Here is a 57671-nt window from a genome sequence, read left to right on the forward strand (position 1 = left end):
ATCGAAGGCATCGCGCACGATAAGCAGCGACCAGCGGTCGCCAATCAGATCGACCGTTCGCGCCACAGGACATGGCTCAGTTTTGAGGGTTTTAGTGGGCTGCATACTTTCTCCTAGTCGATAGAAGGAACGTTGTCATGGTTGCATTTTAAAACCACCTACTCTAGCATTCAATTGGTTTTATTTTGAAACCAGTTTATGGAAGCTAAAAATATGATTGCTCCTCCTACCTCATCCTCCATGCCGCCCCTGCCTGCGGGCCTAGTGCGGCTTTTTGCCATCGCCAGCGGCCTTAGCGTGGCCAACGTCTACTATGCGCAGCCACTGCTTGATGCGCTGGCAAGGGATTTTGATATCAGCTATGCGGCTGTCGGCGGCATCATCACCGCCACGCAGGTGGGCTGCGCGCTGGCGCTGCTGTTTTTGGTGCCCCTCGGCGATAGGCTAGACCGCCGCCGTCTTATGACCGCACAGTTGCTGGCGTTGACCGCCGCGCTGTGCCTAGTCGGCACCGCCACCTCCGCCCCCGTGCTACTGGTAGGTATGCTCGCCGTCGGCATGCTCGGCACGGCAATGACTCAGGGGCTTATCGCCTACGCGGCAAGCGCTGCTGCCACCAGCGAACAGGGTCGCGTCGTCGGCGCGGCGCAAGGCGGCGTATTTATCGGACTGCTGCTGGCGCGCGTCTTTTCCGGGGGCATAAGCGATATTGCAGGCTGGCGCGGTGTCTACTTCTGCGCCGCTATTTTGATGGTGGCAATCAGTTTTCCGCTGTGGCGGCGGCTCCCCGTCTTACCGCCAGCGTCTCACGCGCTGAGCTATCCGCGCCTGCTGGCCTCCATGCTAACGCTGCTGCGCGAGGAAAAGGTGCTGCAAGTGCGGGGGATCTTGGCGCTAATGATGTTCGCCGCCTTCAATATCTTCTGGAGCGCACTGGTGCTGCCGCTGAGTGCGCCCCCTTATAGTTTTTCACATACCGTCATTGGCGCCTTTGGGCTGGTGGGTGTACTGGGCGCACTCGCCGCTGCGCGCGCCGGGCGCTGGGCCGACCGCGGCCACGCCCAATCAACCAGCGCGCTGGCACTCGCGGTGCTGCTGCTGGCGTGGTGGCCACTCTCGTTGATGAATGAGTCATTGTGGGCGCTGGTGCTGGGCATCGTGCTGCTCGACCTCGGCGGCCAGGCGCTGCACGTCACCAATCAGAGCCTCATTTTTCGCACCCGTCCCGACGCTCACAGTCGGCTCGTCGGTCTGTATATGCTGTTTTACGCTGTCGGCAGCGGGCTAGGAGCGATGAGCACCACATTCACCTATGCCCATGCGGGCTGGCAAGGCGTATGCCTGTTGGGGGCGGCGGTCAGCCTGCTGGCCTTGCTATTTTGGCTTCTGACGCGGGGTAAGGTGACGCTAGAAACAAATCATTCGCCGCGCACGCCATGTGATAAAGTTGCACAAAACGCCGATGGTTCTGCGCAAAACCCTTAACCCATAAGCCCTTGTCACCATGCAAACGTCTCATAAAAAAGTGCACGCCTTTCACTTTGGCCCTTTCCGCTATCTGTTTTTTGCTCGACTACTGACCGTTTTGGGTAACGGTATTGCCCCCATTGCGCTGGCATTTGCGGTGCTTGATATCGGCGGGTCGGTTTCCGATCTGGGGATTGTCGTGGCCTCTCGCTCCCTGTTCAACGTGGCGTTCCTGCTGCTGGGCGGCGTATTAGCGGATCGCTACTCGCGTAGCCGGGTGATGGTATCGTCATCCATCGTTGCGGCATTATCACAGGCTATCGTCGCAGGTTCAGTGCTCGGCGGCTCCGCGACGGTCATGGGACTCGCCGTGCTTGGCGCCATTAACGGCGCTGCCGCTGGCATCGCGCTGCCCGCTTCTCAGGCTCTGGTTCCGCAGACCGTTCCAACGCACTGTCGGCGTTCTGCCAATGCCATCATCCAGCTTGGCATCTATGGCGGGACGGTTATTGGTGCGTCGCTGGGTGGGATCTTAATTAGCATCGTCGGCCCCGGCTGGGGGCTGGCGATTGATGCCTTGGGTTTCGCTGCCGCGGCACCGCTCTATTTGCTGATACGCGTCGCGTCAATCAAAACGACGGAGGTGCAAAGTAACATCCTGCTGGATTTAAAAGAGGGCTGGAAAGAGTTCGCCAGCCGCGCTTGGGTGTGGTCGATTGTGGTGCAATTCACCATCATCAATGCCGCGTTTAGCGGGGTGGTCATGGTGCTCGGCCCGGTCATTGCCGATGCCTCTTTTGGCCGCGCCAGCTGGGGGATGATTATTGCTGCGCAAAGCGTGGGGCTGATTACCGGCTCATTCCTCGCCCTGCGCTGGCGTCCTAGACGCGATCTTTTTATTGGCACCATGTTGGTTGCCCTGTGCGCCGCACCGGTTTTTCTGCTGAGTCTGCCGACATCGGCCCCGTGGCTAATGGCGGCGTTCTTTATCGCCGGGGTTGCTTTCGGTCTCTTTGGTGTTGCTTGGGCGCAGTCGTTGCAAACGCATATTCCACCGGAAAAACTGGCCCGCGTTTACGCCTACGATGCAGTCGGATCGTTTGTGGCGATCCCCTTTGGCGAACTGGTGGCCGGGCCGATGGCCGCACAATATGGCAGTAGCCACGTGCTGCTGGTTGCTGCCATCGCCATTGTTATTGCCACGGCGGGGGCCTGCTTAGTGCCTGCCATTAGACAGCTCGAGAACACCCCGCGCATTAAGCCGCACGTCATTTAACGCTCTCCATCCTCTACCGCTCCTGCTTTCCCGCAGGGGCCTTTTTATTCAACATGAACGTTGATCATGAAATTCGTTCATGTTTAGTGAAATTAAGTCGCTTTCTCTCATCCAGCCGGTCTGGCATAAATACATCATATTAACTTGTTGGCAACATGAAAACCGTGAGCACCAAAGCAATAACTCATGTTTAATCAATAAGTAAGACAAATTTCACACCGGCACCTGGGATGCAAGATCACGATGACTAAAGATTTTACATTTACGATTAAGCGCAGTCTTTTTGATGAAAACTATAACCCTTCTGAAAATACGCGAATCACCACTAACTTTGCGAATTTAGCCCGAGGGAATAACCGTCAGGAGAACTTACGCAATACGCTGGTGATGATGAATAATCGCTTCAATACGCTGGCGCATTGGGATAACCCTAAGGGCAATCGTTATTCTATTGAGCTCGAAATCATTTCCGTTGAGATGAATATTGCAGATCACAGCGATGCCTTCCCGGCTATCGAAATCTTGCAAACCCATATTATTGATAACAAAACCAACGAACGACATAGCGGGATTGTGGGCAATAACTTTTCGTCTTACGTACGTGATTATGACTTCAGCGTGCTGCTGTTGGATCACAACAAAAATCAGCCTCAGTTCAGCATTCCGGATAACTTTGGTGATTTGCACGGCAATATCTTCAAATACTTTACTCAGTCAAAAGAATATCAGCGCAGTTTTAGCAAGCCGCCGGTTATCTGTCTGAGCATTTCGAATAAGAACACCTATCACCAGACCGGTAACCGTCATCCAGTGTTAGGCATCGAGTATCGGCAGGAAGGCACCTCGTTGACCGAAAGTTACTTTGGCAAAATGGGTCTACAGGTGCGCTATTTCATGCCGCAAGGGAGCGTTGCGCCACTGGCGTTTTATTTCTCTGGCGATTTGCTGGGTGATTACACCGATCTTGAACTTATCGGCACCATCAGCACGATGGAGACCTTCCAGAAGATTTATCGCCCGGAAATCTATAATGCGAACTCAGCGGCCGGTCTGTGCTATCAGCCGAGCCTGAATCATCAGGATCACTCATTAACCAAAATTGTGTACGACAGGGAAGAACGTAGCCAATTAGCGATTGAACAAGGCAAGTTTACGGAAGCGCATTTTATAAAACCTTACAAGCAAATCCTTGAACAATGGTCTGCTCAGTACGCTATCTAATTCATTATAAATATAAGGTCACCTGTTATGAAAACATTGCTACCGACTTCAACGGCGGGCAGTTTGCCGAAACCTTCCTGGCTGGCGCAGCCGGAGACCTTATGGTCACCGTGGAAGTTGCAGAACGAAGAATTAATTGAGGGCAAGCAGGATGCATTGCGTTTATCGCTAGCCGAACAGCTGCAGGCCGGTATTGATATCGTCAGCGACGGCGAGCAAACCCGTCAGCACTTTGTGACCACCTTTATCGAACACCTGAGCGGCGTGGATTTTGCAAAACGTGAAACCGTGCGGATCCGTAATCGCTACGATGCCAGCGTGCCTACGGTAGTCAGCGCCGTCGAGCGTCAAAAACCGGTATTCGTTGAGGATGCTAAATTCTTACGCCAGCTCACCTCACAGCCGATTAAATGGGCACTGCCCGGCCCGATGACGATGATTGATACGCTGTATGATGATCACTACAAAAGCCGCGAAAAGCTGGCTTGGGAGTTCGCTAAAATTCTCAACCAGGAAGCCCGCGAGCTGGAAGCCGCAGGCGTGGATATCATCCAGTTTGATGAACCGGCGTTTAACGTGTTCTTCGACGAGGTGAACGATTGGGGCATTGCCGCGTTAGAGCGCGCCGTGGAAGGGCTGAAGTGCGAAACTGCCGTACATATCTGCTATGGCTACGGCATCAAGGCCAATACCGACTGGAAAAAGACGCTGGGCTCCGAGTGGCGCCAATATGAAGAGGCGTTCCCGAAACTACAAACCTCGAGCATTGATATCATTTCGCTGGAATGCCACAACTCGCGGGTGCCGATGGATCTGCTGGAGCTTATCCGCGGTAAAAAAGTGATGGTTGGCGCGATTGATGTAGCAAACCACACCGTTGAGACAGCGGAAGAAGCGGCGAATACTCTGCGTAAAGCGCTGCAGTTCGTGGATGCCGATAAGCTTTATCCCTCAACTAACTGCGGTATGGCCCCCCTGCCTCGCCAGGTTGCCAGAGGCAAGCTCAATGCCTTGAGCGCGGGTGCTGACATTATTCGCCGCGAGCTTCTGGCGAGATAACCCGACCTGCCGGGCGTTGGCCATCATCAACGCCCGTCTTTACCCTTCCAGCTCAGCAAGCGCCAGCTTCGCCACTGCGGATACCGTAGCGGTAGGTTCATTATCCTCAAGCAACCATGTTGCCGACAGCCCGCACCACGCCACAATCCATTGCAGAAGACGCGTTTTGTCCAGGCTCGCCGCCTCGCTCACCGTCGCCAGACGCTGCTTAAATATCTCCGCCACCACCGCCACCCGCGGTTCGGGATAGCCAAGATCGGGATTGGTGAAAATATTGGCAAAGTCGAATCCTCGCTCGCCGATGAGCGCTTTGGGATCGATAGCCAGCCAGCCGGATGCGCCAAAATCAAGCACATTGTCATGATGCAGATCGCCGTGCAGTGCCACCACATCGCGCGGCGTTGAGAGCAACGACTGCGCAAATTCGGCGCTGCGCGTCAGAAAGCCGCCATATTTCTGCGCGGCGGGCATGAGTGGGGAGAACCAGACGTCCAGCGGCGTTAGCTGGGGCAGCGGCCGCGCGGTTGACGCATGAAGACGGTTTGCCGTACGGCATAAAATGCGGCACGCCTCGTCATCCCGCCCGCGTTGAGACAAGACCGTTAGCGAAGATGAATCGCCTGCGCGGGCGAGAAGAATGGCCTCATTGTGCTGGGCAATTACCGCCGCTGCGCCCTCGCCTTGCCACCACGCCATTAGCCTATTTCCGCGCTGCTCGTCCACGTCATGGGTAATTTTGAGCATCGCCTTCGCCCCGCTTGCGGCGACGGTTACCGGCAGCAACTGCGAGGTATGAGTGGTCGTGGCAGCGCCATCAGGCAGCAGCTTCCAGCGCGCTAGCCAGGGGGAAAATACCGCGTTATCCATTTCATCTCCTTATCAATAGAACGCTGTAAGAAGTCTATCAGCCGCATAAAAAAACCGCCGATAAATCGGCGGTTTCTGCACATCGCTGCAATAAATTACATCAGCGGCATCGCTTTTTGCACGAGGCTAATCAGCGGCTGCGGATAAACCCCCAACACCAGCACCAGCAGTGCGGAAATCAGCACCACGATACCGCCGGCGCTGTACTGCCAGTTCGACGGTGCATCGCGGTTCGGTTTTTCCGGCGCGCTCAGGTACAGGCTCACGGCCACGCGCAGGTAGTAGTACAAACCGATTGCCGAGCCGACCACCACAGCGCCAACCAGCCACCACAAATGCGCCTGCACACCGACCGCCAGCACGTAGAACTTGCCGATAAAGCCTAGCGTCATCGGGATACCGGCCAGAGACAGCATCATCACCGTCATAACCGCCGCCAGAATTGGACGGTGCCAGAACAGACCACGGTAGGCGAACAGCGACTCAGCGTCCGGACCACGGTACGGGCTGGACATCAGGCTAACGACGCCGAATGCGCCAAGGCTGCTGAACAGGTAACCGGCCAGATACACGCCCACGGTTTCCATCGACATCTCGCCGCTATGTAGCGCAATCAGCGCTACCAGCAGATAGCCAAGGTGAGAGATGGAAGAGTAACCGAGCAGACGTTTGATGTTGGTCTGGCTCAGCGCCATCAGGTTACCGAAGATGATGGAGGCGAAGGCGATAAGGCCCAACACCACGCGTACGGCTTCGCTGTCGCCCACTGGCGCATACAGGAACAAACGCATCACCACGCCGAAGATGGCAATCTTGCTGGCGGTCGCCAGGAAGGTTGACACCGGCGCTGGTGCGCCTTGGTAAACATCCGGCGTCCACAGGTGGAACGGCACCAAAGAGAGCTTGAAGCCAAGGCCGACGATCATCATACCCAGACCCGCCAGCAGCAGCGGTTCGTGCAACATGTTGTCGCCAAGGCTCTTGCCGAGCGCAACAAACGACAGGTTTCCGGACTGCGCATACAGCAGCGCCATACCAAACAGCAGGAAGGACGATGCCGCGGCGGAGAGAATGGTGTATTTGATACTCGCTTCCAGCGACCGCTTCTGGCGGAAGGCGTAACCAACCAGACCAAACAGCGGCAGGGAAATCAGCTCAATACCGAGGAACAGCGCCGCCAGATGGTTGGCGTTAGCCAGCAGAATACCGCCCAGGGCCGCAATCAGCACCAGCAGGTAGAACTCTTCTTTGTTGTCGGTATAGCCTTCAAGCCACGGGTAGGCGAAGGTGCAGGTGGCGAGGCTCGCCAGCAGCACTAGGCCGGTATAAAACATGGCGTAAGCATCAACGCGCATCAGCGGGGTGACGTCCATCGCCCCTGCCTGGCCAACAAACCAGAGCGAAACCAGCGCGGCGTTAAGCCCCAGTACCGACAGCGTGGCATTGAGGAAGTGATTGCGTCGCCACGCAATGGAGAGCATCACAACCACCACCGTCAAGCCGACGATCAGCAGCGGTAGCAGCGCGATCAGTTGTTGTGGAGTTATTGTCATGGCGATTTACGGCCTTGTAGTAGAAGCAGAATTAACAAACCACTGCTGGATGTTACTCATCGCAGAGTGCGAGGTATCCAGAATCGGCTGTGGATAGAAGCCCAACAGCACCAGCAGTACGACCAGCAGCAGAACAATGAACAGCTCGCGCAGCGACATCCCAGGCAGTTCTTTGGCCGCGATTTCACTCTTCGCTTTGCCGAAGTACGCGCGATGCAGCATCGCCAGTGAGTACACGGAAGCGAAGACCAGACCGAAGGTAGAAATCACGGTAATCGCCGGCACCACGTGGTAGCTGCCGAACAGGATCATGAATTCGCCAACGAAGTTACCGGTACCCGGCATCCCCAGCGTACAGACCGCGAAGAACAGCGACAGCGCAGGCAGCCACTTAATTTTGCTCCACAGGCCACCCATCTGACGCATATCACGGGTGTGCAGACGTTCGTACAGCTGACCACACAGAATGAACAGACCCGCCGCCGACAGACCGTGAGCGATCATCTGGATAACCGCACCCTGGTACGCCAGCTGGCTACCGGTGTAAATCGCAATCAGCACGAAGCCCATGTGGGAAACGGAGGTGTAGGCAATCAGACGTTTAATGTCGTATTGAGTAAACGCCATCCACGCACCGTAGAAGATACCGATAACGCCCAACCACATGGCGATTGGTGCAAATTCTGCGGAAGCATTCGGGAACAGCGGCAGCGCGAAACGCAGCAGGCCGTAGGCCGCGGTTTTCAGCAAGATACCCGCGAGGTCAACGGAACCCGCCGTTGGTGCCTGGGAGTGTGCGTCCGGCAACCAGCCGTGCAGCGGAACCACCGGCATTTTCACCGCGAAAGCGATAAAGAAGCCGAGCATCAGCAGGTATTCTACGCCGTGAGACATTGGCGTTTTCAGCAGATCTTGATAATTGAAGGTCCATACCCCGGTCGCGTCGTGGTGAACGAACACCAGCGCCAGAATGGCAATCAACATCACCAGACCGCTCGCCTGGGTGTAGATGAAGAACTTGGTTGCCGCCGTGATACGCGTTTTGCCGTCGGATGCCTTATGGCCCCAAAGCGCGATCAGGAAGTACATCGGCACCAACATCATTTCCCAGAAGAAGAAGAACAGGAACATGTCGATGGCGAGGAACACGCCGATAACGCCGCCCAGGATCCACATCAGGTTAAGATGGAAGAAGCCCTGATATTTCTGGATTTCATTCCAAGAACAGAGCACCGCCAATACGCCGAGCAGACCGGTCAGCACCACCATCAGCAGCGACAGGCCATCAATCGCCAGGTGTATGGTGATACCAAAACGTGGGATCCACGGCAGAATGAACTCAGACTGCCACTGCGGCAGGCCGGTGGATTGCGTGAGTGAGTAGCCGCCCTGCAGCCACAGCTGCAGGCCAAGCGCGAGCGTCAATCCCATGGTGATCAGCGCAATCCAGCGCGGCATCTTCACGCCAAAGCGTTCAGTCTGCCAGCACAGGAAGCCGCCAATAAAGGGAATCAGTATTAGCCAGGGTAATAACATGGCGATTTGTATTCCTTGTTCAGTTCGTTGTGTCGGGCGGCGCTACGCTCGCCCGAACTACGGTCTTATCGGCCCGGTAAACGTCAACGCTACCGGGCGAAACCCACACTCAAATCAACGCAACACCATCAGCAGCACCAGCACCACCACGGCACCAATGCTCATCGATGCGACATACCAACGCAAATAGCCGTTCTCACTTAACAGCAGGCCTTTACCTGCAAAGCGGGAAAGGACCGCCGGGATGTTCATCATCGAATTCATTGGGTCGCGTTTCAGCAGCCATGCAATGCCGAGGAACGGTTTGACAAAGACTTTGTCGTACAGCCAGTCAAAGCCCCAGGCGTTGTACCACCAGGTGCCCAGCAGGCGGCCCGGCGCGCTGTTGGCAATGGCGGTAACCAGCGTACGCTTGCCCAACCACAGCCATGCGGCAATCAGGATGCCCGCAATCGCAACGACGCCCGATGTGATTTCCAGCGTCAGCACGCGACCGTGCTCAAGCTCGGTAGTCGCCGGCAGTACACCATGCAGCGGTGGCACAATCATTGCGCCGATAAAGGTCGACAGCACCATCAGCACAATCAGCGGCAGGTGATGGGTAATGCCCTTCCCTGCATGCGCGTGGATCTGCTCTTTACCGTGGAAGACGATGAAGATCATGCGGAAGGTATACAGGGAGGTCATAAACGCCCCGACCAGACCTGCAACCATCAGGTTGATATGACCGTTTGCCATCGCACCGGCAAGGATTTCATCCTTACTGAAGAAGCCTGCGGTAATCAGCGGCAGTGCAGACAGCGCGGCACCACCGACCAAGAAGCAGGCATACACCAGCGGAATCGACTTACGCAGGCCACCCATCTTGAAGATGTTCTGTTCGTGGTGGCAGGCAAGGATCACAGAACCGGACGCAAGGAACAGCAGCGCTTTGAAGAACGCATGGGTCATCAGGTGGAAAATCGCCGCATCCCACGCCTGCACGCCCAACGCCAAGAACATGTAACCAATCTGGCTCATGGTGGAGTAAGCGAGAACGCGTTTGATGTCGGTCTGTACCAGCGCGGCGAAACCGGCCAGCACTAGGGTAATCGCCCCGATAATTCCGACCAGATGCAGCACTTCCGGCGTCAGCAAGAACAGGCCGTGGGTACGGGCAATCAGGTAGACACCCGCAGTAACCATGGTCGCCGCGTGAATCAGCGCAGAGACCGGCGTCGGGCCCGCCATCGCGTCAGCAAGCCAAGTCTGCAACGGCAGCTGCGCCGATTTACCGACCGCGCCGCCCAGCAGCATCAGGGTTGCCCACATCAGCATGTCATTACCCGCCGCAAAGTGCGCCGGCGCCAGTTCCACCATTTCGCGGAAGTTCAGCGTGCCCAGTTCGTTGTAGAGAATGAACAGTGCGAATGCCAAGAAGACGTCACCGACACGGGTCACAACGAAGGCTTTCATCGCCGCAGCGCCATTCTTCGGATCGGTATAGTAGAAACCGATCAGCAGATAGGAGCACAGGCCCACGCCTTCCCAGCCGAGGTACATCAGCAGCAGGTTGTCTGCCAGCACCAACACCACCATGCTCGCAATGAACAGGTTGGTGTAGGCGAAGAAGCGGGAGTAGCCCTCTTCACCGCGCATGTACCAAGAGGCGAACATGTGGATCAGGAAGCCGACGCCAGTCACTACTGACAACATCGTCAGCGACAGGCCGTCCAGCACCAGGTTAAAGCCGATGTTGAAGTCACCGACCGACATCCAGGTCCACAGCGGCAGGCTGAACGCCTGCTTACCGTTAGCGAAGAAATCCATACCCGCATAGGCGGTGACCAGCGCTGACAGACCAATCGAACCCATGCCGACGGCAGCGGAAAGGTTTTCCGACCAGCGTCCACGGGAGAAGGCCAGCAGAACAAAGCCAAGGAACGGGAAAATAATAGTTAGGGCAAGCATGTTCATCCGCGCAACTCACTTACTGAATCGATGTTCAGGTTCTGGCGGCGACGATGGAGCTGCAGCAGCAGCGCCAGGCCAATACTCGCTTCCGCAGCCGCAAGAGTAATGGCGAGGATATACATAACCTGACCATCGGTCTGGCCCCAGTAGCTGCCAGCGACCACAAAGGCCAGCGCGGCAGCGTTAATCATGATTTCCAGCCCAATCAGCATAAACAGCAGGTTGCGACGGATAACCAGACCGGTCAGCCCCAGCACGAAGAGAATCGCCGCGAGGATCAGTCCATGTTGTAAAGGGATCATGCGCGTTCCTCCGTTTTTCTTTTCGCGCTATCGCCGACGCGGTTGCTCAGCACTTCACCGACGCGATCTTCGCGCCCCAGGTGGAAGGCGACAACCAGACCGGCCAGCAGCAGCATCGATGCCAGCTCAACCGCCAGTACGTAAGGCCCAAACAGCGCGATACCGACTTCTTTGGCGCTGATAGCGTTGCCGTCAATACCCTGATCGTTAATGCCGAGGATGGCATACACCATCACCGCCAGCAGCACGGCGGAAAGAATCGCCGGGCCAATCCAGATTTGCGGTTTCAGCCACTGACGTTCCTGGGCGATTTCAGCGCCGCCTAGGTTCAGCATCATCACCACAAAGACGAACAGCACCATGATGGCACCCGCGTAAACGATGATCTCCAGCGCACCGGCGAAGTAAGCGCCCAGCGAGAAGAACACCCCGGCGATAGCCAGCAGCGAGATGATCAGATACAGCAGAGCATGTACCGGGTTAGTGTGCGTAACCACTCGCAGCGTCGCGAGGACGGCAACAAGGCCACAGATATAAAAAGCGAATTCCATTGCCCCTCTCCTTACGGTAACAGGCTCTTGACGTCGATAGGCTTCGCTTCGTTCTCAGCTTCACCCTTATCTTTGCCGTCGATTGCCATACCCGCCATCCGGTAGAAGTTATATTCCGGGTATTTACCCGGACCGGAAATCAGCAGATCCTCTTTTTCGTACACCAGATCCTGACGCTTGTATTCACCCAGTTCGAAGTCCGGGGTCAACTGAATCGCCGTGGTTGGGCACGCTTCTTCACACAGACCGCAGAAGATGCAGCGTGAGAAGTTAATACGGAAAAACTCCGGATACCAGCGGCCATCTTTGGTCTCTGCTTTTTGCAAAGAGATGCAGCCAACCGGGCAGGCTACTGCGCACAGGTTACAGGCCACGCAGCGCTCTTCACCGTCCGGATCGCGGGTTAACACGATACGGCCACGATAACGCGGCGGCAGATAAACCGGCTCTTCCGGGTACATTTGCGTTTCGCGTTTAGCGAACGCATGCAGGCCAATCATCCAGATACTACGTATCTGGGTGCCGGCACCGACAATAATATCTTTTAAGGTCATGGTCTCATCGCCCCTTATGGCTGCTGCCAGAGAATGACAGCCGCCGTTACCAACAAGTTAATCAGCGTCAGCGGCAGGCACACTTTCCAGCCGAAGGACATTACCTGGTCATAACGCGGACGCGGTAATGAGGCGCGAATCAAAATGAACATCATCATGAAGAACGCGGTTTTAATCGCGAACCAGATGAATGGTGGTAAGAACGGGCCCTGCCAGCCGCCGAAGAACAGCGTCACGATAAGCGCGGACACGGTAACGATACCGATGTATTCACCGACGAAGAACAGACCGAACTTCATCCCCGAGTATTCGATGTGATAACCATCGGCCAGTTCCTGCTCGGCTTCCGGTTGGTCAAACGGGTGACGGTGACAAACTGCCACGCCCGCGATCGCAAAGGTCACAAAGCCAAAGAACTGCGGGATAACGTTCCACAGATGTTCTTGGTTATTGACGATGTCGGTCATATTGAATGAACCGGCCTGCGCCACCACCCCCATCAGGGAAAGACCTAAGAACACTTCGTAGCTCAGCGTCTGTGCGGAAGCACGCATCGCCCCTAGCAAAGAGTATTTGTTGTTGCTCGACCAGCCGGCGAACAGCACCGCGTACACCGCCAGACCCGCCATCATCAGGAAGAATAAAATCCCGATGTTAAGGTCGGCGACCACCCAGCTTGGGCTGACCGGCACAATGGCGAAGGCCAGCAGCAGCGAGGTGAAGGCAATAACCGGCGCCAGCGTAAAGATCATGCGGTCCGAGAATTTCGGTACCCAGTCCTCTTTAAAGAACATTTTGATCATGTCGGCAACGAGCTGGAGTGAACCACCCCAACCCACGCGGTTTGGCCCGTAACGGTTCTGGAACAACCCCAGGAGGCGACGTTCGCCGAAGCTCATGAACGCCCCGCAGGTGACAACCACCAGCAGGATGACCACCGCTTTGACGATGCTAATGAGGATCTCAATCAGATCCGGCGTTAACCAACTCATTGCTGTGCCTCCTGCAGATTTTCAAGACGCGCACCTGCCAGCACCGGAGCAATACCCGGCATGCCCATTGGCAAACCAACCTGCCCTGCTACCAGCCCGCTGGAAATGACCAGCGGCAGCGTGACGGTCTGACCTTCATAGCTAAACGCCATGGTCGCGCCCGCGTTTACGCCAAGCGCCGCGGCGTCTGCCGGGTTAAGCTTGAGGTAAGGCTGCGGCATACGCGTCTGGAAGACCGGCGCGCGCTGTGACATTTCGTCACTACCAAACAGATGGTAGTACGGCGCCACGCGCCATTTTCCGGCTTCCGCCTGGAAACTGGCCGGTACGCTGTTGAAATAGTCCAACCCGCTTTCTGTCGCTTCAATCAGACGCACGCCCGGATCGCCGTGACGCAGTTTGCCGCCCACTTCAGCCTGGAACTTGTTCCACGCCTGCGGGGAGTTCCAGCCTGGAGCCCATGCAAATGGGATCTGCGAACGCGGTGCGTCCGGCTGGTTGTTCCCTTCCATTGAGAAGGCGAACATGGTGTCTTTATCCTGCGGCTGACGCGGTTCGTGCACGCTGATGTTGGCGCGCATCGCCGTACGACCAGAATAACGGTGCGGTTCACGCGCCAGTTTCTGACCACGAATGCGGAAGCTTGCGTCCGGCGCGGCATCTTTAATGCCTGCCAACTGCGGCAGCGCGGCAACAGCGGCGTCAATCACGTGATCCAACTGCGTCCAGTCAATCTGACGATTTTCCAGGGTGCTGTGCAGGGAGTGCAGCCAGCGCCAGCTTTCCAGCATGATGGTTTTGCTGTCGTAGTAGCTTGGGTCATACACTTGGAAGAAGCGCTGTGCGCGGCCTTCGTTGTTGATGACCGTGCCGTCGCTTTCGGCAAAGCTCGCCGCCGACAGCACCAGATGCGCATGGTCCATAATCGCCGTACGCTGATGGTCAATCACCATTACCAGCGGCGCTTTGTCCAGGGCTGCGTTAACGCGGCTCGCTGAAGCGTGACGATGCAGGTCGTTTTCCAGCACGATAACCGCGTCGGCCGCGCCGCTTTCCAGCTCGTCCAGTGCGTCATCGAGTGAGCCACCGCCAATCATACCAAGGCCAACGCTGTTGACCGCGCGCGCAATCATTGTCACGCCAACGTCAGAACCACGCGCTTTCAACGCCTTCGCCACGTTAGCAGCCGCCTGAATGACTTCAGCGCTACCGGCGTTGGTGCCGAAAACAATCAGCGGTTTTTTCGCGCCAGACAGCGCTTGGACGATAACGTCGATTTTGCCCTGCAGATCGCGGTCGATGCCGTCAACCGCCGGCGCGTTGTTATCCAGCGCATGCGCAATGGCAAAGCCTAAACGCGCCTGGTCTTCTACCGGTGCGCGGTAGGTCCACGCGGCGATATCGTCCAGACGGGTGTCGTCAACGTTGGTCACGAACAGCGGGTGTTTGGCACGCTGGCCGATGTTGAGGATCGCCGCAATCTGCCAGTCGGCCACTTTCTGTGCCGCCGCCATCTCGCGCGCTTTACCTTTCACCGCCTGACGCACAGCCAGTGCCACGCGGGCGCCGGTTTGGGTAATGTCTTCGCCCAGCACCAATACCGCATCATAAGATTCAATCTCACGCAGCGCTGGCGTATGAATGCCGCCTTCGCGCAGTACTTTCAGCGCCAGCTGCAAACGTTCCTGCTCACCTTTGGCGATGCCGGTATAGAAGTTATCCGCACCCACCAGTTCACGCAGCGCGAAGTTGCTTTCAACGCTGGCGCGCGGGGAGCCGATACCAATCACTTTCTTCGACTGGCGCAGAATATCCGCCGCGCCCTGCATCGCTTGTTCAGCGTTTAGGGTAATGAGGTCATCGCCACGGCGCTGAACCGGCTGACGCGGACGGTCTTTCAGGTTCACATAGCCATAGCCGAAACGACCACGGTCGCAGAGGAAATAGTGGTTAACGGTACCGTTGTAACGGTTTTCGATACGACGCAGTTCGCCGTAGCGCTCACCCGGGCTAGTGTTACAGCCAATGGAGCACTGCTGGCAGATGCTTGGCGCAAACTGCATGTCCCATTTACGGTTGTAACGCTCGGAGTGCGTTTTATCGGTGAAGACGCCGGTCGGGCAAATTTCGACCAAGTTACCGGAGAATTCGCTCTCCAGCGTACCGTCTTCCGGACGACCGAAGTAGACGTTGTCATGCGCGCCGTATACACCAAGATCGGTGCCGTCAGCATAGTCTTTGTAATAACGCACACAGCGGTAGCAGGCGATGCAGCGGTTCATTTCGTGAGAGATGAACGGCCCCAGATCCTGGTTACGGTGGGTACGCTTAGTAAAGCGATAGCGACGGAAGCTGTGACCGGTCATCACGGTCATATCCTGAAGGTGGCAGTTGCCGCCCTCTTCACAGACCGGACAATCGTGCGGGTGGTTGGTCATCAACCACTCCACCACGCTTTCACGGAACTGCTTCGCTTCTGCGTCGTCGATTGAAATAAAAGTACCATCGGTTGCCGGGGTCATGCAGGACATGACCAAGCGACCACGCGTGTCTTCCGCGTTTTGATATTGCTTCACCGCACACTGGCGGCAAGCACCGACGCTGCCTAGCGCCGGGTGCCAGCAAAAATACGGAATATCAAGGCCCATAGAGAGACATGCCTGTAACAGGTTATCCGCTCCGTTGACCTCGTATTCTTTGCCGTCTACATGAATCGTAGCCATTAGCATGCTTCCAAATTAAAAAACGTTAAATCACCAGCGCGTTTTAAGCAGGTTTGGCTGAATCCCATGAATCGCATGGGTATTGCTGAACTGCTGCTTAATGCCTGCCTCGAATTCGTCGCGGAAATATTTAATGGCGCTCTGCAGCGGTTCTACCGCACCAGGCGCATGCGCGCAGAAGGTTTTGCCCGGACCTAAGAATCGACACAGTTGCTCAAGTGTCTCGATATCGCCAGGTTGGCCTTCTCCCCGCTCAATAGCGCGCAGAATTTTCACGCTCCACGGCAGGCCGTCACGACATGGCGTACACCAGCCGCAGGACTCACGGGCGAAGAACTCTTCAAGGTTACGCACGAGGCCCACCATACCGATCTCATGATCGACGGCCATCGCCAGCGCCGTACCCAGACGGCTTCCCGCTTTACCGATGCTTTCAAATTCCATCGGCAGGTCAAGGTGTGCTTCGGTGAGGAAGTCAGTCCCCGCGCCGCCAGGCTGCCAGGCTTTGAACTTCAGGCCATCGCGCATGCCGCCCGCGTAGTCTTCGAGGATTTCACGCGCTGTAGTGCCAAACGGCAGCTCCCATAAGCCCGGATTTTTTACCCGGCCAGAGAAGCCCATCAGCTTGGTGCCCGCGTCTTTGCTGGTAGAGATGTTCTGATACCATTCGACGCCGTTGGCCAGAATCGCCGGCACATTACACAGGGTTTCAACGTTGTTGACGCAGGTCGGCTTGCCCCATACGCCCGAGCTTGCCGGGAACGGCGGCTTGGAACGCGGGTTGGCGCGACGACCTTCGAGGGAGTTAATCAGCGCGGTTTCTTCACCGCAGATATAACGCCCGGCCCCGGTGTGCACGAACAGTTCGAAGTCGAACCCGGTGCCCATGATGTTTTTGCCAAGCAGCCCGGCTTCAGTCGCTTCTGCAATAGCGCGACGCAGATGTACCGCCGCTTCAATGTATTCACCGCGCAGGAAGATGTAACCGCGATAGGCTTTCAGCGCAAACGCGGAAATCAGCATGCCTTCCACCAGCAGGTGCGGCAGCTGTTCCATCAGCAGGCGGTCTTTATAGGTGCCCGGCTCCATTTCATCGGCGTTACACAGCAGGTAACGGATGTTCATGGATTCGTCTTTCGGCATCAGGCTCCACTTCAAGCCAGTGGAAAAGCCCGCGCCGCCGCGCCCTTTCAGACCAGCGTCTTTGACCTGGTTGACGATTTCGTCAGGAGCCAGGCCGGTCAGTGCTTTACGTGCACCTTCGTAGCCGTTTTTGCTGCGATATTCATCCAGCCATACCGGCTGTTTGTCATCGCGTAGACGCCAAGTCAGCGGATGCGTTTCGGGAGTACGGATAACGGTTTTCATTATTTATACCGCTCCAGTAGGTCAGGAATGCCTTCCGGCGTCAGATGCGCGTGAGTATCCTCATCGATCATCATGCTCGGCCCTTTATCGCAGTTCCCCAGACAGCAGGTCGGCAGCAGTGTAAAGCGACCGTCGAAGGTCGTCTGCCCCGGTTTGATGTCCAGTTTTTTCTCCAGCGCCGCCTGAATGCCCTGATAGCCGTTGATGTGACACACTACGCTGTCGCAGTAGCGGATCACATGACGACCAACGGGCTGACGGAAGATCTGGCTATAGAACGTCGCCACGCCTTCGACATCGCTCGCTGGAATATCCAGCAGCCCGGCGATCGCATGGATCGCGCCGTCTGGCACCCAGCCGCGCTGCTTTTGAACGATCTTCAGCGCTTCGATGGACGCCGCACGCGGGTCTTCGTAGTGGTGCTTCTCGTGCTCAATGGCTTCACGCTCTACCGCACTCAGCTCAAAGGCCTCGGATTGTGGTTGTTGATTCTCGTGCATAATTAGCGGTCCACGTCTGACATAACAAAATCGATACTGCCCAGATGGACGATAAGGTCGGACACCAGGCTGCCACGTACCGCCACCGGGATCTGCTGCAGGTGCGCATAGCTCGGGGTACGAATACGGGTACGGTAACTCATGGTGCTGCCATCGCTGGTCAGGTAGTAACTGTTGATACCCTTGGTCGCTTCCACCATCTGGAAGGATTCTTGCGCCGGCATGACCGGGCCCCACGACACTTGCAGGAAGTGGGTGATCAGGGTTTCGATATGCTGCAGCGTGCGCTCTTTCGGCGGCGGCGTGGTCAGCGGGTGATCCGCTTTGAACGGGCCTTCCGGCATGTTTTTGAGGCACTGCTCAAGAATACGCAGGCTCTGGCGCAGCTCTTCGACTTTCAGCATCACGCGGGTATAGCAGTCGGACACGCCGCCGCCAACCGGGACTTCAAAGTCAAAGTTTTCGTAGCCAGAGTAAGGACGGGCTTTACGCACGTCAAAGTCGATGCCGGTGGCACGCAGCGCGGCGCCGGTACAGCCCCAGTCCAGCGCTTCTTTCTTACCGTACGCGGCAACGCCCTGCGAACGGCCTTTCAGGATGGTGTTGCGCAGTGCGGCTTTCTCGTAAGAGTCCAGACGCTTCGGCATCCAGTCGAGGAAATCACGCAGCAGTTTGTCCCAGCCGCGCGGCAGATCGTGGGCAACACCGCCGATACGGAACCAGGCCGGGTGCATACGGAAACCGGTGATCGCTTCTACGACATCATAGATTTTCTGACGGTCGGTAAAGGCGAAGAATACCGGGGTCATCGCACCGACGTCCTGAATAAACGTCGAGATGTACAACAGGTGGCTGTTGATGCGGAACAGCTCAGAGAGCATTACGCGGATCACATTCACGCGGTCCGGCGTGGTGATCCCCGCCAGTTTTTCCACTGCCAGCACGTACGGCATTTCGTTGACGCAGCCGCCGAGGTACTCGATACGGTCGGTATACGGAATGTAGCTGTGCCAAGATTGACGCTCGCCCATTTTCTCAGCGCCACGGTGGTGGTAGCCGATGTCCGGTACGCAGTCGACAATCTCTTCGCCGTCCAACTGCAGGATAATACGGAACGCACCGTGTGAAGACGGGTGGTTAGGACCGAGGTTGAGGAACATGAAGTCCTCGTTTTCGGTACCACGCTTCATGCCCCAGTCTTCTGGCTTGAAGGTCAGCGCTTCCATTTCCAGATCCTGCTTGGCTTTGGTCAGCTCAAACGGGTCGAATTCGGTGGCGCGCGCTGGGTAGTCTTTACGCAGCGGGTGACCTTCCCACGTCGGCGGCATCAACAGACGCGTCAGATGCGGGTGGCCGTTAAAGGTAATGCCAAACATTTCCCACGTTTCACGCTCATACCAGTTGGCATTCGGGAAAATTTTGGTGATGGTTGGAACATTCAGATCGTTTTCAGACAACGCCACCTTGAGCATGATGTCGCGATTGCGGTCTATTGAGATCAGGTGGTAGAAAACGGAAAAATCCGCGGCCGGTAAACCGTCGCGGTGGGTACGTAAACGTTCGTCCATGCCGTGCAGGTCGAACATCATGACGTAAGGTTTCGGCAGCTTTTTCAGGAAATCGACAATTTCGAGCAGCTGTTCGCGCTTAACCCAAACGACAGGAACCCCGGTGCGGGTAGCTTGGACGGAAAATGCATCCGGCCCAAAACGGTTGCGCAGTTCGCCGATGACCGGATCATCCAGGTGATCGCGGGTTTGCCATGCGGCGGTTTCTTGCGCGGTTAAATCGGTCATATTGTTCACCATTGCAAAAGTTCGTGGTGACTGCCGGGCGTGGCTTCGCGCTGTTGTATGTTGATATGCGAAGTAAACAATCTGCCACTGCCCGCAGGCGCAAATTAAATCTCGTCCGGAGAACGGAGATTCGTCACAGCAATACGTTCGCCGCGTTTACGCTCGCGTTCCGACTGCATATTGGCGCGATAAACGCCCTGATCGCCAACCACCCACGAGAGAGGACGGCGCTCTTTACCAATCGATTCTTGCAGTAGCATCAGCGCCTGCATGTAGGCTTCCGGACGCGGTGGGCAGCCAGGAATATAAACATCGACCGGGATAAACTTATCGACACCCTGAACTACCGAGTAGATGTCGTACATGCCGCCGGAGTTTGCACAGGCGCCCATGGAGATTACCCACTTGGGTTCCAGCATCTGGTCATACAGGCGCTGAATAACTGGGGCCATTTTGGTAAAGCAGGTACCGGCAACTACCATCAGGTCAGCCTGACGTGGAGATGCACGCAGTACTTCTGCACCAAAACGCGCAACGTCATGCACAGCCGTGAATGACGTCACCATTTCAACGTAGCAGCAAGAAAGGCCGAAGTTGTAAGGCCAGATTGAGTTCTTACGACCCCAGTTAACCATGTCATGCAGCGCGTGTTCGAGTTTCCCCATGTACACGCTTTTATTCACTTCCTGCTCGAGGGGATCGGTCACAATCTCCTGTTTCTGCAGGGGATAACGGTCGTTCTCACCGTTAGGATCTATGCGGGTGAGCGTATAATCCATCTTATTGCCTCGCTTTTACTGCGTATTACGGTTAGTGACACTGTCGGTTTCTGGGTTTACCAGCGTGCGACGAGAACGCGAAGGCGTCCAATCCAGCGCGCCAATACGTACGAGGTAAACCAGACCAGCCAGCAGCACAAATATGAAAATGGCAGCCTCAATAAAGCCAACCCAGCCGCTTTCGCGAATGGAGGTTGACCAGGCGTACAGGTAGAGCGCTTCCACGTCGAAGATGACGAAGAACATTGCGACCAGATAAAACTTAGCCGACAGGCGCAGACGAGCGGAACCAACCGAGTCGATACCTGACTCAAACGGAGTGTTTTTGCTTCTGGCGCGCGCACGACCGCCAAGGTACCAGCCGCCGATTAACATCAAGCAGCAAAGGCCAATGGCAATGATCAGAAATATAGCGAATGCCCAGTGATGGGCGATGATTTCAGTGGATGTTGACATACACAAAGCTTTACCAAATAGGTAGCATTACCACCTCTGCTCTTACCGGCAGATGGACGCTACATGGTTCATGGGGAGGATTAAAAAACCTACAAACAGCCCAATTCGAAACATAGACCGCAAAATGTTGAGGTTTTTTACTCCTTTCGATAACCTTTTGTCAACTTTAACAAAAGTTTCCTCACATTAATTTACATCTGCGACACTTCATTAACATTACGTGCCCTTTGACTCAATTCGCTTCAGTAGACCTTACGGATTACCTGATGGTGAATCGTGTCCGTTTTGCAGCTATGACAGGTATTACCCATCTATTTTGACAGGAATTTCTAATGATTCCTCCCCCCATTGAGGAGTATTTTCTTGATCTAAGACACGCTTTTGTTAATTCGACCAGTAAAACGGCAACAATCCATCCGTTTTTTTAACATTAGCAGGAGATATGAGATTACGTTTGATGATAGCGCACCAGAATCATGTGTTAATTCTAATTGCATGATTGTTATCACATTTTATAACTTATTATTTTAATCCGGCCGAAAAAGCACAAAAAAAGAACCGCAAACTGTTTTTTCTTCGTCTACGATTCTTTTTTGCACTTACATTTTGTTACTACATTTTAGCCACAACGTTAATTAATATCCCTCTCGTGAACAAGGGGATTATCTCCCTCTTCAGGGGTATAAGTTCCCGACTGTGGCCACGGTGCTAAGCGCTGAACCTGGGACTGAAAAATCATCTGCGCCAGTTCGTCTTCGCTTTGCGGGTTGTAGGTCAGTACGTATTCCGTCTCCGGAAGTTCCGGCATTCCCTCACCTCTTCCCAGCACTCGCAAATCAGGACTCATCATTTCAACTGGGCGAGCCGTTACGCCAAGCCCGGCTTTTACTGCGGCACGAACGGCGGAAAGCGTAGAAGCAACATAGGCCAGACGCCACGGCATGCCGACGGCATCAAGCGTTTTAATAATCGTATCGCGAAACGGGCTTGGATCGTCCAACAGCACCAGCGGCACCGGCTCTTCAGGGCGCAGCGTAAACTCAGCGGCACAGTACCAAAGCGTAGGTGAGGCACGAAGAACTGTCGACTCAAAGCCTTCCAGCGGATGCGTAGTTAATGCGAGGTCGACTTCGCCATTTTTTAGCATATCCGCCATCACGCTGTGGCGTTTTACCCGCACATCAAGCGCCAACTTTGGATAAGCCGAGCTAATACGATTCAATAAGAAAGGCAGAATAGTGTCCGCAGATTCATCTGACGATCCTAGCGTCAGCTGCCCTTGCAAGGAGCTAAACATCAGGGATGTACAAGCTTCATCGTTGAAACGCAGAATTTTCCGCGCATAGCCCAGCAGTTGGATGCCATGTTCAGTCAGCAATTTATTGCGCCCATGACGAGCGAAAAGTTCTTTACCGACAAGCTGCTCCAAGCGCTGCATTTGCTGGCTAACGGCAGATTGGGTACGACAAACCGCTGAGGCCGCTGCAGCAAACGTGCTTAAATCAGCTACCGCTACAAAGGTTCTCAGCAAGTCGAGATCGAGATTTAGTATCGGACGATTGGCATTTATCATATAAATCCACTCACAGGTTCGGAGGCCGACCTGCCTTATTGATGCTGCACTCTAAAAATTCAAGCTAATCCTTTAAATATCTTTCACCTATACCTGATGAATGACTGCCTGATGAGTGTCAGTATTAAAATTGTCTGCTACCACAATGAGCAACAGTTCCTTTTACAATATATCCTTTAGCCCTAAGGCTATTTATCTGGCTCCTGCTAGGTGATTTCCTACGCAAAGAGTCGTAGATAGCAATGCTGTTTTAATGCACCAGGGGGAAGGCTGTGTTTTTAACAAAAGCCAATAAATCCAATGAATAACAATGCGTTACCTGATAATGATTGATAGCCATTGCCGAAAAAAGCTAATGGAGGTGGTACGCGCTATAACATATTAACCGAAAACCATAATTTTTATAAGCCTAAACTAAGTTCTATCTAAAACAAAAAAAGGTTTAGAATCAAAACAATTTAAGAATTCTAACAATTCCCCGTCATTACTTTTCAAAATATAAAGAAACACTAATCTTTTTTCCAAAGTTACCATTAACATCAAATTCACAAAAATGGGTATCATCCCTAATCCTTATTAACGACAATTAATTAATAATTAAAATTGTTAAAGTGGTCTTAAAGTATATAAGCAACAATCAACACCTAAGCTAAACCATTTCTTTTGTGTTGGATGAAAAATCTAAATAAGTTACAAATAACAGTTTATTAGACTATAAAACAATAAATTAACAATAGATCTATAAACAATACTCGCACAAGACCAGTAAAAAAGAATGTTCCGACAACATTAAATCCACAAAATCTTCTTCTGTTGACCCTTCAAAACCCCGGGGATGCGGAGTACATTATTCCGTGCTGACTTCCACGGCAGGGAGTGGCAATCACAGCTAAAAAGGTCAAAGATTCATGTCACCCATCGAAAAATCCAGCAAGTTAGACAACGTTTGTTACGACATTCGCGGCCCGGTTCTTAAAGAGGCCAAACGCCTTGAGGAAGAAGGCAATAAAGTTCTTAAACTCAATATCGGTAACCCTGCGCCTTTCGGGTTTGACGCGCCGGATGAGATTCTGGTTGATGTGATCCGTAACCTGCCAACCGCGCAGGGCTACTGCGACTCAAAAGGCCTGTACTCCGCACGCAAAGCTATCATGCAGCACTATCAGGCGCGCGGTATGCGCGACGTGACGGTAGAAGATATCTATATTGGTAACGGCGTTTCTGAACTCATCGTCCAAGCGATGCAGGCGCTGCTAAACAGCGGCGACGAAATGCTGGTTCCTGCGCCTGACTATCCGCTGTGGACGGCGGCAGTGTCGTTATCCAGCGGTAAAGCCGTGCACTATCTGTGCGACGAATCCGCCGATTGGTTCCCAGATCTTGATGATATCCGTGCCAAAATCACCCCGCGTACCCGCGGCATTGTGATTATCAACCCAAACAACCCAACGGGTGCGGTGTATTCCAAAGAGTTGCTGCAGGAAATCGTTGAGATTGCTCGCGAGCACAACCTAATAATCTTCGCCGATGAAATTTACGACAAGATCCTCTATGACGCTGCGCAGCACCATTCGATCGCCGCATTGGCTCCCGACCTGCTGACGGTCACCTTTAACGGTCTGTCTAAAACCTATCGCGTCGCCGGTTTCCGCCAGGGCTGGATGGTATTAAACGGGCCGAAGAAACACGCAAAAGGCTATATTGAAGGGCTGGAGATGCTAGCCTCAATGCGTCTTTGCGCTAACGTCCCGGCGCAGCATGCGATTCAGACAGCGCTCGGGGGTTACCAGAGTATCAGCGAGTTCATCGTCCCCGGCGGCCGTCTTTACGAGCAGCGTAATCGTGCGTGGGAATTGATTAACGAGATCCCAGGGGTTTCCTGTGTGAAACCGCAGGGTGCGCTGTATATGTTCCCGAAAATCGACGCCAAACGTTTCAATATTCATGATGACCAACGTATGGTGCTGGACTTCTTGCTACAGGAGAAAGTGCTGCTGGTTCAGGGCTCCGCCTTTAACTGGCCGTGGCCGGATCATGTGCGTATCGTGACCCTGCCGCGCGAAGATGACCTCGAAATGGCCATCAGCCGCTTCGGTCGTTTCTTGTCGGGTTATCACCAGCTTTAAGATTCCTCTCGCCGCCGGTGTTTGCATCCGGCGGCTATCTCTGCGCACAATGACTTTACTGAAGTTACTGAGTAAGGGTTGTTATGAGCCAGAGTCATTTTTTTGCCCACTTATCCCGTCTGAAGTTAATCAACCGCTGGCCGCTGATGCGCAATGTGCGCACCGAAAACGTCTCTGAGCACAGTTTGCAGGTTGCCATGGTTGCTCATGCCTTAGCCGCAATTAAAAATCGCAAATTTAATGGTCAGGTAAATGCAGAACGCATCGCACTGCTGGCGATGTATCACGACGCTTCGGAAGTACTAACCGGCGATCTACCGACCCCGGTGAAATATTTCAATTCGCAAATTGCTCAGGAATATAAAGCCATCGAGAAGATTGCCCAGCAGAAATTGATTGAGATGGTGCCAGAGGAACTGCACGACATTTTTGCGCCGCTCATTGATGAGCACCAGAGCAGCGATGAAGAGAAAGCCATCGTGAAACAAGCCGATGCGCTGTGCGCTTATCTAAAGTGTTTGGAAGAACTGTCAGCAGGCAATAATGAGTTCCTGCTGGCAAAGGGGCGGCTTGAGAAGACGCTGGCCTCACGGCGCAGCGAAGAGATGGACTATTTTATGGCAGTGTTCGTGCCAAGCTTCCATCTTTCGCTGGATGAAATAAGCCAAGATTCTCCGCTTTAGTATCGCCTTTGATGCCCGATGGCGCTTCGCTTATCGGGCCTACTCACTGCAAATGTAGGCCGGATAAGGCGTGACGCCGCCATCCGGCAATGCGCTCAATCAGAACGGGAATAAAACCGGAACCAACAGCACGCAGACAATCATCACCAGCACCGTAAACGGTACGCCTATTTTCAGGAAGTCGCTGAAGCTGTATTTCCCAGGCCCCAATACCAGCGTATTAACCGGTGAGGAGACCGGCGTCATAAAGGCCGCAGAAGCCGCCATCGCCACCACCATCGCAAACGGATACGGCGATACGCCCATCGATTTTGCTGCCGCCAGCGCAATCGGCGCCATCAACACCGCAGTCGCAGTATTGGAAATGAATAGCCCTATTGCCGCGCACATCACAAACAAACAGCCGAGCATCAGATAAGGCCCCTGCCCGCCGCCAATCTCCATAAGCGCTTTCACAATAAGATCCACGCCGCCGGTTTTTTGCAGTGCAAGCGCAAACGGCATCATCCCGACGATCAAGATAATGCTCGGCCAGTGAATTGACTGATAGGCGCTTTGGGCATCAATACAGCGGAATTTCCCCATCAGCAGACAGGCGATAATGGCGGCAATTGGGTTGGGTATTTCATCGGTCAACATCAGCGCAACCATCAGCACCAAGCAGAAAATCGCGTGGGGAGCCTGGCTGTGAGCCGGCGAGGCATCGCTCACTTCGATGGGCAGATTGAGCACCACAAAGTCGCGGCCTTTTTGCGCCAGTTGGCTAATCAACTTCCAGTTGCCGACCACCAGCAGGATATCACCCAACTGCAAAGGTTCATCGACTACCGACCCGTCCAGTGCCTGTCCATCGCGCTTCATGCCGACGATATTCAGCCCATAGAGAGTACGAAAACCAATTTCACGCACGCTTTTACCCAGCAGTTCAGATTCTGGGATCAGTGAGACTTCCGCCATCCCAACATCCAGCGCCTGATCGGAGAAATACTCGCCGCGCAGCACCATCGGATCGAGCATTTGCTCAGCGCAGAATTCGCGTAAATCGATATCGGCATCCGACATATCGATAAGCAGTACGTCGCGAGCGCGGAATTCCGACACCCCATTCACGTTAACAATCACCCGGCGAAAACGACGCCACCGCTCAACGCCGATAATATTCGCGCCGTAGCGCTCACGCAGCTTCAGGTCGTCCAAGCGCTGACCAATCATCGGAGAACCTGGGCGAATCGCTAAACGCCGCGCGCGGCCGGTCAGACGGTACTCTTTAATCAGCGAACGGAAGGTACTGCGTTTACGTCCATCTCGCGTCGTATTGCCCTCATCCCCTTTTAGCATGAAGCGCATAACCAGCATGTAGAAGATGCCGAGCACCAGCACGACCAAGCCAATAGGCGTCACGCTAAAGAAGCCAAATCCTTCCAGACCTTCACGGATAAGTTCACTGTTGATAACCAGATTTGGCGGCGTGGCGACCAGCGTCATCATGCCGCTAATCAGCCCTGCAAAGCTCAGTGGCATCATGAGACGTGAGGGGGAAATGTTCATGCGCATGGAAACGCTCAGCACCACCGGGATGAAGATTGCAACAACGCCGGTTGAGCTCATAAATGCCCCCAGCCCTGCCACGGTCAGCATCAGATAAACCAGCATTTTGGTTTCGCTGCTGCCTGCAACCTCCACCAGCCAGGAGCCCATTTTGGTCGCTACACCGGTGCGTACCAAGCCGTCGCCGATAATAAACAGCGCAGCAATTAGAATAACGTTAGGGTCGCTAAAGCCAGAGAAGGCTTCGCTCAAAGTCAGGGTGCCGCTCAGAACGAACGCCACAATAATGCCTAGCGCGATAGCATCCATGCGTACCTTGCCGGTGGCAAACAGCACCACGGCAATCGCTAACAAACTCAGCACCCAAATCAATTCACCGTTCACAGCACATCCTTGTCATCAAATAAGCGGTAAGGTTTTAATCTAAAAGGCAGCATTTATAGTGACAGAAAAAAGCCCCAACGGTGTGGGGCCAAATCATAAGATCATGCTTTCTGCGTGACGTTCACCAGACCATCAGGCCCTTTTTCAACGCTCAGCGCGGTGAGCGTGGTGAGGACAAAATCCACCTCTAGCAGCTCCGGCGTTTCTGGCGGCACATTGACAGCCGCGACAAGGCAACCGGCAGCCAGCCCCGACTGTACGCCTGCGGGCGCATCTTCGACCACCAGACATTCCTCTGGCTTCAGACCCAGAAGCTGGGCTCCCAGCAAATAAGCATCCGGCTGTGGTTTACCACGCTGCACCTGTTCAGCGGTGACAAACACCTCAGGCTTAGGTAACCCCGCTGCGCGATGACGGGCATGAGCTACCGGGATTGAACCAGAGGTGACAATTGCCCACGGAATAGCGTTAGCGTCCAAGTGCTCCAGCAACTCAACCGCGCCAGGCAATGCCTGAATACCATCAAGATCGGTCGCTTCGATATGCTCTAAGCGCAGAAACTCCGCCTGGATTTCGGACTCCGATTTGCCCGGCATAAAGTGCCTTAACGTGGTAATGGCCTGTTTACCGTGGATATACGCCAACACGGCATCGGGGTCGACGCCATAGCTTTCGGCCCAAAATTGCCATGAGCGTTCCACTACCGCCAATGAGTCCACTAAAGTACCGTCTAAGTCGAAAAGAAAGCCCTTACACTGCACGGAACCTCCCATCAGGCGTTAATAATCTGATTAATTTCGTTGCTGCTCAGATGATACTGGCGCGGACAGGCATGCCACACGTTGAGCATTCGCTGGTATTTATCCCACATCGGTGTTTGCGCGTTAAAGCCGTGAGTGCCCGCGTCGAAGTGGGTATAGCGGCCTTCAATGTTGACCATAAAGCGAACATAGCCGAGGAAACGTGCTTCGGTTGCCGCATCAAAGCCGAGGAAGGTGACGCGACGTTCATCGATGGCCGCGTCGTCTTTCAGATTGGTCCACGAGACATGCAGCGCGTGATACATCTCCATGATGTCGATGACAATACGACAGGTCTCTTCTTTGAGTTCACCAAATTCGCGGTCCAGTTCACGCATCTGTAAACCATAACCGCGCTCAATAATAGTCTGCAAGCGGCGGTAGCGCTCAGCGTTGTCGGGATCAAGCATAGTCATCATTTTGTACTGATTAGACAAAATCAGACGTTGAGCGTGGGTCATTTCCATTTTTCGACTCCTGTTGCGCTTGGCAGCATAAAAAAAGACACAAATATTGTGTCTTCTTTTATATGCGTTTTTCGCATGTAATTACAAATCATCGAGGAAAGTTTTATCCAGTTGTTTGAAGGCGCGCTTAAGCGTGTCAGCTAACGCTTGATAATCAGGCTTGCCTTCAACCGGTGCCAGCGCCTGCCCAGCCTCCTGCAATTTACCGCGCACCTCATAAAACCACTGCAGGGTTGACGGCGGCAGCGGCGTGACGGAGCGCTTACCCAACCACCATAATCCTTGCATCGGCAGACTCAACGCAAAAAGCGCCGTGGCAACGGCCGGGCCAAGCTGCCCGCCAAGGGCGATTTGCCAGCACAGCGTAAAGATAGCCAGCGGCGGCATAAAACGTATGGCGTAGCGGGTCATGCGGATCACGCGGTTCTCAACGAATACCGGTGCAAGGCGCTTTTCCGACGGCCACGTCTTTGAATAGTGCTGCCCGCGGCTAAACAAACTGAAGAAACTAACCGGGTGTTGCTCGGGTGTCGACATGGCTTACCTCAACTTCACATATAAAAATTAAAATATTTTTTAAAACAACAACTGAGCATGACATCGTTCAAAAAATTTTGGCATAGCCCTTGCAATCGGGTATCCTGTGCCAGCCTAAAGTAGCGATATCCTATACGCTCCGGCTTATCAAATTATCGCATATTCTGCCATTGGCTGAAAATTATGCGAAATGACTTAGAATCAATATGTATTTCTTAGATCATGCCCGAAAATTGTTCTGGGCATGATGTTAATCATAAATGTCGGTGTCATCCTGCGCTACGCTTAATGACTCATTGACGTTTTTTTAGCCACGTATCATAAATAGGTACTTCCATGTCGAGTAAGTTAGTACTGGTTCTGAACTGCGGTAGCTCCTCACTGAAATTTGCCGTCATCGATGCAGTAAACGGTGAAGAATACCTCTCTGGTTTAGCCGAATGTTTCCATCTTCCAGAAGCACGTATCAAGTGGAAAATGGATGGCGGTAAACAAGAAGCGGCTTTAGGTGCAGGCGCCGCTCACAGTGAAGCGCTGAACTTCATCGTTAATACTATTCTGGCACAAAAACCAGAACTGTCCGCACAGCTGACCGCTATCGGCCACCGTATCGTACACGGCGGCGAGAAGTACACCAGTTCCGTTGTGATCGACGAATCCGTTATCCAGGGCATCAAAGATTCTGCTTCTTTCGCTCCGCTGCACAACCCAGCTCACCTGATCGGTATTGCTGAAGCGCTGAAATCCTTCCCGCAGCTGAAAGATAAGAACGTTGCCGTATTTGATACCGCGTTCCACCAGACCATGCCAGAAGAATCCTATCTGTATGCTCTGCCGTACAGCCTGTACAAAGAACACGGCATCCGTCGCTACGGCGCACACGGCACCAGCCACTTCTACGTGACTCAGGAAGCAGCAAAAGTACTGAACAAACCGGTTGAAGAACTGAACATCATCACCTGCCACTTGGGCAACGGTGGTTCTGTTTCTGCTATCCGTAACGGTAAATGTGTAGATACCTCCATGGGTCTGACCCCACTGGAAGGTCTGGTGATGGGTACTCGCTCTGGCGATATCGATCCAGCCATCATTTTCCATCTGCATGACGCTCTGGGCATGAACATCGACCAGATCAACAAGATGCTGACCAAAGAGTCTGGCCTCCTGGGTCTGACCGAAGTCACCAGCGACTGTCGTTATGTAGAAGATAACTACCAAGCAAAAGCAGACGCTAAACGTGCAATGGACGTTTACTGCCACCGTCTGGCGAAATACATCGGTTCTTACACTGCACTGATGGATGGTCGTCTGGACGCGGTTATCTTCACCGGTGGTATCGGCGAAAACGCGGCAATGGTTCGCGAACTGTCCCTGGGCAAACTGGGCGTACTGGGCTTCGAAGTTGATCACGAACGTAACCTGGCTGCCCGTTTCGGCAAATCCGGTTTCATCAACAAAGAAGGCACCCGCCCTGCCATCGTTATCCCGACCAATGAAGAATTGGTCATCGCACAAGACGCCAATCGTCTGACTGCCTGATATCACACCGCCAGCTTAGCTGGCGGTGCTGTTTTGTATCCCGCCCGAAACTGGCGGTAACGAAAGAGGATATACCGTGTCCCGTACTATTATGCTGATCCCTACCGGAACCAGCGTCGGCCTGACCAGCGTCAGCCTTGGCGTTATCCGTGCTATGGAACGCAAAGGCGTTCGTCTGAGCGTCTTTAAACCTATCGCTCAGCCCCGCACCGGTGGCGATGCGCCAGACCAGACTACCACCATCGTTCGCGCAAGCTCTTCAACGACGACTGCCGCTGAACCGATGAAAATGTCCCACGTAGAAGCCCTGCTCTCCAGCAATCAGAAAGATGTGCTGATGGAAGAGATCATCGCTAACTACCACACCAACACCAAAGATGCCGAAGTGGTTCTGGTTGAAGGCCTGGTCCCAACCCGTAAGCATCAGTTCGCTCAGTCTCTGAACTACGAAATCGCGAAAACGCTGAATGCGGAAATCGTCTTCGTGATGTCTCAGGGTACCGATACTCCAGAGCAACTGAACGAGCGTATTGAACTGACTCGCAACAGCTTCGGCGGCACGAAAAACACCAACATTACCGGTGTTATCGTCAACAAGCTGAACGCACCAGTTGACGAACAAGGTCGCACTCGCCCGGATCTGTCTGAGATCTTCGACGACTCTTCCACCGCGAAAGTGATTAAAATCGATCCGGCCAAACTGCAAAGCACCAGCACTCTGCCGATTCTGGGCGCAGTGCCGTGGAGCTTCGATCTGATTGCTACCCGTGCAATCGATATGGCGCATCACCTGAACGCCACCGTACTGAACGAAGGCGACATCAATACCCGCCGCGTGAAGTCCGTGACCTTCTGTGCACGTAGCATCCCGCACATGCTGGAGCACTTCCGCGCAGGTTCCCTGCTGGTGACCTCCGCAGACCGTCCTGACGTTCTGGTTGCGGCATGCCTCGCAGCAATGAACGGCGTGGAAATCGGTGCCCTGCTGCTGACCGGCGGCTACGACATGGACCCACGTATCAGCAAACTGTGCGAACGCGCATTTGCTACCGGCCTGCCGGTATTCATGGTGAACACCAACACCTGGCAGACCTCCCTGAGCCTGCAGAGCTTCAACCTGGAAGTTCCGGTTGACGATCACGAGCGCATTGAGAAAGTTCAGGAATACGTTGCTAACTTCATCAACGCTGACTGGATTGAATCCCTGACCGCGACCTCCGAGCGCAGCCGTCGTCTGTCTCCACCTGCATTCCGCTACCAGCTGACTGAGCTGGCGCGTAAAGCCGGCAAACGCGTTGTTCTGCCAGAAGGCGACGAACCACGTACCGTTAAAGCGGCAGCTATCTGTGCTGAACGTGGTATCGCAACTTGCGTTCTGCTGGGCAACCCAGATGAAATCACCCGCGTTGCAGCGTCTCAGGGCGTTGAGCTGGGCGCTGGCGTAGAAATCGTCGATCCAGAAGTGGTTCGCGAAAGCTACGTGGCTCGTCTGGTCGAACTGCGTAAAAACAAAGGGATGACCGAAACCGTTGCCCGCGAACAGCTGGAAGACAACGTGGTTCTCGGTACCCTGATGCTGGAACAAGACGACGTTGACGGCCTGGTTTCCGGTGCGGTTCACACCACAGCGAACACCATTCGTCCACCGCTGCAGCTTATCAAAACTGCACCGGGCAGCTCTCTGGTTTCTTCCGTGTTCTTCATGCTGCTGCCTGAACAGGTTTATGTCTACGGCGACTGCGCGATCAACCCAGATCCAACAGCAGAACAGCTGGCAGAAATCGCTATCCAGTCCGCAGACTCCGCGATTGCCTTCGGTATCGAACCACGCGTTGCGATGCTCTCCTACTCCACCGGCACCTCTGGTGCAGGTAGCGATGTAGAGAAAGTTCGTGAAGCGACTCGTCTGGCACAGGAAAAACGTCCTGACCTGATGATCGACGGTCCTCTGCAGTACGACGCCGCCGTTATGGCTGACGTAGCAAAATCCAAAGCACCGAACTCTCCGGTTGCAGGTCGCGCTACCGTGTTCATCTTCCCAGACCTGAACACCGGTAACACCACCTACAAAGCGGTACAGCGTTCTGCCGACCTGATCTCCATCGGGCCAATGCTGCAGGGTATGCGTAAGCCGGTGAACGACCTGTCTCGTGGCGCGCTGGTAGACGATATCGTCTACACCATCGCTCTGACCGCGATCCAGTCTTCACAGCAGCAGTAATCGTCCCTTTGCCACCCGTTCGCGGGTGGTTATAAGGCGAAAAAAAAATCCGGAAGCGGGAAACCGTTCCGGATTTTTTTATGTCTGCGGTGCGGCCAATTTACTCGGCTTCTTCCTCAACATTCGCTTCATTGTTCGTGTTGCGGGTCATCCACAGCGCCAGCGCCTTAAGCGAGTCATCGGTGAAGTCATCGCAGCGAGCGGTGATCTCTTCCGGTGTCATCCAGCGAACTTCGCTGACTTCTTCTTCTTGCAGAGCAAATGGCCCGTGGGATACACAGCTAAACAGGCTTCCCCATACGCGGCAGTTCTTATCTTCAAAATAAAACTGACCGTGATCGGCAAACGGCACGCCAGCAATCCCTAACTCTTCTTCCGCCTCGCGGCGAGCGGAGTCCAGCAACTGCTCATCAGCCTGGACAACACCCCCAGCGGTGGCATCCAGCATCCCCGGCTGGTAGTCTTTCGTCTGCGTGCGACGCTGCACCAGAATTTTCCCCATGCCGTCATGGACGACGATGTAGGTTGCCCGGTGGCGCAGGCACTGCGCGCGCATTTGTTCACGGCTCGCCTGCGCGACGACCTCATTGTCTTCGTTGACAATATCGACCCATTCCGTGCTTGCCAAATGATTCTGCTCGACCATCAGAAAACCTTAAATTGAAAGCGCTCTTGCGGCGCGTTTTATAATAGATGGGTAACTTACGGATTAATAGCGACCTCTGCAATAACCCGCTGATCATTGAGTGCTAAAACTTGCAGATTGCTTCCGTCCAACAGCCCGTAGCTTGCAGCAAAACCACCTTTAGGAATGCTAACCGAACCGGGATTAAATAAGAATATCTCACCGCGCTTTTCTGCCACCGGCAGGTGCGTATGGCCAAAAATCAGCACATCGCCGGACGCCAGCGGTGGGAGATTGTCAGGTCCATAAAGGTGTCCGTGGGTCAGGAATAACCTCTGCCTTTCCGTTAACACCTGCTGCCAAGCGGCAGTGATGGGAAAGTGGAGAAGCATCTGGTCCACTTCGCTATCGCAGTTGCCGCGAACGGCAATAATTCGCTCTGCCACGCTGTTCAGACGCTCGGCGACCTGGGCGGGCGCATATCCTTCCGGGAGCGCGTTTCGCGGCCCATGATTAAGCACATCGCCCAGAATCACCAGCCATTTTGCGCCGCTGTTCGCAAACAACGTAAGAACGCGCTCCGCTGCGGGCAACGAGCCATGAATATCCGATGCAAACATCAGCTTCATTAATCAAATCCCTACAATAAAAGTCCCTGCTATCATAATGGATTACATCTTACTTTTCAGCCTACACGTTTGACTGATAACGCCGCATACCGCTGTACGGAGGCACGCTGCCACTGGAAAGCGGCATAGTCAGCCAGCATTTCCGGAACATCGTCACCGTTGAGCACTAGGCGATTAAGCATTAACGCGAGGTCACTATCGGCGATACACCATTCACCAAACAGATTCTGGTTACCGTGAGCAAGAAGCACGCTGGCGGTGTCAAACAGTTTAGCCGCGCTTTGACGCCCAGCTTCGCTCAAAGGTGCTTTTTTCACCCCGGCAAAAACGACTTCAGTGGAACGCTCTTCTCGGATTGGCATCAGGTCGCTGCGCAGCCAAGCTTGAACCTGGCGGGCGCGAGCGCGTTTTTTCAGATCATGAGGATACAAACGCTCCCATTCAGGAGGCGCAAAACGTTCGTCAAGATATTCGGTAATGGCAGAAGATTCGCTCAGTTCAAATCCATCGACATCGAGCAATGGCACCCGACGGGTGGCGTTATACCCTTTCCATCCCGGCTTTAGATGTTCACCGACACCAAGATTGACAGTTTTGAGAGTGAATGGCAGCCCCTTTTCCTTCAGGGCAATGTACACGGACATCACGTAAGGGGAGAAAAAATCAGAGTCTGACCAAAGCGTTATCACAGGCTGGCTCATAGCGCGTCCTCAATCACAAACAAAAGATGCACGAACGATAGGCGCTGAAAATGAATGCCCATCTAACATAATAGCCAAAATAACCTGTCTACCCAGCGATGTCACTTGCCCACAACATGAGGATTTTGCAATCAGCCCCCCTTTATTTTGGCGTCAGACACTGCTGCGATAAAGAGGCTTTCGTGTATGATGCAGAAACAACAAAAAGTAAGGAGATTACCTGCAATGTCTCAGTCCAACGCCATTATTCGTATTAAAAACCTCCGCCTGCGGACGTTTATCGGCATTAAAGAAGAAGAGATTGCCAACCGCCAGGACGTGGTCATCAACATTGAAATTCGCTATCCGGCCGAAAAGGCGCGCAATAGCGAAGACATTAACGATGCGCTGAACTACCGAACGATTACCAAGAGCATTATTCGCCACGTGGAGAATAACCGATTCTCTTTGCTAGAAAAATTAACTCAGGATGTGCTCGATATCGCACGCGAACATCACTGGGTCACTTATGCTGAAGTGGAGATCGATAAAGTTCACGCGCTACGCTATGCCGATTCGGTATCCATTACCTTAAGCTGGCAACGCTAGGCGCTCCTTCGCTGGGAGGTCGCATGAAGATTCTGATAACCGGTGGCACCGGCCTCATTGGCCGTCATCTTATTGTGCGGTTATTAACGCTGGGCCACGCGGTCTGTGTGGTCACGCGTTCTCCAGAAAAAGCGCGCCAGAGACTCGATGGGCGCGTTGAGATTTGGCCCGGACTACAGAATATTTCATCACTTGACGGTATCGATGCCGTCATTAATCTTGCCGGTGAGCCCATTGCCGACAAGCGTTGGACTGAGGCGCAAAAGCAGAAACTTTGCGACAGCCGTTGGATCCTAACCCAGCGCATTAGCGAGTTGATACAGGCCAGCGCCACCCCGCCTGCGGTGCTGATTTCCGGCTCAGCTACAGGCTATTATGGCGATCTCGGTGAAGTGGTCGTCACCGAAGAAGAGCCACCGCATAACGAGTTTACCCATAAACTGTGCGCACGCTGGGAGCAAATTGCCTGCAGCGCGCAAAGTGAGCATACCCGAGTCTGCCTGCTGCGAACCGGGGTTGTTCTCGCCGCCAAAGGCGGAATTCTGGGGAAAATGCTCCCCCCGTTTAAGCTAGGTCTCGGTGGCCCTATCGGCAACGGTCGGCAGTATCTAGCATGGATACACATCGACGATATGGTCAACGGCATTCTCTGGCTGCTCGATAACGATCTCCGGGGACCATTTAACATGGTTTCACCCTATCCGGTCCGCAACGAGCAGTTCGCCCATGCGCTGGGACATGCCTTAGATCGCCCGGCAATTTTACGCGTGCCAGCCAGCGCAATGCGCCTATTGATGGGAGAGTCTTCCGTGCTGGTTCTCGGCGGCCAGCGGGCGCTACCTAAACGGCTGGAGGCTGCTGGATTCAGTTTCCGCTGGTACGACTTGGACCAAGCGCTGGAAAATATTCTCGGTAAGCGACGCTGATTGCTGCGGTGATGGCGTCTTTGCTATCACCGCCTTTCTTTCTGGAAGTCCCCTCGCATTTCATTACTCCCTCTCATTAACCCATTTGCTAAACGTGAGCTCGATTCCAACGTGAATCATCACCGTTTGTCATAACGGCGCGTGGACAAATATGCAGCAAATGACCGTTGACATTCGTCAACATCAGGTAAATACTTTGCGGGATACATTGATGAAGGAACATCCGGATAAACATATCAGAGCAGCCATTGAATATGCACTTGATCATGGCTGGCTATTCCACGGAGGGGGCAAAAGCGCGCACTGTTTTGGGCGACTAAAATGCGGTATTGCTGAACACCGCGAACATATGATGAGTGTCTGATCTACGCCGGCGGTACCGCTGCATCATGCGCGACAAATTATGCGTATGGTTGACAGCTGCCAGCCTAAATACGCGAAACAATAGGGACAAGGAACGATGCCGTTATTTAATTTTACCCTGACGCTTTCCGGCGTCACTAGCAACACACAGGGGCTGGAAGATGCGCTGTATGCCGCGCACTGTAACGATGCCTTAATCTGCTTTTATGGCACCGCGGTGTACCTCGATTTTGACCGCGAAAGCGACACTCTGGAGCAGGCGATACTCTCCGCCATTAAGGATATTGAATCTGCATCCGCGCTGGATGCTCGCGTTGAATCCGTAGACGCCACGTTGGTTGGGTTAAGCGACATCGCTGAGCTTACCGGCGTTTCCCGGCAGGCTATCTCATTGCTAAAAGATGGCGCTCGTGGCACGGGGCAGTTTCCCGGCCCGATACAACGGGTGAAGGGCAGCTCTCCGTTATGGCGCTGGCAAACCATCGTTGAATGGCTGATTGCAGAAGGTCGGATACCGGCAGATTCCCCTATGGCGGCCCACGCGCAAACGCTCGATAGCCTGAATTTGGCGCTACAGCTGCGCGCATCTCGGGAGAGCCAAACGGTGCTTCACTATTTTCAGGGGCTAAACAGCCGCCTGCTGCCAGGCAGTTAACCCCCTGTTATTGCGGTCATTCAGGTGCTAAGGTAATTCTTTATTGCGCTTACCGGCATTCTGATGGCAACTCTTAACACCGCACGTTTATTGCTTTCACCCTTCACGGAACTCGACTGGCTTTTTTTCCTCTCACTTCGACAAAACCCTGAAGTGATGCGCTTTATGGGAGAAGTGCTGGATGAAGAGGCCATTCGTGGGGTGTTTAGGCATCGATGTAACGAGCCTGGAATATTCGTCATCCGCGATGCGAGCGGGGCTGCCATTGGGGATATTGGTCTGAGAGTCAGCCACAAATATCCGCATGAAGCTGACGTCGGGTACGCGTTATTGCCGCAGGCTCAAGGCAAGGGGTATGCCAGCGAAGCGCTCAACACCATCTGCGACTACGGTTTTGGCACGCTTGCACTGAATGCCATCAATGCATGGGTGTTGGCCGATAATCATGGTTCGTCACGGCTGTTAGAAAAACGGGGTTTTGTCCGTACACAGGTACTGGAAAAAGCGTATCAGCTTCATGGCAGGTATTACGACGATTGGGTATACCGACTGGAAAACGCCCCTACGACAAAGTAAGGGCAATAGTGACTTATTTCAGCGCACCGCTCAGGAACTGCTGTAGGCGTGCGCTTTTCGGGTTACCAAATACCTCATCCGGTGCGCCCTCTTCCTCAATTTTACCTTGGTGAAGGAAAATCACATGCGAGGAAACATGGCGAGCGAAGCCCATTTCATGGGTCACCACCACCATCGTTTTTCCCTCTTCCGCCAGTTTTTGCATGATCCGCAGAACTTCACCGACAAGCTCAGGATCCAGCGCAGAAGTCGGCTCATCAAAGAGCAGCACTTCCGGCTCCATCGCCAGCGCACGGGCAATAGAAACACGCTGTTGCTGACCTCCAGAAAGATGCACCGGGTATTTAATCTGCTGGCGTTCATCAATACCCACTTTCGCGAGGTATTTCATCGCCCGCTCGCGGGCTTCCTGCTTACTCAGCCCCAGAACTTGAATAGGCGCTTCCATCACGTTCTCCAGCACCGTCATATGGCTCCAGAGATTAAAGTGTTGGAAGACCATCGTCAGACGAGTGCGCAGCATCCGCAGCTGGTTTTTATCCGCAACCTTGAGCTGACCATCGGTATCGCGCACGAGGCCGATATTCTGCCCGTTGACGATTATGGAGCCTTCACTCGGTTTTTCGAGGAAGTTGATGCAGCGAAGGAAGGTACTTTTGCCCGATCCGGATGAGCCGATAATGCTTATCACATCACCCGCCGCCGCATTAAGCGAGACGCCCTTCAGCACTTCCTGCTCGCCATAGCGTTTGTGCAGGTCGATTACATTAAGTTTTTTATCAGACATCATATTCTCAGTGCGTAGAAGACGGTTTCATATGCTGTAACCAGCGCTTTTCCGCTTTGCGGAACAGACTTATCAAGACATACGAAATGATCAAGTACAGTACGGCCGCAATCCCAAAGGCGGTAAAGGGCTGATAGGTCGCGGAGTTAATATCGCGGGCAATTTTCAGCAGGTCGGGCACCGTCGCGGTAAACGCCAGCGCCGTCGAGTGCAGCATCAGGATCACTTCGTTGCTGTAGGCCGGCAACGCAATACGCAATGCCGATGGCAGGATAATGCAGCGATAGAGCTTAAACGACGAGAAGCCGTAGGCCCGAGCCGCCTCTATTTCACCAGCAGGTACCGAACGAATGGCACCGGCAAAAATCTCGGTGGTGTAAGCGCAGGTATTGAGCGTTAAGGCCAACACCGTACAGTTCAGGCCGCTGCGGAAAAAGGCATTAAGCATCTCGGTGCCTTTGACGATTTCCAGCGTATACATCCCGGAATAGAACACCAACAGCTGCACATACAGCGGCGTGCCGCGAAAAATGTAGGTAAACAGCCAGACTGGGAATTTGATGTACTTATTGCTGGAAACGCGCGCAATGGCGAGGAAAAGCGCCATAAAACCGCCCATCACCACCGACAACACCAGCAGCCAAAGGGTAATGGCCACGCCGGTAAAACGATAGCCGTCGCTCCACAGCAGCGATTTCCAGTACTCCTGAATAATCTCAATCACAGGTCAGCCCTCTTCACACCCACGGAATAGCGGCGTTCGAGCAGCAGCAACACGCCATTGGAAACGGTAGTAAACAACAGATAAATCAATCCGCAGACGATGGCGAAGTAGAACGGTTCCCAAGTACTTTTCCCTGCAAGCTGAGTGGCTTTGACCACATCTTCCAGACCAAGCAACGACACCAGCGCAGTGGCTTTTAAAATCACCTGCCAGTTGTTACCAATGCCAGGCAGCGCATAGCGCATCATGGCCGGAAACAAAATACGTCGGAAGGTTTGCGGGCCGGTAAAGCCAAACGCCGTAGCAGCTTCAATATGCCCTTTCGGCACCGCCATAAAAGCGCCACGGAAAGTTTCGGTGAAGTAGGCACCGTAGATAAAACCAAGGGTGATGATCCCGGCTATCATCGGGTCGATATCAAATTGTGATAATCCGAGAGAGTCGGTGACCAGATTAAGCGCCATCTGCAAGCCGTAAAAAATCAGCAGCATCAGGACTAAGTCGGGCACGCCACGAATCAGCGTGGTGTAACCCTCAAAAATTAACGCCAGTACGCGATTTTGGGAGAGCTTTGCTCCCGCACCAACCAGACCAATAAGCACGGCCAGAACCACTGAGCTTAAAGCCAGCTCAAGGGTTACAACGGCGCCCTGAAAAATAACCTGCGAAAACCCGTACAGCATGCTGCCAGCCCTATCTTGACGCCCATCGCCAGGCCGCGCCTATGCGATGGGTTACTCGTGATGATTACTCGCCGTAAACGTTAAAATCGAAGTACTTTTTCGCCAGCTTGTCGTAAGTGCCGTCAGCGCGCATCTCAGCAAATGCCTTGTTCAGCGCGTTCAGCAGTTCAGTATCGTCTTTACGCAGCCCCATACCGGTGCCAACCCCAAACAGTTTTTCGTCTTTAATCGACGGGCCACCGAACTGGTAGTCTTTGCCAATAGGCTGTTTCAGGAAACCTTCACTCGCCGCCACTTCGTCCTGGAATGCCGCATCAATACGACCGGCAGTCAGGTCAGAGTAGATATTGTCCTGCCCCTGGTAAGAGACAATTTCAATACCTTTTGGCGCCCAGTGTTCGTTACCGTAGGTTTCTTGAGTCGTACCCTGTAACACGCCAACGCGCTTGCCTTTCAGCGTGGCGAGATCTGGCGTTACCGAGGAACCTTTTTTCACTACCAGACGGGAGTCGGCGGCGTACAATTTGTCGGTAAAGGCGATTTCCTGCTGGCGTTTTTCAGTGATCGACAACGATGACATAATGGCATCGATTTTCTTCGCTTTCAGAGAGGGGATCAGAGCGTCCAGCGGGTTTTCCACGAAGGTACATTGTGTCTGGATGCGCTTACAGAGCTCTTTTGCCAGATCAATGTCAAAACCCACTAATTCACCCTGTGCATTTTTTGACTCGAACGGCGCATACGTTGGGTCAGTACCAATACGCACTTTTTGTGGAATTGCTGCAAACGCGCTTGAAGCTGAAGCAAGCGCCAAGACCAGAGAAAAAGATAATGCCAGTTTTTTCATATTATCCTCAACAGACGGTAATTCTTGTGGGTTTTTTAGAAATAATCTGAGCAGTTATCGTGCCATCTTTCGGCCCATCAAGGCAAAGCATTCTGCCCTTCCTGATGGCTTTTTTCTCATTAAAAATGCTTAATTATGCAACCATGCGCGATTTTTGTGCAATCAACGCACCATCGTGGTGCACTACAAGATTCATGCACCACGATGATACATACTGAGCGGTTAGTCGCCGTAGACGTTAAAGTTGAAATACTTCTTCGCCATTTTGTCGTAGGTGCCGTCAGCGCGCAGTTCCGCCAGCGCTTTATCAAACGCGGCTTTCAGCTCTGCGTCGTCTTTACGCAGACCTACCCCGGTACCATCGCCGAAGAATTTCTTGTCTTTTACCGACGCCCCTGCAAACTCAAAGTCTTTACCCGCAGGCTGCTTGAGGAAGCCCTCGCTGGCCGCAACTTCATCCTGCAATGCAGCATCCAGACGACCGGCCGCCAAATCGGAGTAGATCAGATCCTGGTTCTGGTAGGCCACGACATCAATGCCTTTGCTGCGCCAGTTTTCGTTAGCATAAGCTTCCTGCGTTGAACCCTGCAGCACGCCGATATGTTTGCCTTTCAGCGCATCAAGGGTCGGTAAAATCGCCGAGCCTTTTGCCGCAATCAGACGCGAGTCCGCCGCATACAGTTTGTTAGAGAAAGCGATTTCCTGCTGGCGTTTTTCAGTAATGGATAATGAGGAGATAATTGCGTCAATTTTCTTTGCTTTCAGCGACGGGATTAGCGCGTCAAAATCGCTACCTACCCAAGTACACTTAATGCTGGCGCGTTTGCACATTTCATTGCCCAGATCGATATCAAAGCCGACAAAATCGCCTTTGGCATCTTTCGAGGAGAACGGTGCATAGGTGGCATCAGTACCAATACGAATGCTCTGTGGCAGTGCTGCAAATACGCTGGAGGCGCTGCTGAAACCCAACAGCAAAGAGAGAGCCAGAATCGTCTTCTTCATACGTTCCCCTATTAAATCGTGATGTCGTTAACTACTGATAATTATGTTGTGTGTGTCTGCAAAACCTTATCTGCATCTTCTGTGCCATCTTTAACGCGAACAAACCACAACGTTAAATATGTTAATAAAAAGATAACAAAAGGTAATCATAGAGGAAGATATCAGCCACAGCGCATAAATCGAGCACAAATAGACGATCAGGATGATTAAATATCGAGGATTTGATCGGCGTTGCAGAATTGCCCTGAAACAGGGCAAAAGATGCACGGTGCACTCCGCTTGGGCGCGATTACGCCCCGGTCCAGCGGGTGAAGAGATCTTCTGGCAAAGAGATGTCAAAGAGGTCCAGCACGCGGTTTACGGTCTGGTTAATCACATCATCTAGCGTTTGTGGACGGTGATAAAACGCGGGAACAGGTGGCATGATAATCGCACCAATTTCAGCCGCCTGAGTCATCAAACGCAGGTGCCCCAGATGCAGCGGTGTTTCTCGCACGCAAAGTACCAACTGACGGCGCTCTTTAAGCACCACATCTGCGGCACGCGTCAGCAGACCATCGGTATAGCTGTTGACGATCCCAGAGAGCGTCTTAATTGAACAAGGCAGAATAACCATACCGGACGTTTTAAACGAACCTGACGAGATACTGGCGCCGATATCGCGGGCATCATGCACCACATCTGCCAGCGCTTGAACCTCACGGAGCGTAAAGTCTGTTTCCAACGCCAGCGTCTGTCGCGCGGCCTGGCTCATCACCAGATGCGTTTCCACATCAGGAAGAGTGCGCAGCACCTGCAACAATCGCACGCCGTAAATGGCGCCGCTGGCGCCTGAAATACCAATGATGAGTCGTTTCACACTAACCGCCTTGTTTCCGTATTGATGCAGACTTTGCCGGATTACGGAGCCAGACGCAACTAGCAGGCAGTAGGCAATAAAAAAGCCGGATGGCAGCTACGCCTTATCCGGCCTACGAGGAGGCAGACTCGGGCCGGATAAACGCTATCCGACCTGCCCTGTCTTAACCTTCGTTGTGCATCTCTAAGTTTTCCACTTCATTTTGCAACAGCATGGCCTTGGCATCGTCGTTGCGCAGTGAGTCGAGAAAATCAAGATAAGCTTGGTCAACGTCTTTGGTGACATACACGCCGTTGAACACCGAGCATTCAAATTGCTGAATTTCCGGGTTCTCTGCGCGTACCGCCTCAATGAGATCGTTGAGATCTTGGAAGATAAGCCCATCGGCTCCGATGATCTGGCGAATTTCGTCCACTTCACGACCATGTGCAATCAGCTCAGTCGCGGTAGGCATATCAATGCCATAGACGTTCGGGAAGCGAATTTCCGGTGCGGCAGAGGCCAGATAGACCTTCTTCGCGCCGGCTTCACGCGCCATTTCGATAATCTGTTCAGAGGTGGTGCCACGCACGATGGAATCATCGACCAGCAGCACGTTCTTACCGCGGAACTCAGCACGGTTAGCATTCAGCTTACGGCGTACGGATTTACGACGCAGTTGCTGACCCGGCATGATAAAGGTACGGCCAACATAACGGTTTTTCACAAAACCTTGGCGGTACGGTTTATCCAGAATACGCGCGATTTCCAATGCGATATCGCAAGAGGTTTCCGGAATCGGGATAACCACGTCAATATCTAAATCTTCCCACTCGCGGGCGATTTTTTCGCCAAGCTTAGTCCCCATATTGACGCGGGCGCTATAGACGGAAATCTTGTCGATAAAGGAGTCCGGGCGCGCAAAGTAGACGTACTCGAACAGGCACGGATTGCTCACCGGGTTGTCAGCACACTGACGGGTGAACAACTGCCCTTTCTCGGTGATATAGACCGCTTCGCCCGGTGCCACGTCGCGCAGGAATTCAAAGCCCAGCGTATCAAGTGCCACGCTTTCAGAGGCCACCATGTACTCGGTGCGGCCATCGCCAATATCACGCTTGCCCAGCACCAGCGGGCGGATGCCGTTAGGGTCGCGGAAAGCTACCATGCCATGACCGATAATCATTGCCACGCAGGCATATGCCCCACGGATCTGACGGTTGGTCGCAGCAATTGCGGCGAAAATATTGTCGGCTTCCAGCGGATAATGGCGGAAGTTATCCAGCTCACTGGCGAAGATATTGAGCAGGATTTCAGAATCAGAAGTGGTGTTGATGTGACGGCGTTTTTCTTCAAACAGCTTTTGACGTAACTCATGCGCATTGGTCAGATTGCCGTTATGCGCAAGCGTAATACCATACGGCGAGTTAACGTAAAAAGGCTGAGCTTCAGAAGCGCTGGAGCTGCCCGCCGTTGGGTAACGCACGTGGCCAATACCCATGTTGCCCTGCATACGCTGCATGTGGCGAGCTTCAAAGACATCACTGACCATGCCGTTTGCCTTACGCAACCGGAAGCAGTTGTTGGCATCAATGGTGATGATGCCAGCGGCATCCTGTCCACGGTGCTGCAGCACCGTTAGCGCATCATAAATCGACTGGTTAACCGGCATGACACCGGCGATACCGACAATACCGCACATACGTCTTTTCCTCGTTAAGCAACGACCCAAAGTTTATACTTTGGGCAAGAAACTTGACGAGCTTTGAAGGTATTCAAAAAACCATCTGATAACCGGAGAAAAATAGGGAATAAACTGCGAATGTAGCCAGTCATCGCTCTTCGCCATCCCGGTAAAAGTGTCGAGGAAGAACAGGATAGCGGCGATAATCAGCACCCCACGTAAAGCGCCAAAGCAGATCCCCAATACCCTATCTGTACCCGACAAACCGGTCTTTTCCACCAGTTGGCCTATCACGTAGTTGACGATAGCACCAACGATGAGCGTTACGATAAACAGCGCCGCAATCGCTATCCCATTTCTAACCCGTTCATCTTCAAAGCCCGTAAACCAGACGGACAGTTCCGTGTAGTAATGGCTAGCAACGTAGAAGGCACAGCCCCAGGTTACCAACGATAATGCTTCACGAACAAAGCCGCGGATAAGGCTCACTAAGCAAGAAAAGCCCAGCACCGCGATAATGGCATAATCAATCCAGACCATAAATGTCCCACGATTTTACGCCCTGTCATCCAGTTCGGGCGCATTCTAACAGAAAAAGAAAACGTTTGCGTAGGGATTTCCTTCCCCGGCGTAAATAAAAAATGGCGCTGAAAAAATATTCAACGCCACTAATTTGGGCCCACACCCACGGGCAAATATAATGCCCCTCATCCCACTGTGGGAAGGGTTTGGGTGAAGGTTTAAGCTGCGTTAGTTCGGGGTATACCCCATCACTACACCGCTTAACCCCGACAGCTGTTTCAGTTCTCCAAGCGAACCTTTCAGCTTATCTTTTGAGGCCTCTGGCCCCACCAGAATGCGGGTGATTTTACCCTGAACCGGTGTGGATGGCGATGTGTAAGCGCGGTAACCCGCCCCGCGCAAACTAGCGACAATTTCATTCACCTTATCGGCGTTCTTCAACGCACCCAACTGCACCACATAAGCTTTGCCCACCGGCGCGGCACTCTCTTCCGGCACCGCTTTTGGCGGCGGGGTGGCGGCAACCTGTTCAGTTACCGGCTGCGGTTTAGGTTTTGGTTTTTCGACAGGTTTCGGTTTAGGGAGATCCGCCGCCGGCGGGATCTGTTCGAGATCGCCATTGCCGTTAACGGCAAGGCGACTGGAATCCAATGATGGCGCTGCCGCGTCACCCGCCCTCACCTCTTCCGCTGCACCTTCAGGCGGTTGCGCGGGCAAGGCTTGAGTGGCAGTTGGCAGCATATCAGGTTCGTCGCGGTCGCCAGGTTTTGGCACCAGTGGAATCGCCGCAAACTCATCCTGATAATGTTTTTTTTGCCCGTCAAGAAGCCCAGGCAGCACGATAACGCCCAAGGCAACTAATACTATCGTCCCGACAAGACGGTTCTGAAACTTACTTGCCACCCGCTATCCCCGTGTCCAACTCTTCCATCACATGCGCTACCGTGTGGAACGAACCACACACCAGCACCGTATCATCAGGCGTCGCGTCGGCCATTGCGGCGCGCCATGCCAGCGCCACGCTTGCAAAGACGGTACCTGCGCGCAGATGTTCACGCAATTGTTCCGCCGTCGCCCCGCGCGGCCCTTCAAGCGGCGCACAATACCAGTCGTCCACGACCGCCTCTAAGCACGCCAGCGTACCGGCGATGTCCTTATCATGCAGCATACCAATAACCGCCCGTACTCGCCCAGTTTTCGGCAGCGATTTGAGACGTCCAGCAAGGTAGGCCGCCGCATGCGGGTTATGGGCGACATCTAAAATGACGCGAGGTTCTGTTTGGATGACCTGGAAGCGGCCCGGCAAAATCGCATTGGCAATGCCACTACGAATGGCTTCATCGCTCACCACAAGCCCGCTGGCACGCAGCGCAGCCAGCGCCGTGGCGGCATTCGGCTGCGGCACGTTTGGCAGCGGTAGACCGCGTAATTCGCCCTGCGTATCGCTAAACGTCCAGCTATCGGCTTCCACCGTATAGCGCCAGTCAACATCACGCTGCAGTAATACTGCGCCTTTCTCCCGCGCGACATCAGCAATAGTATGTGGCATATCCGGTTCGCCCACCACTGCCGGACGCCCGCCGCGGAAGACGCCCGCTTTTTCACGACCGATGCTTTCGCGATCTGGTCCCAGCCAGTCGGTATGGTCTAAAGCAATACTGGTCACCACGGCGACGCTGGCATCAACGATGTTTGTCGCATCGAGGCGACCACCCAGCCCGACTTCCAGAATCACCACGTCTACCTGCGCTTGCTTAAACAGCCACAGCGCCGAGAGGGTGCCGTATTCAAAATAGGTCAAAGAGGTCTCGCCGCGTGCCGCTTCAATCGCTGCAAACGAGGCAGTATGCGCGCTTTCGGCAAGCTCCTCGCTCTTTACGCGAACGCGTTCAGTATAACGAACCAGATGCGGAGAGCTGTAAACGCCGACCTTATAGCCTGCGGCTATCAGAATCGTTTCCAGCGTACGGCAGGTCGTACCTTTACCGTTAGTCCCCGCGACCGTAAATACAAACGGCGCAGGCTGAAGCACGTCCAATTGACCCGCCACTAAGCTGACGCGAGCCAGACCGAGGTCGATAGTTTTAGCGTGAAGGTTTTCCAGATAAGAAAGCCACGTAGCCAGGGGCGACGTGGCCTGAGGAATAAGATGTTTTTCCATGATGCCCGCAACTTTCAACGGTGAATAAAAGCAAGGTGAGTAATAGCAAAAAGGGCAGCGCCGCTCGGCCCTGCCCTTTGCATTATCAGGCCTCTGGTTCCTGATCCGGTACCGGCGGTACCACCACGCTTTCACGCGGCGCATCCGGGTTTGGTGCCGGGAGATTCATCAACTTCGCCAGAATACTGGCAAGCTTCAGACGCATTTCCGGACGGCGAACGATCATATCAATCGCCCCCTTCTCAATGAGGAACTCGCTGCGCTGGAAGCCCGGCGGCAGTTTCTCACGAACGGTCTGTTCGATAACGCGAGGACCGGCAAAACCAATCAGCGCTTTCGGCTCAGCGATGTTGAGATCGCCCAGCATCGCGAAGCTTGCAGAGACGCCACCCATGGTTGGGTCGGTCAGCACGGAAATGTACGGCAATCCGCGTTCCTGCATTTTCGCCAGCGCCGCAGAAGTTTTCGCCATCTGCATCAGCGACATCAGCGCTTCTTGCATACGTGCGCCGCCTGATGCGGAAAAACAGATAAGCGGGCAGCTATCTTCCAGCGCCTGCTCAACGGCACGGACAAAGCGCGCACCGACAACGGAACCCATCGAGCCGCCCATAAAGGAGAACTCAAAGGCCACAGCGACAACAGGCATTGTGTGCAGGGTGCCTTTCATGGCAACCAGCGCATCTTTTTCGCCCGTTTCTTTCTGCGCAGAAACTAATCTGTCTTTATACTTTTTAGAGTCACGGAACTTCAGCACGTCTTTCGGCTCAAGTTCGCTACCCAGTTCTACCAGGGACCCTTCATCTAATACGCTGTGCAGGCGATTACGCGCTGACATACGCATATGATGGTCGCACTTAGGGCAAACCTCGAGGTTACGCTCCAATTCAGCGCGATACAAAACCTGACCACAGCTATCGCACTTGGTCCATACCCCTTCCGGGATGCTCGCCTTGCGGGTAGGTGTGATGTTGCTTTTAATTCGTTCAATCCAGCTCATTGATAACCTTTCTGCCTGAACCTGGTCGATGCCAGTTTTGCCATTAAGGGGGCGCGCATAATGCCACTTTTGCCCCTCATAGACCATGAATGTTGCACATTAAAACATAACAGCCCGAAACTTGGCATAAAAAAGTGGTCGAACCGCGAAACATGCCGTAACAGGGCACGGCTGAATCGTGCCCTCTGTGCTTGGTTTATTTTGCCTGCTTTGCAGCAGCCCGACGGTGGCGGATAACTTCGATAACGCCCGGCAAGATCGACAGCACGATAATCGCGACGATCAACAGCTTCAGGTTTTCCTGCACAATCGGCAGATCGCCAAACAGGTAGCCCGCGTAAGTAAACAGCAGCACCCACAGCAGCGCACCGGTCACGTTATAGAACGCAAAATGACGATAGGACATATGCCCCATTCCCGCCACAAATGGCGCGAATGTTCTAACGATAGGCACAAATCGCGCCAGAATAATGGTTTTTCCACCATGTTTATCGTAGAAGGCGTGAGTCTTATCTAGGTAGCTGCGACGGAAAATCTTCGAATTGGGGTTGCTGAACAGTTTTTCACCAAACAATCGCCCAATGGTGTAGTTCACCGCATCGCCGACAATCGCCGCTATCACCATCAACAGCACCATCAGGTGCACATTGAGATCGTTCGTCGGCAGCGCAGAGAGCGCACCGGCCACGAACAGCAGTGAGTCGCCAGGCAGGAACGGCGTAACCACAAGCCCAGTTTCGCAAAACAGGATCAAGAACAGAATGGCATAAACCCAGACGCCATATTGCGCGACCAGTTCAGCCAGATGCACATCAATATGCAGGATGAAATCAATTAAAAAACGGATAAGATCCATATTGTTTTAGCCCCAAATGACTACATTAGTCCGCCAGGAAAAGCGGCCCCATCGGCACGGAAGGCAGTTCAAAGTGCGCGGGGTAGTCTACCGCCACCAGGTACAGCCCTTCCGCTTTCGCCGTCGCGGCGGCAAGCGTCCTGTCTTTTGCCGCCAGCAGTTCTGCAATCCAGCTCTCCGGCTGGTTTCCTGAGCCAACTTCCATCAGGCTGCCAACAATATTCCTTACCATATGATGCACAAAGGCATTCGCTTTGATGTCCACCACGATATACGCGCCATAGCGCGTCACATTGATGTGCATAAGATTGCGCCACGGCGTGCGTGACTGACACTGCACCGCCCGAAACGAGGTGAAATCATTCTCGCCCAGCAGACTTTGCGCCGCGCGGTGCATCCGCTCGGCGTCCAGCGGCTGGTGATAATGCGTCACCCCCTGTCCCAACACCGCCGGACGCAGCCGGTGGTTGTAAATAATGTAGCGATAACGACGCGCCGTCGCGCTAAAGCGCGCGTGAAAATCGTCGGGAACAGCTTTCACCCAACGAACCGCTATGTCACTAGGCAAATTCGCATTTACGCCCAATGTCCATGCCACGTCTTTACGCGCCGCATGGGTTTCGAAGTGCACAACTTGACCGGTACCGTGTACACCGGAATCGGTGCGTCCGGCGCAATACACGCTAATCGGTTCGTTCGCCACCTGCGAGAGCGCTTTTTCCAGCTTCTCCTGCACGCTGCGTACTTCGTTTTGCCGCTGCCAGCCGTAGTACTTGCTGCCGTCGTATTCAATGCCCAGCGCAATACGATAGACCGGCAGTTGCTCCATTCCGGACATTAGTACATATACTCCTGCACCAGCTTCTCAGCCGTTTTCACCGCCATCAACGCGCCGCCGAAACGGACGTTATCGGCAACCGACCAGAACTGAACCTGCTCCGGCATACCATAATCGTTGCGGACACAGCCGACAGAAAGGTGCGCACTGTTGGTCGCATCGCCAACCTGCGTTGGGAACTCGCCCTCTTCAGACAGCGCGATATCTTCGCCACGATTAAACGCGTCACGCGCTTCTTCCGCTGCCAGCGGACGCATTGCTTCGAAGGAGACCATCTGTGCGAGACCATAGAAGACCGGTGATTGAACGCAGTTAGCGGAAATCATCAGGCCATCGTCCTGCAGAACTTTACGCACTTGGTCAACAATGCGACGTTCGTCAGGCACGCTCCCTTCCCGGTCTGGCAGCATCGGCAACATGTTGAACGCCAGCTGGCGGCCAAAGAAGTCGTCTTCATCAATCGGTATACCGTTCAGCAGCTTAGCGCTCTGCCCGGCCAATGCGTCGACCGCCTTTTTACCGTGTGCAGAAGCAGAGAGCAGACTGGTCACGCTGATGCGCGACAGGCCGCCGTCATCAATCAGTGGCTTCAACGCGCTCAAAAGCTGGCTGGTCTGGCAGTCGGCGACGGCAATCAGATTGCGGTTACGGTAGTCAGCAAGGGCAGATGGGTTTACATCAGGAACCACCAGAGGCACATCCGGCTCTAAGGCAAATAGGCCGCTGAGATCGATAATCAGGCAGCCCGCGTTACTCGCGTCTTCGACGTAGGCTGCGGTCGCTTCCTGACCTGCCACAAAGAACGCCAACTGCGCCTGAGTCCAGTCGAACTCCGCCGCATCCTGCACCATTACCGATTTACCGTTAAAACGCAGATACTCACCGGCGCTTTCATTACGTGCAAGCGCATAGATATCACCTACCGGAAACTCGCGTTCCGCAAGGGTTTCAATCAGGGCACGGCCCACGGCGCCGGTTGCGCCTAGGATGGCAATATTCCAGCCTTCAGACATGGTGATTTACTCCAGAAAAAATGACAGCCCTGCTGGAGTATCCAGCAGGAGCATTAAGAAGACATTAGCAATGTACGGCGTTAAACCCGATTTTAAGCAGCAGCGCAGCAACATCAGCGTCGTCACACTCAACCGTCAGTGACGACCATTCGCGGCGTTCAATATAATTCTTACGCAGCTTGTCAAATTCGCCGGGGATCCCCGCCACTTTTCGCAGCGGCGCATCATCGCGGCGCACATCATACACTAAATGGACCAGTCTTTTCAGCGTTGGCTGACAGAGCGGCCCATGCAGGCTAATGCGGCCAAACTCTGGCGCGGGCAGCAGCGATGAAAGCGCCACTTCCTGCGGCTGACCAATAAACTGGCTGTAGGCTTCAAACACTTGAGTCGTGCCGCGCGCTTTGCCTTCCAAGGTATAGCCCGCAATGTGCGGAGTGCCGAGATCAACTTTATCCAACAACGCCAAATTGAGATCCGGCTCCGGCTCCCAAACGTCCAATACTACGCTCAGATCCTGACCCGCTTCCAAACGCGCAAGCAATGCGGCGTTATCCACCACCGGGCCACGGCAGGCGTTAATTAAAATGGTTCCCGGCTTCAGACGGCGAAGCAGCGCGTCATCCACCAGATGCAGCGATTTATAAGGCCCATCTTTATACAGCGGGGTATGGAAGGTCAGTACATCGGCCTGTTCGACCAATTCATCAAGCGTTCTGAACTCGCCAGCATCGCCGTTATCGGCACGCGGCGGATCGCACAGCAGCGTTTTGATCCCCAACGCTTCCAGTCGTTTTTGCAGACGACCGCCCACATTGCCGACGCCAACAATGCCCACCGTGCGGTCGGTCAACGCAAAACCGTCGCGTTCGGCCAGCATCAGCAGCGCGGAAAAGACATATTCAACAACCGCAATGGCATTGCAGCCGGGAGCGGCGGAAAATCCAATGCCGGCCTGTTGCAGCCAGCCGTCATCAACGTGATCGGTGCCCGCCGTCGCCGTACCGACAAACTTAATCGCTTTGTCGCCAAGCAGCGCTTCATTAACCTTCGTGACGGAACGCACCATCAGCGCGTCGGCATCGGCTAACGCCTCCATCGGAATTGGACGGCCTGGAACAGCCCTCACCTCACCCAAACGGCTGAACAGCTCGCGGGCATAGGGCATATTTTCATCAACAAGGATTTTCACGATTTGTACCTGTCTGAGAACGAGAGTAAACCGGGGAAGTGTGCCATAATCTCGCCGCCAGGCATACTTGCGCCCGGCATTAAGTATTATGGAAAGGATGAATCATGACGCAACCCATTTCAGGTATGCCTGCGCGCCCTCCGGGGACAGGCACCACTCCCCTCTCTCCGGCAGGAGAACAGCCACTGAGTACCCAGCAACGTACGGTGCTGGAGCGGCTTATTACGCGATTAATCGCCATGACTTCGCAGCAAAATGCTGAAGTTTGGGCGGGCGTTAAACATGACCTGGGGTTGAAGAACGACACGCCATTACAGGCGCGCCACTTTCCCGCCGCGGAACAAAACCTGAACCAACGCATTGGCACCGCGGAGCAAAAGCTGAGCGTGCGTCAAACGCTGGCGCAGCTTACCGAACTGCTCGGCCAGGGCAACAATCGTCAAGCGGTCAGCGACTACATCCGCCAGCAGTTTGGTCAAACGGCGCTCAGCCAACTGACACCGCAGCAGTTGAAAAGCGTACTTCTACTGTTGCAGCAAGGGCAGTTGTCTATTCCACAGCCGCAGCAGCGACCTGCTACCGACCGTCCACTGCTTCCGGCAGAGCAAAATACGCTAAACCAACTGGTGACCAAGGTATCCGCCGCCACCGGTGACTCCAGCAAACTCATCTGGCAGTCGCTGCTGGAACTCTCCGGTGTGAAATCAGGGGATCCACTGCCAGCGAAGCATTTCAACGCGCTGGTGACACTGTTGCAGGCGCGGCTGACGCTGAGTACACACCCGGCACCCACGCTCCATACGCTGCAGGCCGCACTCAAACAGCCGATGGAGCCACAAGAGTGGCAATCTATTCGTGATTTTGCCCAGCAGACTTGGAACGGGACACCACAGACGGTACTCACCCCGGTGCAAATTCAAGAACTGCTGACGATGCTGTTCTTAAAACGTATCGAACGTGAAAGAATTTCGCAGGCCCACACCCTGGAAGCGCGTGACCTGCAACCGATTTACGCGCCGTTTGCGCCGGTCATCAGCTCGCTGAAATCGCTATCAGCGCGCCCGGGACTGGCGTTTGTGATCGTGGTAGTCGTGTTCGTGCTACTTTGGCTGCTGCTGTAGTTTCAGCACCTGTTCGATGGTCGTCATCACGGCATCGTCATCGTTGTAGCCGGTAATAAACCGCGCAGCCTGTTTGGTTTCGTCAAAAGCATTACGCATAGCGAAACTCCAGGCGGCGCGGGTCATTAGCTCAATATCATTGAGGCCATCGCCAAACACCATTGTCTCTTGCGCGTTCACCCCTAACCTTTGTTGTAGAATCTCAACCGTGTGGCCTTTATGGACGCCCACATCGGCGATATCAATCCACGCATCTTCCGATACCACGATATAAGCCTTATCAAAATAAGCGGCAAGATGGGGTTTGATCTGTGGGCAACGGCCTTTGATATCAAACAGCGATATCTTCACAAAATCATGCTTAACCTCGGCAAAGCTCTCAACCTGCACCACATTGGCGTAGGACATTTTCACTTTTGCCAACATTTCCGACGCTATCGAAGTTTTGACGTACGCGCCGTAAGGCGTACAGGCAATGACCACAGGCTCGCTGTTCACTGCCTCCAGCGTGGCAATAATGTCGCGGCCCAAACAATTTTTAATAAGCGATTGATAAACATACTCTCCCGCATGCTTGATCCGGGTGGCGCTGTCGCCAAGGATCCAGAAGTCGCGCACCTGCTCGCCAAATAACTCTTCTACACGCTCACACTGCTTGCCGGTGCACAGCGCAAAAGCTACGCCCTGCTCCTGCATCAGGTTTTTAGTCTGCGCAAACAGCGCACGATTATAATCGCCATGGCGATTTAAAAAGGTCCCATCGAGATCGGTAATAATCAGCTTGATCATAAGTTCTCTCTTAAATGTTAAATTGCGACAACAAGGTTTGGATAGATAAAGGAAATCATCCAACCTGAGTTCTTAATGAAATATTTCCTCAGTCATTGCTGACTGAGGAAAATAATTAACCGAGGATTTTTTAATATTTCGTCAAACGTTAACGAAATTCTCCCGATAATAATTAGCTGCTCTGTTCAGTTGCCGCAGAAACGTTGACTTTGTTAGCCGCAATAACGAATGGCAGATAAATAAGCGTGGCGACAGCCAAGCACAAGACGCCGACAAACAGGGCCATCCAGTTTCCGCCGGTGCCAAAGAAGGCAATCAGCGGCCCCGGTGTGGTCCACGGCACCGCGTAAGCAATCGGTGGAATAATCTCCAGAGTGATAAAGAAGTAGCCAATTAGCGAGTTAACAAATGGCACCAGAATAAATGGGATCACCAGAATCGGGTTCAGCACAATTGGCAGGCCAAACATCACCGGTTCATTGATGTTAAACAGGCCGGGTACGAAAGCCATTTTGGCAAGATCGCGATAGTCCTTACGGCGTGAAGCAATAAATATTGCCAGCAGCAGGCCCAAGGTCATCCCGGAACCACCGCAGTTGGCGAAGGCGTCGTTAATACCGGTCCAAGTTATCGGATATGGCGCGCCCCAGGTTGAGCCGTGAGAAGCGGCGTAGGAGAGGTTTTCCAGATTCGCTTCGGAGAAGATAGTCTCGCGGATCGCCGCCACGGTGTTCGGCCCATGAATACCGAGGATCCACAGGAAGTTAGCAACCAGCCCCAGAATCAACACGGTAAAGATGTTAGTGCCCATATCCTTCAGCGGTGCCTGTATCAGGGTGTAGATCAGATCGTTTAAACCATTTGGCGAGATTTTGGACAGCAGGTAGTTCAGGATCGAGAAGAAAATCATCACGAAGAAGATAGGCAACAGCACCTTGAAAGAACGCGCTACCGCTGGCGGTACCGCATCTGGCATGGTGATCGTCACCTTTGGGTTACGCGCCAGCCGGCAGAAGATCTCACTGGAGATCAGTGCCACGATAACGGCAACGAAAAGACCCTGCGGCCCTAAGTATTTGGTCGTTAAATAAGCCTGGCCATCAATAATGACATACGGGGTATAGACCACAAAAAAGGCGCCAATCGCCGTCAACCCGCACAGCAGATCGTCTTGCTGGTAGCTAATTGCCATATTACGCGCCACCAAAAAGGTGATCAGCACCGCCATAATATTAACCGAGCCGTTCATTACCGGAGTAAAGATCTGCTGGGCATCTGCCAGATTCGGGAATAAGGTCCCGAGATGCAAAATGCTGGCAATGAAGCCATCCGGCGACAAAATGGCAAAGTTGATAAGGATAATAAGCGAGCTGGCCATGACAATCGGGAATGACAAAATAAAGGCATCACGAATAGCCGAAACGTGTATCTGAGAGTTTAATTTAATAGCAACTGGAACGAGTATTTTCTCCATTCCTCGTTCAAACGAGTTCATAAATCCCATAGTTTTCCCTTATTTTTTTGCAATTATTTATTTAAAGGCTTTTTCGAATATTGACTTGCCATCCATTTGGCTATCATTGTTCATATCAAATACTTTTTCACGCCCCGTGCCCTTTCTTAAAAATAAGTCATGAATTGACGTATACTTTAGTTATTGTTAATTTTCGTAACCAGTATTCGGATCACAGTTAACAGCGCCCAAGTTGTTCAAAAATGGACTAAAAGATGAACCTATCGGCCATTAATTGTGGGGAGAGTTTTGTAACCTTTTGTTTAAAAAGGATTTAAGGAGGTTCAAAAGTGGTTTATCAGAACGTCATCAATCTGCTCAAAAACAGATTAAACAGCGCGATCTACAATATTGGCGATCTTCTACCGTCAGAAAAAGAACTGGCAGAGCTGTATGACGTTTCGCGTAATACATTACGCAAGGCGTTAAAAACGCTGGAAGAGGAAGGGATGATTGAACGTCGGCATGGCTCCGGCACCTACTTGAGAAACAAACATTTTCAAGCCTCGGTCACCCACCTTGATAGTTTTACTGAAATCGCCAAGAACGAAGGCAAAACCCCTACCAGTCAGATTCTGAAATTTGAGCTGCAGACGGCCTCTGATGAAATCGCCAATAACCTGCAGGTGACGCTAGGTGAGCCCGTCTATTACGCGAAACGTCTGCGTCTTATCGATAATATCGCCATGCAGGTTGAAGAAACGTGGCTATCCGCCAGTCGCTTCCCGGACCTAACTATTGCCCACATGAAGAAATCTAAATTTTCCTACATTGAAAATGAGTGTGGCGTAAAAATCATGGGCTGCTACGAATCTATCCGCCCGGTTCTGCCCTCGCCAGAAGTGGCAAAATTACTGCACATCAGCGCATTAGACCCGATTATTCGTATGCAGACTCAGGCGGTAGATGAGCAATCAACACCGATTGATTACTCGATTCTCTATACCAACATGTTTGAATTTCAGGTCAAATATTTCCTGCCGCGCAAATCAGTCACCGGCCCTAGCGTCCTAAGAGCCGGTGCATAGCGGCTATTTACGGAACGACCAAAGGGTGACTAGGATGCCCAGCACGGCGGCAATGGCTCCGCCAAGAAATACCGATGGATAGCCGAAAGAAGTGGCAAGCATCCCAGCTAGCGGGCCGGAAAAACCCAGTGCGATATCTTGAAACGCGGCATAGCCACCCAGCGCAGTACCGCGGACCTGCTGCGGAACGCGCTTGACGACCTCAACGCCAAGCGCCGGGAAAATCAGTGAACAACCGGCCCCGGTCAGCGCCGCACCGGATAAAGCAACCCAGGCGTTAGGGGCCTGCCACAGCAGCAACAGGCCGACGGTTTCCACCAGCAGCGAAACCACTGCCACTTTGACGCCGCCGAAGCGATCCGGCATCCAGCCGAACAGAATACGTATCAGCACGAAAGTGCCGCCGAAGGCGGTGAGCGTGAAGCCCGCCATCGACCAGCCCTTGCTGACAAAGTACAACGAGACAAAAGTACCAATCACCGCAAAGCCAACGCCCTGTAGCGCCAGGCCCATGCCGGGCTTCCAGATAAGGCCAATGACGCTAAACAGCGATGGACGCTCTCCGGCCATTGCCGCAACCTTGCGCACCGAACCGTTGAAGGCCCAGGCTAGCAATGGCAGCATCATGGTCACACCGGCCAGCACGGCAAAACCGTAGCGCTCGTTGATTAACAAACCAAGCGGTGCCCCGACCGCCAATGCGCCGAAAATCGCCATGCCGTTCCATGACATCACCTTGCCGGATTGTTTTGGGCCGACTAGCCCCATACCCCAGGTCAACGTGCCGGTCAGAAGCTGGCTTTCGCCAAATCCGAGGATCAGGCGGCCCACGATCAGCAGCCCAAATTTCGCCATCGTATCAACCGGCAGCAGTGCAGCACCAAGCCATGCAGCACCGGCAAAAGCGCAGGCGAACATTCCCTGTAGAGCAGAACGTTTACCGCCGTATTGGTCCGCCAGCCGCCCCGCATAGCCACGGGTTAAGACGGTAGCAAAGAACTGTACGCCCACGGCGATGCCCACCATGGTGTTGCCATAGCCCAGTTCCTGGTGCACAAATAACGGGATCACCGGCAGCGGAATACCGACGGTTAAATAGGTCAAAAACACCGCAAAAGCGATGCGGAATAGCGGAACGTTTGAGGAAGATAAACGTTCAGTTTGAGTTACTGCGGT

Annotated in this window: 55 protein-coding genes and 1 pseudogene (2 of these 56 cut by a window edge); 15 read left to right on the forward strand and 41 right to left on the reverse strand. The window is 53.6% G+C overall.

Annotated elements, in window-relative coordinates; all coding sequences use genetic code 11:
* Positions 1-105, reverse strand: the start of a protein-coding gene (locus AB4K05_RS10680) for a winged helix-turn-helix transcriptional regulator (protein ID WP_368479958.1). It extends 342 nt beyond the left edge of the window; only the first 105 of its 447 coding nucleotides appear in the window; its start codon is at positions 103-105; its stop codon lies off the left edge, out of view.
* A 108-nt stretch (positions 106-213) separates the two neighbouring features.
* On the opposite strand from AB4K05_RS10680, the gene AB4K05_RS10685 reads away from it, so the two are divergent.
* The 4 genes from AB4K05_RS10685 to AB4K05_RS10700 all read left to right on the forward strand — a co-directional run bounded on the left by AB4K05_RS10685 (position 214) and on the right by AB4K05_RS10700 (position 5023).
* Complete coding sequence (locus AB4K05_RS10685; RefSeq protein ID WP_368479959.1) at positions 214-1485, forward strand: MFS transporter; 1272 nt, start codon at positions 214-216, stop codon at positions 1483-1485.
* A 19-nt stretch (positions 1486-1504) separates the two neighbouring features.
* Positions 1505-2743 carry an MFS transporter gene (locus tag AB4K05_RS10690; protein WP_368479960.1) on the forward strand — a complete coding sequence of 413 codons (1239 nt, stop codon included), beginning with the start codon at positions 1505-1507 and terminating at the stop codon, positions 2741-2743.
* Positions 2744-2986: 243 nt separating this feature from the next.
* Entirely contained in the window at positions 2987-3964 is a 978-nt protein-coding gene (locus AB4K05_RS10695; RefSeq protein WP_368479961.1) for a DUF1852 domain-containing protein, read from the forward strand.
* Between the two features lie 27 nt (positions 3965-3991).
* Positions 3992-5023 carry a methionine synthase gene (locus AB4K05_RS10700; protein WP_368479962.1) on the forward strand — a complete coding sequence of 344 codons (1032 nt, stop codon included), beginning with the start codon at positions 3992-3994 and terminating at the stop codon, positions 5021-5023.
* Positions 5024-5062: 39 nt separating this feature from the next.
* Here AB4K05_RS10700 and AB4K05_RS10705 read toward each other — a convergent pair whose 3' ends face one another.
* The 15 genes from AB4K05_RS10705 to lrhA form a co-directional block, all read right to left on the reverse strand.
* A complete protein-coding gene (locus AB4K05_RS10705; protein WP_368479963.1) occupies positions 5063-5890 on the reverse strand; it encodes an aminoglycoside phosphotransferase family protein in 828 nt (275 codons plus the stop codon).
* Between the two features lie 95 nt (positions 5891-5985).
* A complete protein-coding gene (nuoN, locus tag AB4K05_RS10710) occupies positions 5986-7443 on the reverse strand; it encodes an NADH-quinone oxidoreductase subunit NuoN (RefSeq protein ID WP_368479964.1) in 1458 nt (485 codons plus the stop codon).
* Between the two features lie 6 nt (positions 7444-7449).
* Positions 7450-8979: an NADH-quinone oxidoreductase subunit M gene (gene nuoM / locus AB4K05_RS10715; RefSeq protein WP_368479965.1), complete on the reverse strand. Its 1530-nt coding sequence runs from the start codon at positions 8977-8979 to the stop codon at positions 7450-7452.
* 114 nt (positions 8980-9093) lie between these two features.
* On the reverse strand, positions 9094-10935 hold the full coding sequence (nuoL, locus tag AB4K05_RS10720) for an NADH-quinone oxidoreductase subunit L (RefSeq protein ID WP_368479966.1): 1842 nt from the start codon (positions 10933-10935) through the stop codon (positions 9094-9096).
* Positions 10932-11234 carry an NADH-quinone oxidoreductase subunit NuoK gene (gene nuoK, locus AB4K05_RS10725; RefSeq protein ID WP_035892477.1) on the reverse strand — a complete coding sequence of 101 codons (303 nt, stop codon included), beginning with the start codon at positions 11232-11234 and terminating at the stop codon, positions 10932-10934. The genes nuoL and nuoK overlap by 4 nt, the downstream gene beginning before the upstream one ends.
* The gene (nuoJ, locus tag AB4K05_RS10730) at positions 11231-11785 is read right to left on the reverse strand and encodes an NADH-quinone oxidoreductase subunit J (RefSeq protein WP_368479967.1); all 555 of its coding nucleotides are present in this window, start codon (positions 11783-11785) and stop codon (positions 11231-11233) included. The genes nuoK and nuoJ overlap by 4 nt, the downstream gene beginning before the upstream one ends.
* A gap of 11 nt (positions 11786-11796) precedes the next feature.
* Entirely contained in the window at positions 11797-12339 is a 543-nt protein-coding gene (nuoI, locus tag AB4K05_RS10735) for an NADH-quinone oxidoreductase subunit NuoI (protein WP_368479968.1), read from the reverse strand.
* A gap of 14 nt (positions 12340-12353) precedes the next feature.
* Positions 12354-13331, reverse strand: coding sequence for an NADH-quinone oxidoreductase subunit NuoH (gene nuoH, locus AB4K05_RS10740; RefSeq protein WP_368479969.1), 978 nt, complete (start codon positions 13329-13331; stop codon positions 12354-12356).
* Positions 13328-16054, reverse strand: coding sequence for an NADH-quinone oxidoreductase subunit NuoG (gene nuoG / locus AB4K05_RS10745; RefSeq protein WP_368479970.1), 2727 nt, complete (start codon positions 16052-16054; stop codon positions 13328-13330). The genes nuoH and nuoG overlap by 4 nt, the downstream gene beginning before the upstream one ends.
* A gap of 30 nt (positions 16055-16084) precedes the next feature.
* Entirely contained in the window at positions 16085-17422 is a 1338-nt protein-coding gene (nuoF, locus tag AB4K05_RS10750; RefSeq protein WP_349594078.1) for an NADH-quinone oxidoreductase subunit NuoF, read from the reverse strand.
* The gene (gene nuoE / locus AB4K05_RS10755) at positions 17422-17922 is read right to left on the reverse strand and encodes an NADH-quinone oxidoreductase subunit NuoE (RefSeq protein WP_349594075.1); all 501 of its coding nucleotides are present in this window, start codon (positions 17920-17922) and stop codon (positions 17422-17424) included. Before nuoE ends, nuoF begins: the two co-directional genes overlap by 1 nt.
* A 2-nt stretch (positions 17923-17924) precedes the next feature.
* Positions 17925-19730 (reverse strand): NADH-quinone oxidoreductase subunit C/D, encoded by a 1806-nt coding sequence (nuoC, locus tag AB4K05_RS10760; RefSeq protein WP_368479971.1) that lies wholly within the window; start codon positions 19728-19730, stop codon positions 17925-17927.
* Between the two features lie 92 nt (positions 19731-19822).
* Positions 19823-20497, reverse strand: a complete 675-nt coding sequence (gene nuoB / locus AB4K05_RS10765) for an NADH-quinone oxidoreductase subunit NuoB (RefSeq protein ID WP_052284914.1) — start codon at positions 20495-20497, stop codon at positions 19823-19825.
* A 15-nt stretch (positions 20498-20512) separates the two neighbouring features.
* Positions 20513-20959, reverse strand: a complete 447-nt coding sequence (gene nuoA, locus AB4K05_RS10770) for an NADH-quinone oxidoreductase subunit NuoA (RefSeq protein ID WP_368479972.1) — start codon at positions 20957-20959, stop codon at positions 20513-20515.
* Between the two features lie 625 nt (positions 20960-21584).
* Positions 21585-22526, reverse strand: coding sequence for a transcriptional regulator LrhA (gene lrhA / locus AB4K05_RS10775; RefSeq protein WP_368479973.1), 942 nt, complete (start codon positions 22524-22526; stop codon positions 21585-21587).
* 908 nt (positions 22527-23434) lie between these two features.
* On the opposite strand from lrhA, the gene alaA reads away from it, so the two are divergent.
* Positions 23435-24652 (forward strand): alanine transaminase AlaA, encoded by a 1218-nt coding sequence (gene alaA / locus AB4K05_RS10780; RefSeq protein ID WP_368479974.1) that lies wholly within the window; start codon positions 23435-23437, stop codon positions 24650-24652.
* A gap of 83 nt (positions 24653-24735) precedes the next feature.
* On the forward strand, positions 24736-25335 hold the full coding sequence (yfbR, locus tag AB4K05_RS10785) for a 5'-deoxynucleotidase (RefSeq protein ID WP_052284910.1): 600 nt from the start codon (positions 24736-24738) through the stop codon (positions 25333-25335).
* A gap of 99 nt (positions 25336-25434) precedes the next feature.
* Here yfbR and AB4K05_RS10790 read toward each other — a convergent pair whose 3' ends face one another.
* The 4 genes from AB4K05_RS10790 to yfbV all read right to left on the reverse strand — a co-directional run bounded on the left by AB4K05_RS10790 (position 25435) and on the right by yfbV (position 29071).
* A complete protein-coding gene (locus AB4K05_RS10790; RefSeq protein ID WP_368479975.1) occupies positions 25435-27267 on the reverse strand; it encodes an SLC13 family permease in 1833 nt (610 codons plus the stop codon).
* A 101-nt stretch (positions 27268-27368) separates the two neighbouring features.
* Positions 27369-28028, reverse strand: coding sequence for a sugar phosphatase (locus AB4K05_RS10795; RefSeq protein WP_368479976.1), 660 nt, complete (start codon positions 28026-28028; stop codon positions 27369-27371).
* Positions 28029-28039: 11 nt separating this feature from the next.
* Positions 28040-28534, reverse strand: coding sequence for a YfbU family protein (locus AB4K05_RS10800; RefSeq protein WP_368479977.1), 495 nt, complete (start codon positions 28532-28534; stop codon positions 28040-28042).
* An 81-nt stretch (positions 28535-28615) separates the two neighbouring features.
* A complete protein-coding gene (yfbV, locus tag AB4K05_RS10805; RefSeq protein WP_368479978.1) occupies positions 28616-29071 on the reverse strand; it encodes a terminus macrodomain insulation protein YfbV in 456 nt (151 codons plus the stop codon).
* 336 nt (positions 29072-29407) lie between these two features.
* On the opposite strand from yfbV, the gene ackA reads away from it, so the two are divergent.
* Positions 29408-30610 carry an acetate kinase gene (gene ackA / locus AB4K05_RS10810; protein WP_368479979.1) on the forward strand — a complete coding sequence of 401 codons (1203 nt, stop codon included), beginning with the start codon at positions 29408-29410 and terminating at the stop codon, positions 30608-30610.
* Between the two features lie 76 nt (positions 30611-30686).
* The gene (pta, locus tag AB4K05_RS10815; protein ID WP_368479980.1) at positions 30687-32831 is read left to right on the forward strand and encodes a phosphate acetyltransferase; all 2145 of its coding nucleotides are present in this window, start codon (positions 30687-30689) and stop codon (positions 32829-32831) included.
* A 100-nt stretch (positions 32832-32931) separates the two neighbouring features.
* On the opposite strand, the gene yfcD is transcribed toward pta, so the two are convergent.
* Genes yfcD through yfcF form a run of 3 tightly spaced genes read right to left on the reverse strand, consistent with a single transcriptional unit; the run spans position 32932 to position 34786 of the window.
* The gene (gene yfcD / locus AB4K05_RS10820; protein ID WP_368479981.1) at positions 32932-33477 is read right to left on the reverse strand and encodes an NUDIX hydrolase YfcD; all 546 of its coding nucleotides are present in this window, start codon (positions 33475-33477) and stop codon (positions 32932-32934) included.
* 56 nt (positions 33478-33533) lie between these two features.
* Positions 33534-34085 (reverse strand): phosphodiesterase, encoded by a 552-nt coding sequence (gene yfcE, locus AB4K05_RS10825; RefSeq protein ID WP_368479982.1) that lies wholly within the window; start codon positions 34083-34085, stop codon positions 33534-33536.
* 56 nt (positions 34086-34141) lie between these two features.
* Positions 34142-34786 (reverse strand): glutathione transferase, encoded by a 645-nt coding sequence (gene yfcF, locus AB4K05_RS10830; RefSeq protein WP_368479983.1) that lies wholly within the window; start codon positions 34784-34786, stop codon positions 34142-34144.
* A 225-nt stretch (positions 34787-35011) separates the two neighbouring features.
* Between yfcF and folX the strand changes: the two genes are divergently transcribed.
* The 5 genes and pseudogenes from folX (at position 35012) to AB4K05_RS10855 (ending at position 37894) form a co-directional block, all read left to right on the forward strand.
* Positions 35012-35374: a dihydroneopterin triphosphate 2'-epimerase gene (folX, locus tag AB4K05_RS10835; protein ID WP_368479984.1), complete on the forward strand. Its 363-nt coding sequence runs from the start codon at positions 35012-35014 to the stop codon at positions 35372-35374.
* Between the two features lie 23 nt (positions 35375-35397).
* Positions 35398-36300: a TIGR01777 family oxidoreductase gene (locus AB4K05_RS10840; protein ID WP_368479985.1), complete on the forward strand. Its 903-nt coding sequence runs from the start codon at positions 35398-35400 to the stop codon at positions 36298-36300.
* A gap of 211 nt (positions 36301-36511) precedes the next feature.
* A pseudogene (locus AB4K05_RS10845) lies at positions 36512-36748 on the forward strand (hypothetical protein).
* Positions 36749-36760: 12 nt separating this feature from the next.
* Positions 36761-37318: a helix-turn-helix transcriptional regulator gene (locus AB4K05_RS10850; RefSeq protein ID WP_368479986.1), complete on the forward strand. Its 558-nt coding sequence runs from the start codon at positions 36761-36763 to the stop codon at positions 37316-37318.
* A 63-nt stretch (positions 37319-37381) separates the two neighbouring features.
* Complete coding sequence (locus AB4K05_RS10855; protein ID WP_368479987.1) at positions 37382-37894, forward strand: GNAT family N-acetyltransferase; 513 nt, start codon at positions 37382-37384, stop codon at positions 37892-37894.
* A 13-nt stretch (positions 37895-37907) separates the two neighbouring features.
* Here the strand turns inward: AB4K05_RS10855 and hisP are convergent, their stop codons facing one another.
* The 15 genes from hisP to pdxB form a co-directional block, all read right to left on the reverse strand.
* On the reverse strand, positions 37908-38681 hold the full coding sequence (gene hisP / locus AB4K05_RS10860) for a histidine ABC transporter ATP-binding protein HisP (RefSeq protein WP_368479988.1): 774 nt from the start codon (positions 38679-38681) through the stop codon (positions 37908-37910).
* A gap of 7 nt (positions 38682-38688) precedes the next feature.
* Positions 38689-39405: an ABC transporter permease gene (locus AB4K05_RS10865; RefSeq protein WP_368479989.1), complete on the reverse strand. Its 717-nt coding sequence runs from the start codon at positions 39403-39405 to the stop codon at positions 38689-38691.
* Positions 39402-40088, reverse strand: a complete 687-nt coding sequence (locus AB4K05_RS10870; RefSeq protein WP_368479990.1) for a histidine ABC transporter permease HisQ — start codon at positions 40086-40088, stop codon at positions 39402-39404. The genes AB4K05_RS10865 and AB4K05_RS10870 overlap by 4 nt, the downstream gene beginning before the upstream one ends.
* A gap of 64 nt (positions 40089-40152) precedes the next feature.
* The gene (hisJ, locus tag AB4K05_RS10875) at positions 40153-40935 is read right to left on the reverse strand and encodes a histidine ABC transporter substrate-binding protein HisJ (protein WP_368479991.1); all 783 of its coding nucleotides are present in this window, start codon (positions 40933-40935) and stop codon (positions 40153-40155) included.
* A 222-nt stretch (positions 40936-41157) separates the two neighbouring features.
* Positions 41158-41940: a lysine/arginine/ornithine ABC transporter substrate-binding protein ArgT gene (gene argT / locus AB4K05_RS10880; protein WP_368479992.1), complete on the reverse strand. Its 783-nt coding sequence runs from the start codon at positions 41938-41940 to the stop codon at positions 41158-41160.
* 289 nt (positions 41941-42229) lie between these two features.
* Positions 42230-42799 carry a UbiX family flavin prenyltransferase gene (locus AB4K05_RS10885; protein ID WP_368479993.1) on the reverse strand — a complete coding sequence of 190 codons (570 nt, stop codon included), beginning with the start codon at positions 42797-42799 and terminating at the stop codon, positions 42230-42232.
* Between the two features lie 163 nt (positions 42800-42962).
* Positions 42963-44480: an amidophosphoribosyltransferase gene (purF, locus tag AB4K05_RS10890; protein WP_368479994.1), complete on the reverse strand. Its 1518-nt coding sequence runs from the start codon at positions 44478-44480 to the stop codon at positions 42963-42965.
* 33 nt (positions 44481-44513) lie between these two features.
* Positions 44514-45002 carry a colicin V production protein gene (cvpA, locus tag AB4K05_RS10895; protein ID WP_052285426.1) on the reverse strand — a complete coding sequence of 163 codons (489 nt, stop codon included), beginning with the start codon at positions 45000-45002 and terminating at the stop codon, positions 44514-44516.
* A 210-nt stretch (positions 45003-45212) separates the two neighbouring features.
* Complete coding sequence (dedD, locus tag AB4K05_RS10900; protein ID WP_368479995.1) at positions 45213-45887, reverse strand: cell division protein DedD; 675 nt, start codon at positions 45885-45887, stop codon at positions 45213-45215.
* On the reverse strand, positions 45877-47145 hold the full coding sequence (folC, locus tag AB4K05_RS10905; protein ID WP_368479996.1) for a bifunctional tetrahydrofolate synthase/dihydrofolate synthase: 1269 nt from the start codon (positions 47143-47145) through the stop codon (positions 45877-45879). Before folC ends, dedD begins: the two co-directional genes overlap by 11 nt.
* An 85-nt stretch (positions 47146-47230) precedes the next feature.
* On the reverse strand, positions 47231-48145 hold the full coding sequence (accD, locus tag AB4K05_RS10910; protein ID WP_368479997.1) for an acetyl-CoA carboxylase, carboxyltransferase subunit beta: 915 nt from the start codon (positions 48143-48145) through the stop codon (positions 47231-47233).
* Positions 48146-48341: 196 nt separating this feature from the next.
* Entirely contained in the window at positions 48342-49001 is a 660-nt protein-coding gene (locus tag AB4K05_RS10915; RefSeq protein ID WP_368479998.1) for a DedA family protein, read from the reverse strand.
* Between the two features lie 25 nt (positions 49002-49026).
* Positions 49027-49839 carry a tRNA pseudouridine(38-40) synthase TruA gene (gene truA / locus AB4K05_RS10920; protein WP_368479999.1) on the reverse strand — a complete coding sequence of 271 codons (813 nt, stop codon included), beginning with the start codon at positions 49837-49839 and terminating at the stop codon, positions 49027-49029.
* Entirely contained in the window at positions 49839-50852 is a 1014-nt protein-coding gene (locus tag AB4K05_RS10925) for an aspartate-semialdehyde dehydrogenase (protein ID WP_368480000.1), read from the reverse strand. Before AB4K05_RS10925 ends, truA begins: the two co-directional genes overlap by 1 nt.
* Positions 50853-50916: 64 nt before the next feature.
* Positions 50917-52044, reverse strand: a complete 1128-nt coding sequence (pdxB, locus tag AB4K05_RS10930) for a 4-phosphoerythronate dehydrogenase PdxB (RefSeq protein WP_368480001.1) — start codon at positions 52042-52044, stop codon at positions 50917-50919.
* 104 nt (positions 52045-52148) lie between these two features.
* On the opposite strand from pdxB, the gene flk reads away from it, so the two are divergent.
* A complete protein-coding gene (gene flk / locus AB4K05_RS10935; protein ID WP_368480002.1) occupies positions 52149-53165 on the forward strand; it encodes a flagella biosynthesis regulator Flk in 1017 nt (338 codons plus the stop codon).
* Here flk and AB4K05_RS10940 read toward each other — a convergent pair.
* Both AB4K05_RS10940 and AB4K05_RS10945 read right to left on the reverse strand, forming a co-directional pair.
* Positions 53145-53954, reverse strand: coding sequence for an HAD family hydrolase (locus tag AB4K05_RS10940; RefSeq protein WP_368480003.1), 810 nt, complete (start codon positions 53952-53954; stop codon positions 53145-53147). The genes flk and AB4K05_RS10940 overlap by 21 nt on opposite strands.
* Before the next feature lie 172 nt (positions 53955-54126).
* Positions 54127-55458 carry a PTS sugar transporter subunit IIC gene (locus tag AB4K05_RS10945; RefSeq protein ID WP_368480004.1) on the reverse strand — a complete coding sequence of 444 codons (1332 nt, stop codon included), beginning with the start codon at positions 55456-55458 and terminating at the stop codon, positions 54127-54129.
* A 299-nt stretch (positions 55459-55757) separates the two neighbouring features.
* Between AB4K05_RS10945 and AB4K05_RS10950 the strand changes: the two genes are divergently transcribed.
* Entirely contained in the window at positions 55758-56495 is a 738-nt protein-coding gene (locus AB4K05_RS10950) for a GntR family transcriptional regulator (RefSeq protein WP_368480005.1), read from the forward strand.
* Positions 56496-56498: 3 nt separating this feature from the next.
* Here the strand turns inward: AB4K05_RS10950 and AB4K05_RS10955 are convergent, their stop codons facing one another.
* Positions 56499-57671, reverse strand: the 3' portion of a protein-coding gene (locus AB4K05_RS10955) for an MFS transporter (RefSeq protein ID WP_368480006.1). It continues 3 nt past the right edge of the window; only the last 1173 of its 1176 coding nucleotides appear in the window; its start codon lies beyond the right edge, outside the window; its stop codon occupies positions 56499-56501.

This window comes from Kluyvera sp. STS39-E, assembly GCF_040932435.1.
GTDB lineage: Bacteria > Pseudomonadota > Gammaproteobacteria > Enterobacterales > Enterobacteriaceae > Kluyvera.

Bases quoted from the DNA above. Each gene is read 5' to 3' on its own strand.
- AB4K05_RS10685 (WP_368479959.1), top strand. From the start codon at position 214: ATGATTGCTCCTCCTACCTCATCCTCCATGCCGCCCCTGCCTGCGGGC.
- AB4K05_RS10690 (WP_368479960.1), top strand. From the start codon at position 1,505: ATGCAAACGTCTCATAAAAAAGTGCACGCCTTTCACTTTGGCCCTTTC.
- AB4K05_RS10695 (WP_368479961.1), top strand. From the start codon at position 2,987: ATGACTAAAGATTTTACATTTACGATTAAGCGCAGTCTTTTTGATGAA.
- AB4K05_RS10700 (WP_368479962.1), top strand. From the start codon at position 3,992: ATGAAAACATTGCTACCGACTTCAACGGCGGGCAGTTTGCCGAAACCT.
- AB4K05_RS10705 (WP_368479963.1), bottom strand. From the start codon at position 5,890: ATGGATAACGCGGTATTTTCCCCCTGGCTAGCGCGCTGGAAGCTGCTG.
- nuoN (WP_368479964.1), bottom strand. From the start codon at position 7,443: ATGACAATAACTCCACAACAACTGATCGCGCTGCTACCGCTGCTGATC.
- nuoM (WP_368479965.1), bottom strand. From the start codon at position 8,979: ATGTTATTACCCTGGCTAATACTGATTCCCTTTATTGGCGGCTTCCTG.
- nuoL (WP_368479966.1), bottom strand. From the start codon at position 10,935: ATGAACATGCTTGCCCTAACTATTATTTTCCCGTTCCTTGGCTTTGTT.
- nuoK (WP_035892477.1), bottom strand. From the start codon at position 11,234: ATGATCCCTTTACAACATGGACTGATCCTCGCGGCGATTCTCTTCGTG.
- nuoJ (WP_368479967.1), bottom strand. From the start codon at position 11,785: ATGGAATTCGCTTTTTATATCTGTGGCCTTGTTGCCGTCCTCGCGACG.
- nuoI (WP_368479968.1), bottom strand. From the start codon at position 12,339: ATGACCTTAAAAGATATTATTGTCGGTGCCGGCACCCAGATACGTAGT.
- nuoH (WP_368479969.1), bottom strand. From the start codon at position 13,331: ATGAGTTGGTTAACGCCGGATCTGATTGAGATCCTCATTAGCATCGTC.
- nuoG (WP_368479970.1), bottom strand. From the start codon at position 16,054: ATGGCTACGATTCATGTAGACGGCAAAGAATACGAGGTCAACGGAGCG.
- nuoF (WP_349594078.1), bottom strand. From the start codon at position 17,422: ATGAAAACCGTTATCCGTACTCCCGAAACGCATCCGCTGACTTGGCGT.
- nuoE (WP_349594075.1), bottom strand. From the start codon at position 17,922: ATGCACGAGAATCAACAACCACAATCCGAGGCCTTTGAGCTGAGTGCG.
- nuoC (WP_368479971.1), bottom strand. From the start codon at position 19,730: ATGGTGAACAATATGACCGATTTAACCGCGCAAGAAACCGCCGCATGG.
- nuoB (WP_052284914.1), bottom strand. From the start codon at position 20,497: ATGGATTATACGCTCACCCGCATAGATCCTAACGGTGAGAACGACCGT.
- lrhA (WP_368479973.1), bottom strand. From the start codon at position 22,526: ATGATAAATGCCAATCGTCCGATACTAAATCTCGATCTCGACTTGCTG.
- alaA (WP_368479974.1), top strand. From the start codon at position 23,435: ATGTCACCCATCGAAAAATCCAGCAAGTTAGACAACGTTTGTTACGAC.
- yfbR (WP_052284910.1), top strand. From the start codon at position 24,736: ATGAGCCAGAGTCATTTTTTTGCCCACTTATCCCGTCTGAAGTTAATC.
- AB4K05_RS10800 (WP_368479977.1), bottom strand. From the start codon at position 28,534: ATGGAAATGACCCACGCTCAACGTCTGATTTTGTCTAATCAGTACAAA.
- yfbV (WP_368479978.1), bottom strand. From the start codon at position 29,071: ATGTCGACACCCGAGCAACACCCGGTTAGTTTCTTCAGTTTGTTTAGC.
- ackA (WP_368479979.1), top strand. From the start codon at position 29,408: ATGTCGAGTAAGTTAGTACTGGTTCTGAACTGCGGTAGCTCCTCACTG.
- yfcD (WP_368479981.1), bottom strand. From the start codon at position 33,477: ATGGTCGAGCAGAATCATTTGGCAAGCACGGAATGGGTCGATATTGTC.
- yfcE (WP_368479982.1), bottom strand. From the start codon at position 34,085: ATGAAGCTGATGTTTGCATCGGATATTCATGGCTCGTTGCCCGCAGCG.
- yfcF (WP_368479983.1), bottom strand. From the start codon at position 34,786: ATGAGCCAGCCTGTGATAACGCTTTGGTCAGACTCTGATTTTTTCTCC.
- folX (WP_368479984.1), top strand. From the start codon at position 35,012: ATGTCTCAGTCCAACGCCATTATTCGTATTAAAAACCTCCGCCTGCGG.
- AB4K05_RS10840 (WP_368479985.1), top strand. From the start codon at position 35,398: ATGAAGATTCTGATAACCGGTGGCACCGGCCTCATTGGCCGTCATCTT.
- AB4K05_RS10850 (WP_368479986.1), top strand. From the start codon at position 36,761: ATGCCGTTATTTAATTTTACCCTGACGCTTTCCGGCGTCACTAGCAAC.
- AB4K05_RS10855 (WP_368479987.1), top strand. From the start codon at position 37,382: ATGGCAACTCTTAACACCGCACGTTTATTGCTTTCACCCTTCACGGAA.
- hisP (WP_368479988.1), bottom strand. From the start codon at position 38,681: ATGTCTGATAAAAAACTTAATGTAATCGACCTGCACAAACGCTATGGC.
- AB4K05_RS10870 (WP_368479990.1), bottom strand. From the start codon at position 40,088: ATGCTGTACGGGTTTTCGCAGGTTATTTTTCAGGGCGCCGTTGTAACC.
- hisJ (WP_368479991.1), bottom strand. From the start codon at position 40,935: ATGAAAAAACTGGCATTATCTTTTTCTCTGGTCTTGGCGCTTGCTTCA.
- argT (WP_368479992.1), bottom strand. From the start codon at position 41,940: ATGAAGAAGACGATTCTGGCTCTCTCTTTGCTGTTGGGTTTCAGCAGC.
- purF (WP_368479994.1), bottom strand. From the start codon at position 44,480: ATGTGCGGTATTGTCGGTATCGCCGGTGTCATGCCGGTTAACCAGTCG.
- cvpA (WP_052285426.1), bottom strand. From the start codon at position 45,002: ATGGTCTGGATTGATTATGCCATTATCGCGGTGCTGGGCTTTTCTTGC.
- folC (WP_368479996.1), bottom strand. From the start codon at position 47,145: ATGGAAAAACATCTTATTCCTCAGGCCACGTCGCCCCTGGCTACGTGG.
- accD (WP_368479997.1), bottom strand. From the start codon at position 48,145: ATGAGCTGGATTGAACGAATTAAAAGCAACATCACACCTACCCGCAAG.
- AB4K05_RS10915 (WP_368479998.1), bottom strand. From the start codon at position 49,001: ATGGATCTTATCCGTTTTTTAATTGATTTCATCCTGCATATTGATGTG.
- truA (WP_368479999.1), bottom strand. From the start codon at position 49,839: ATGTCCGGAATGGAGCAACTGCCGGTCTATCGTATTGCGCTGGGCATT.
- AB4K05_RS10925 (WP_368480000.1), bottom strand. From the start codon at position 50,852: ATGTCTGAAGGCTGGAATATTGCCATCCTAGGCGCAACCGGCGCCGTG.
- flk (WP_368480002.1), top strand. From the start codon at position 52,149: ATGACGCAACCCATTTCAGGTATGCCTGCGCGCCCTCCGGGGACAGGC.
- AB4K05_RS10940 (WP_368480003.1), bottom strand. From the start codon at position 53,954: ATGATCAAGCTGATTATTACCGATCTCGATGGGACCTTTTTAAATCGC.
- AB4K05_RS10945 (WP_368480004.1), bottom strand. From the start codon at position 55,458: ATGGGATTTATGAACTCGTTTGAACGAGGAATGGAGAAAATACTCGTT.